Genomic DNA, 57,671 nt, shown 5'->3' on the forward strand with positions numbered 1-57,671 from the left:
GACTCAAGAGCCATTTATAATACAATTCGCCAAGCTGCTTCAATGGTTGAGTCAGACATAGTCAATGTAATGAAAAAGGCCATTTTAGAAAGCCAGAAAGATCATGAGTAAAGGAGACGGCAAATGTCAAAAATAGCGTTTATATTTCCGGGACAAGGCTCCCAAAAAGTAGGCATGGGGGCGGAACTAGTAGCAAACGATGAAGCTTGCAAAGCATTTTATGATCGTGCAGATGAGGCATTGAATTTTAAACTATCTAACTATATGTTGGAAGGGCCTCAAGAGGAATTAACGTTGACTTATCATGCCCAACCGGCGCTTCTTACAACCGGCGTGATGATTGCATCCAAATTAATGAAAGCCGGAATTACGCCGGATTATACAGCAGGACATTCATTAGGGGAATATGGTTCCTTTGTGATTGCAGAATCTCTTTCTTTCGAAGATGCGGTAAAAATCGTTCATAAACGAGGCCTTTATATGAATGAAGCGGTGCCAGCAGGACAAGGCGCCATGGCAGCCATTCTAGGAATGGAAGAAGAGCCATTAAAAGAAGTCTGCGCTGAAATTACCCAAGGCGGAGATTTAGTTCAACTCGCCAATTTAAATTGTCCTGGCCAAATCGTGATTTCCGGAACAAAGGCAGGTGTGGAAAAGGCATCTCAACTTGCGAAGGAAAGAGGGGCAAAAAGAGCTATTCCTCTTGATGTAAGCGGTCCTTTCCATTGCGAGTTGATGAAGCCCGCCGCTGTTCAATTAGAAAAGGAAATTGAACAAGTGGCCATCTCCCAGCCAAAAATACCGGTGATCAGCAATGTTCAGGCGGAAATTTTGGAAGATGTGGAATCCATCAAAAAGGAAATGGTGGAGCAAGTTTATAGCCCAGTGCAATGGGAAAGAGATGTCCGCAAAATGCTGGAATTGGGCGTGACGACATTTATCGAATGTGGCCCAGGAAAAGTGCTATCAGGACTTGTGCGCAAAATCGACCGTTCAGCTAAAACATATTGCGTATACGATGAAGCAACTTTCGAGGAAGTTGTGAAGGAATTAAAGGGGTGAAAAAATGGGAAAATTAGAAGGGAAAACGGCAGTGGTGACAGGAGCTTCCAGGGGAATCGGACGTGCCATTGCCCTTGAACTCGCGAAAGAAGGAGCCAATGTTGTTGTCAATTACAGCGGCAGCAAAGAAAAAGCAGAAGAAGTAGTGGAAGAAATTTTAAAAATGGGTAAAAAAGCCATTGCTGTTCAAGCAAATGTTGCGGATAATGATTCCGTACAAAACTTAATGAAAACAACATTGGATGAGTTTGGCTCCATCGACATTCTTGTAAATAATGCTGGCATTACCCGAGATAATTTGTTGATGCGCATGAAGGAAGATGAATGGGATGACGTCATTCAAACCAATTTAAAAGGCGTGTTTCTTTGCACAAAAGCGGTTACTCGCCAAATGATGAAACAACGTTCCGGCCGCATCATCAATATTGCTTCGGTTGTCGGCGTGACAGGCAATGCAGGACAAGCCAATTACACAGCTGCAAAAGCAGGGGTTATTGGGTTTACGAAAACGACTGCGAGAGAATTAGCATCAAGAAATATTTTAGTGAATGCGGTTGCGCCGGGATTTATTACAACGGAAATGACCGATGCGCTGCCAGAAGAAGTGAAAAACACGATGCTATCCCAAATTCCGCTATCTAAATTCGGCAAGCCAGAGCATGTGGCAAAAGCGGTTGTGTTTTTAGCCTCTGATGATGCTGAATATATTACTGGTCAAGTCCTTCATGTAGATGGCGGCATTGCGATGTAATTCCCAATGATTCCATTATACTGGTTTGACAATAGAATCACTCTTTGAAGTGAAATCACTTTTATGTATACTATTGAAGGGAGGTGACCTAAATGAGCACAGTATTAGAACGTGTAACAAAAGTAATCGTTGACCGCCTTGGCGTTGACGAAAGCGAAGTAACAGAACAAGCATCTTTCCGTGAAGATTTAGGTGCTGATTCATTAGACGTTGTTGAATTAGTAATGGAATTAGAAGATGAATTCGATATGGAAATCTCTGATGAAGATGCAGAAAAAATCGTTACTGTTGGAGATGCAGTTAAGTATATTGAAAGTAAATTAAACTAATTGTAAAGAGGCACATCCCGCACGTTTGTGGCAGATGGGTGCCTCTTTTCATTGCTTTTAGTTTCTTTTAAAAATTCTAAATCCCTAAGACATTTGGGTTATAATAAAAATAATGCATTTGGAAGGAATAAAACCTTTTTCAAGTGAATCTTTTATTCGATGTGAAGATATGTGGATAAATCTTTTGTCCTCATATCTTTACGGCTTCGAATATTATAACGACTAAACAGATAGGAAGGCAGATTATTCATGACAAACAGAAAAAAAGGTAACCACCAAAAAAATGGAGTATATCCTGACCAAGTAAAACAACAATTTGAAGAGCTTGAAGAGCAATTAAATATCTCTTTTAAAAATAAAAATTTATTGTACCAAGCTTTCACCCATTCATCCTATGTGAATGAGCATCGGAAAAAGCATTTTACGGATAATGAACGTCTTGAATTTTTAGGAGACGCCGTACTGGAACTCTCCATTTCAAAATATCTTTTTGACCGTTATCCGCATATGAGCGAAGGCGAATTGACGAAGCTTCGGGCAGCCATTGTTTGTGAACCTTCCCTCGTCATTTTCGCCAATGAATTAAATTTTGGAAAATATGTACTGCTTGGAAAAGGGGAAGAACTGACAGGAGGAAGAGAACGGCCAGCTCTTCTTGCCGATGTATTTGAATCATATATCGGCGCCCTTTACCTAGACCAAGGAATGGAAAAAGTCTTTCAATTTTTAGAAAGGGTTGTGTTCCCGAAAGTCGAAGTCGGTGCTTTTTCGCATGTGATGGATTTCAAAAGCCAACTTCAAGAATTGGTGCAGCAATCCAATACCGGTGTATTGCATTATGAAATTATCGATGAAAGAGGACCGGCGCACAATCGGACATTCGTTTCCCGGGTGTTATTAAACGACCAGGAACTTGGCATTGGCCGCGGCAAATCAAAAAAAGAAGCGGAACAACAAGCTGCGCAAAATGCGATGGTCGCTTTAAATCAGTCCCTACACAAGGAGGAATAGCATGTTCCTTAAACGATTAGAAGTAGTTGGCTTTAAATCATTTGCAGACCGCATCGGCATCGATTTTGTACCGGGAGTCACTGCCGTTGTCGGCCCAAATGGAAGCGGTAAAAGTAATGTGACGGACGCGATTCGGTGGGTTTTAGGCGAGCAGTCGGCAAAAAGTTTGCGCGGTTCTAAAATGGAAGATGTCATTTTTGCAGGAAGCGCCTCCCGAAAACCGTTGAACTTTGCGGAAGTAACGCTGATTTTAGACAATGAAGATGCAAAAGTAGACATTCCGTATTCTGAAATCAGTGTCACAAGAAGAGTGTACCGTTCAGGGGAAAGTGAATATTTACTAAATAATCAGCAATGTCGTTTAAAGGACATTACTGATTTATTTATGGATTCCGGATTGGGAAAAGAAGCGTTTTCCATCATTTCCCAAGGTCGCGTTGATGAAATATTAAATAGCAAACCGGACGATCGTCGGGTCATATTTGAAGAAGCGGCTGGAATATTAAAATATAAGCTGCGCAAGAAAAAGGCGGAGAAAAAATTACTGGAAACCGATGATAATTTGCATCGAGTATTGGACATACTGCATGAATTGGATAGCCGTCTGGAGCCGCTAAAAATCCAAAGCTCCGTGGCCAAAGACTATCTGCGCATGACGGAAGAATTGAGGGAATTAGACATTTCTCTCATCGTTCATGACTTAAAGCAATATTATGAAGAGTTGTCCACGGTCAACATAGAGCATGAACAGCTGGAGCAGCAAGAATTGCAGAAATCATCGGAAATTGCTGACCTGCAGGCGACAGTTGATGAGTTGAGAACGAAAATCCAACACATTGATTCGTCCATCGATGCCATGCAGGAACGGTTAGTTGAAGTAAGCGCCGAGGTGGAGCGTTGGGAAGGACGCAAAGCCCTCATGCAAGAAAAACGATCCAATGCGGAAAAGCAATTTCAACAATTGGAACTTTCATTAAAACAGGCGCAGGAAGAGGAACAAGAACTGGCAAATCAAGAAGAACAAAATAAACAATTATTTGCTCAGAAAAAATATGCGATTCAGCAATTAAAAGCAGAAATCAAGCAGCTTGACTTGTCCCTCAACACATCTATCTCTCAGCTTGAACAACAAATTGAAGAACAGAAAAATCTTTACATCGATTTATTAAATGAAGAAGCAACGGCGAAAAACGAGCTTAAACATATTGAACAACAATTAGCGCAATACGAAGAAACGGAAGAGCGCATCAATGACCGTTCTGAAGAAATGTTGAGAAAATTAAATGAAGTTTCTCGTCTAAAAAACGAAATGGCAGAGAAGCTGGATAGCATCAAAAAGAAATTAAGTGAAATATTAGAGCAATATGAAAAACTGCAACGCCAATTAAAAGCAGCTTCTTCTTCCTATGAAGAAAAACAGCAGATGCTCTATAAAGCATATCAACATCAACAACAATTGAAATCCCGAAAAGATGCCCTTGAAGAGTTAGAAGCGGACTTTTCCGGATTTTCTTATGGAGTCAAGGAAATCTTGCTTGCAAGGGAACGGGGAGAATTGATAGGAATTGAAGGGGCCGTTGCAGAACTTTTAAAGGTGGATGGAAAATATTCCAAAGCCATTGAAATTGCTTTAGGTGCAGCAACACAGCATATCGTGACAAAAACGGAGCAGGATGCCCAAAAGGCGATCGGCTGGCTGAAAGCAAAAAAAGCCGGCCGCGCTACCTTCCTGCCAAAAAACGTCATGAAATCTCGGAAACTATCTCCTTCTCAAATTGGACAAGCGTTGAATCATCCTGCCTTTGTACGTCTTGCCCATGAATTAGTAGAATTTGATGAACAAAACCGCAATATTGTGGAATACTTGCTCGGGAATGTTCTTGTTGCCGAGCATCTTGAGGGAGCAAGCCAAATCGCAAAATTATGCGATTATAAATACAGAGTCGTAACTTTGGATGGAGATGTCGTCAATGCAGGCGGATCGCTTACAGGCGGCTCTATGAAACAACAAAACTCTTTGTTTACTAGAAAGGCGGAATTGGAGCAATTAAAAGTTCAACTCGTTCAAATGGAACAATCTATTTCACAGGCTGAAAAAGTGCTAAGAAAGGAAAAAGAAGCATTCACTCATCTGCAGCAACAAGCGGAAACATTGAAGCAGCAAAGTGAACAATTCCGTCAAGAAGAAATAGAGTTGCATTCCAAATATGTTGAGTTAGAATTGGAAGAGAAAAACTTAAAGAACACTGTAAGCCTTGCTTCCTCTGAAAAAAATACAGCTTCTACTAGAAGGGAAGCCTTGTTAAAACAAAAAGAGCAAATGGAAGAACGGCTTCATCAATTAAATCTTGAGTTGCAGAAAGTAAACGAAACAGTGGAGAAACTGTCGAAAGCAAAAGTTCAGAGCGAAACGAAAAAAGATTTGCTTCGCGAAGAATCAGCGAAAAAACGTTCAGAACTTGCGGTTTTAGAAGAACAGTTAAATCAACTGCAAATTCAAACGGCGGAAATCGCATTAAAACGTTCAAAACTTCTTCAGCAAATCGACACTATTTCCCAAGAAATGAACTGGATTCAAAACGAGCGGGAAAACGAGATGACGGAAGAAGAAATTGAACAAGCGATTGCCGAATGTGCAGAAAAGCGCGCCCAATATTCGACCACGATTAAAGAAAACCGCAAGCTGCGTGAAGATTATCAACAGCAGCTCTCTCAATTAGATGAACAATTAAAAGAAATGCAGAGAATCCATAAAGGCTTTTTGGAACAATTGCGTTCGATGGATGTTAAGAAAAGCCGAATCGAATTTGAAATTAACAGGCTAAACAATTTATTGGATGAACAGTACGAAATTGATTTTGAAGAAGCGAAAGATGAAGCGATTGAATTGGAAGATGTGGAACGCATCCGCAAAAAAGTGAAGTTATTGAAACTTTCCATTGAAGAACTGGGACCTGTCAATTTAACGGCAATTGAAGAATATGAACGGGTATTAGAGCGGCATACCTTTTTAACAGAACAGCGCAATGATTTAATTGAAGCCCAAAAAACCTTAAATGAAACGATTAAAGAAATGGACGAAGAAATGGCTACTCGATTTAAGGAGACCTTTGAGAACATCCAGCAGCAATTCCGGGAAGTGTTCCGTGAACTGTTTGGCGGCGGCCATGCAGATTTAATCTTATTGGAGCCTGAAAATTTATTAGAAACAGGCATTGAAATTGTCGCTCAACCTCCAGGGAAAAAGCTGCAAAATCTAAACTTGCTTTCTGGCGGCGAACGGGCATTAACGGCGATTGCTCTATTATTTGCCATTTTAAATGCCCGCCCTGTGCCATTTGCCATTTTGGACGAAGTGGAAGCGGCGCTGGATGAAGCAAATGTCGAACGATATAGCCGATATTTAAAGAAATTAAGCCGACATACGCAATTTATTGTCATCACCCATCGAAAAGGGACGATGGAAGGAGCCGATGTATTGTATGGCATTACAATGCAGGAATCGGGCGTGTCGAAACTTGTTTCAGTGAAATTGGAAGATGAAGTAGTACTTGTAGGACAAAGGAGCGAAGAAACATGAGCTTTTTTAAACGATTAAAGGAAAAATTAACGGGTAAAACATCAGAAGAACAAATTCAACAGGAAACGATTGAAGAAACAACGGAAGAAAAGGAAGAGGTTGAACAACCGATTGCTGATGTAGCAGCTGAACCTGAACAAGAACATCCATTAGCACAAGCAGAACAGGTTGAAGAAACTGTAGAGGAAGAAACGAAAGCTGTTGAAGAAGAACAAGCAGAAAAAGAAAAGAAACCATCCGCTTGGTCCATTACGCAAAAATTTAAAATGGGTCTTGCCAAAACTCGCGATACATTCACTTCCAAAGTGAACGATTTAATTGCCCGCTATCGAAAAGTGGATGAGGAGTTCTTTGAAGAGTTGGAAGAGATATTGCTGCAAGCCGATGTGGGATTTGAAACTGTCATGGAGTTGATGGATGAACTCCGCTTTGAAGTGCAGCGAAAAAATATGAATGATACAGAAGGCATTTATGAAATCATTTGCGAAAAATTAGTGGAAATCTACGAAAAAGGCGAAGAAGGTATTTCCGAATTGAATTTGCAACCGGAAGGCGAATTGACAGTCATTTTATTTGTCGGAGTAAACGGCGTAGGAAAAACGACAACTATCGGAAAACTTGCCCACCGTTTGAAAAACCAAGGGAAAAAGGTGATGCTTGCTGCCGGTGATACGTTCCGTGCCGGCGCCATTGAACAGCTTCAAATCTGGGGCGAACGGGTAGGCTGCGAGGTTATTAAACAATCAGAAGGCTCCGACCCGGCTGCGGTGATTTATGATGCCATTAACGCTGCGAAAAAGCGTGGTGTAGACGTGCTGATTTGCGATACAGCAGGACGCTTGCAAAATAAAGTGAACTTAATGAAAGAGCTGGAAAAAATTCATCGTGTGATATCCCGCGAAATTCCGAATGCGCCGCATGAAGTATTGCTTGCACTTGATGCAACGACAGGCCAAAATGCCCTCATCCAGGCGCAAACTTTTAAAGAAGCTACCAACGTGACAGGGATTGTATTAACAAAACTAGACGGTACAGCAAAAGGAGGCATTGTGTTAGCCATTCGAAACAAACTCAATATTCCGGTGAAATTCGTAGGGCTTGGCGAAAAAATCGACGACTTGCAGCCATTTGATCCAGAACGCTACGTTTACGGCCTATTTGCTGATTCATTAGATAAAGAATTGAGTAAAGAGGAATAATAAGTAAAACATACTTAGATTAGTAGTACAAACCAAGGCCAAGGTTTGTGCTGCTATTTTTTTTATAGTAGAAGTGAAGAAAAGTCGACCAGCCTCAGGGATTTTTAGAAGGTGAAATCAATCATACACGAAGAGATTTTGAACAACATAAGCGAATAGTAGATATTACATCACTTGATGACCAAGCACCAGACATTGTATTTGAAGCAACAGGTGTTTATTCAAAACCGATGGAAGCATTTTTAAAAGATTACGGTTATGCATATTATCCCCTTGAAGCGAACTGACAAATGGCGAAGATGCGTCGACATAAAACCGATATAACCGATGCTCATGAATTCGCCAAAACACAGCACTCGCCCCGTCACTCCAATCAATTTTTTACAAAAACCCTTTCAGCTGCTTTTGGTTATGTTCCAGCATCTTTCGTTTTAAGAAATAACAATGTATCAAATTCCGCTGATAAATTTTCGGATGAACATTTTTATTAAAGGAATTTTACTTGACACACCTATTCAAAATCGATATGATACAGTAGAAAAACTATGATTGGAGAGACATTCGATGTTACTGGAAAAAACGACGCGGATGAATTTTCTCTTCGACTTTTATCAAGCCTTGTTGACGGATAAACAGCGCGCCTATATGGAGCTTTATTATCTAGACGACCTTTCATTGGGCGAAATTGCTGAAAGCTATAAAGTTTCCCGACAAGCTGTATATGATAATATCCGCCGTACAGAGGCAATGCTTGAAGAATATGAAGAAAAACTGAAATTATTCGAAAAGTTCCAAAAGCGTCAAGAAACCATTGAAAAACTAGTCTCCGCTATTAAAGAACAAGCGCCTATTGAAGAACAATTACAATTAATCGATCAATTAAAAGAAACGGATTAGGAGGCGAAAAGTTTGGCATTTGAAGGATTATCAGAACGACTCCAGAGCACAATCCAGAAAATCAAAGGCAAAGGAAAAGTAACGGAAGCAGACGTTAAACAAATGATGAGAGAAGTGCGTCTTGCTTTAATTGAAGCCGATGTCAACTTGAAAGTTGTTAAAGACTTTGTCAAACGAGTAAGTGAGCGGGCGATCGGCTCCGAGGTTATGAAAAGTTTAACACCTGGTCAACAAATTATTAAAATCGTAAAAGATGAATTGACAGAGTTGATGGGTGGTGAGCATAGTCAAATTAAATTTAATCCAAAGCCTCCAACGGTGATTATGATGGTCGGCCTGCAAGGGGCAGGTAAAACAACGACGACGGGAAAATTGGCAAATCTGCTAAGAAAAAAATACAATCGAAAACCGCTCCTTGTTGCTGCTGACGTTTATCGTCCAGCGGCCATCCAACAATTGGAAACATTAGGGAAACAGCTCTCCATTCCAGTGTTTTCCCTTGGTGCGGATGTTTCTCCTGTGAAAATTGCCGAAGAAGCTATTGAACATGCAAAGAAAGAACATTTTGACGTGGTCATTATCGATACAGCTGGTCGATTACATATCGATGAACAATTGATGGACGAATTAAAAAATATTCGTGCCCTGAAAGAGCCCGATGAAATATTCTTAGTTGTGGATGCAATGACTGGTCAAGATGCAGTGAATGTGGCCCAAAGCTTCAATGATGCACTCGGCATTACCGGCGTTATCTTAACAAAGTTGGACGGCGATACTCGCGGTGGTGCAGCACTTTCCATTCGTGCCGTTACTGAAAAGCCGATCAAATTCGTCGGTATGGGCGAGAAAATGGATGCCCTAGAACCATTCCACCCAGAGCGCATGGCTTCCCGAATTTTAGGAATGGGGGATGTCCTTTCTTTAATTGAAAAAGCCCAGGCCAATGTCGATTTAGAAAAAGCGAAAGAGCTTGAAGAAAAATTTAAAACGCAAACCTTTACTTTTGATGATTTTATTGAACAGCTGAAAGCCGTTCGAAAAATGGGACCGTTAGAAGATTTGCTTAAAATGATTCCGGGGTTTAGCAAAATCAAAGGTTTAAATAATATTCAAATTGATGAAAAGCAAATCGACCGTCTTGAGGCGATTATTTATTCCATGACGAAAGAAGAAAGGGAGCATCCGGAAATCATCAATGCGAGCCGAAAAAAACGGATTGCCAAAGGTTCTGGAACATCCATTCAAGACGTCAATCGACTGCTCAAGCAATTTGAAGATATGAAAAAAATGATGAAGCAAATGGCAGGCATGACACAAGGCAAAGGCAAGAAGAAAATGAAAATTCCAGGCATCGATTCATTTTTTAAATTTTAATTTATACTGTTAAGAAAAAACACTTTACAAACAATTAAAACACTGTTATTATTCTATCTTGTGTAAAACTAATTCGGAGGTGCTAAATTAACATGGCAGTAAAAATTCGTTTAAAACGTATGGGAGCAAAAAAATCTCCTTTCTATCGTATTGTAGTTGCTGATTCTCGTTCTCCACGCGATGGACGTTCAATTGAAACAGTAGGCTACTACAATCCATTAACTGTACCAGCAACTGTAAACATTGATGAAGAGAAAGCTCTTAAATGGTTGGCAAATGGTGCAAAACCATCTGATACAGTTCGCAACTTGTTCTCACAACAAGGCATTATGGAAAAATTCCACAATTTAAAATTCAATAAAAACGCTTAATTCACATTTTTGGAGGTGTCCGCATGCAACAGCTGATTGAAACAATCGTAAAACCACTTGTTGACTATCCAGAAGACGTGCGCGTTGAAAAAGATGAAAACGCGAACCGTATTGTTTATAAGCTTTTTGTGAATCCTTTAGATCGAGGAAAAGTGATAGGGAAACACGGTCGTGTTGCGAAAGCAATTCGGACTATTGTTTATTCAGCAAGCGGTCACCACAAGAAAAAAACATACGTCGATATTTTAGATTAATGTAAAAAGGGGCTATTTCGGCCCCTTTTTATTCGTATTGCAGGTTGATATTCTGCTTCAAAGAAAAGGATGCGTCCCTGTTTCCAACTCCAATATCCAACAAATTGATAAGAATCAATAAATGAATATCACTAGGAACATCAAAATAAATAATGTACGATTATGAAAGAAGAAACAGTAGAAAAACTTCATTTATAAAGAAGAGGTGTTTGTTGAATGGAATGGTTAAATGTGGGCCGCATTGTTAACACCCATGGCATTCGGGGAGAGGTTAGAGTTCTCTCTTCCACTGATTTTGAAGAGATTCGATTTAAAAAAGGATCCAAACTGGCCATTTTTAAAAATGACCGTTCAGAACCGATATGGGTGATTGTTGAAAATGCCAGAAGACATAAAAACTTTATTTTATTGACTTTTGAAGGTTATGATAACATCAATCAAGTGGAGCCATTTAAAAACAGCCTATTAAAAATATCAAAAGACCAATTAAACGAAGATGAATTGGAAGAAAATGAATACTATTATTTTGAAATCATTGGCTGCCAAGTTTATTCAGAGGAAGGCGAACATCTAGGTGAAATCAGCAATATTTTGGAAACAGGTGCCAATGATGTTTGGGAAATGAAAGATCAAAAAGGAAAAAAATACTATATTCCATACATTGAAGATGTCGTAAAAGAGATTGATGTGGACAATAAACGGATTACCATTCATGTGATGGAAGGATTATTATCATGAAAATACATGTGCTTACATTATTCCCGGAAATGTTTCCAGGGGTGTTTGGTTCATCTATTTTAAAAAAAGCCCAAGAAAAAGGACTTGTGGAAATTCATGTTTCCAATATCCGAGATTTTAGCGACAATAAACATAAACAAGTAGACGATTATCCTTATGGCGGGGGAGCGGGCATGGTATTGAAGCCGGAGCCGGTGTTTCGTGCGGTTGAGGAGATTACCCAAGGTAAGAATCCCCGAATCATCCTGATGTGTCCACAAGGTGAAAGGTTTACTCAGAAGAAAGCGGAAGAGCTGGCGCAAGAAGAGGAACTGGTATTGATTTGTGGGCATTATGAAGGATACGATGAGCGCATACGGGAGTATTTAGTGACCGATGAAATCTCGATTGGGGATTTTGTGCTCACAGGCGGTGAAATACCGGCAATGGCGGTCATTGATGCGGTCGTACGTTTAATTCCAGGCGTATTGGGACAAGAAGCTTCCCATATTCATGATTCCTTTTCCACAGGGCTATTGGAGCATCCTCATTACACAAGACCCCAAGACTTTAGAGGAATGAAAGTGCCGGACGTGCTTCTCTCTGGAAACCATCAAAAAATTGAAGAATGGCGAATGGAACAGTCGCTGAAGCGCACTTTTGAGCGGAGACCTGATTTATTGGAGCAAATGGAATTGACGCCAAAACAAAAGGCGTATATCGAAACATTAAAAAGAAAAAGTACAGAAAGATGAATATTTTAAAAGCTGGATTAATATGAATAAACATCCCTTTTAGTAGATTGTTTGTCTCTTCGGATTTCGCTTGCATATTGACTTGAATTATGTTATTATTCACTTTGTGCTTCTATGGGAAGCGTTAATTACGATGTTCCGCTGTAGTGGCAATACTATATGAACATTCGATATAAGGGGAGAAAAAAGATGTCAAATATTATTGCTGAAATTACAAAAGAACAACTTCGCACAGACCTTCCTGAATTCCGTCCTGGTGATACAGTTCGCGTACACGTGAAAATTCTAGAAGGTAACCGCGAACGTATCCAAGCATTCGAAGGCGTTGTCATCAAACGTCGTGGCGGCGGAATCAGCGAAACATTTACTGTACGTAAAGTTTCTTACGGTGTAGGTGTTGAACGTACATTCCCTCTACACTCACCAAAAATTGCGAAATTAGAAGTTGTTCGTCGTGGTAAAGTACGTCGTGCAAAACTTTACTATCTACGCAATTTACGCGGAAAAGCAGCACGTATCAAAGAAATTCTATAATTTTTCTACTAAGGGGGCTTTGTTTCAAAAAGCCTCCTTTCTTTTGCTTGTCATGAAGTATAAAAATGGAATAGAATGTAGATAGCAGGTTTGGAGGGGACGCTCTCGTGGAAAAAGGCAAAAAAGAAAAAAGTGAGATTTGGGAATGGACGAAGGCGTTAATTATCGCTCTTCTCATTGCTGTCGTTATACGATATTTTTTATTTACTCCCATCGTAGTTGATGGAGATTCTATGATGCCGACTTTAAAAGATGGGGATAAGATGATTGTCAATAAAATCGGTTATCGTTTAGGAGAACCAAAGAGATTTGATATCGTTGTGTTCCATGCTCCGGAAGGAAAAGACTATATTAAACGAGTTATCGGTCTTCCAGGGGAGCATATTGAATATAAAGATGATCAGCTCTATGTCAATGGTGAACCGATTGATGAACCTTATTTGGATGAATATAAGTCCCAACTTTCAGAAGGCCAATTAACGCAAGATTTTACTCTTGAAGATATCGACCCGAATATGGATGTTATTCCAGAAGGGTATGTGTTTGTCATGGGAGATAACCGACGCTACAGCAAAGATAGCCGACATATAGGTGTTGTCAGCATCGATAAAATCGTTGGTAAAACCAATGTTGTCTTTTGGCCTTTAAGTGAAGTAAAAATTGTGAAATAAAAGAGCGGAGTAGCTGTTCAACTCCTTTTCTTTTTTTGGCGAAAGGAGGAACTCAAGTGACAATTCAATGGTTTCCGGGACACATGGCGAAAGCAAAGCGGGAAGTTCAGGAAAAGTTAAAACTGGTGGATATTGTTTTTGAACTTGTGGATGCCCGCCTGCCGCTATCTTCAAGAAATCCGATGATTGATGAAGTGATTCAGCAAAAACCAAGGTTGATTTTATTAAATAAAGCGGATATGGCAGACGAATCCGAAACGAAAAAATGGATTGAATATTTTTCAAATAAAGGGTTTAAAGCGGTTGCCGTCAATTCCTTCCAAGGAAAAGGGCTGCAACAAGTAACGAAAGCTGCCCAAGAGATTTTAGCGGACAAGTGGGCGCGCATGAGAGCAAAAGGCATGAAAAACCGCGCCATCCGTGCAATGATTGTGGGAATACCGAACGTAGGAAAGTCCACATTAATCAATCGATTGGCTAAAAGAAACGTAGCCAAAACAGGAAATACTCCTGGTGTGACGAAAGCTCAGCAATGGGTGAAGGTCGGAAAAGAGCTGGAACTTTTGGACACGCCAGGGATTTTATGGCCGAAATTCGAAGATCCAGAAGTGGGATTGAAGCTTGCGCTGACGGGAGCAATTAAAGATGCCATTATCAATATGGAAGATTTGGCCGTCTACGCATTGAACTTTTTGTCCACCCATTACCCAGAACAAATGCGGGAGCGTTATGGAATCGACTCGGTAGATGAGGAAATCGTGAAAACTTTTGACCATATTGGAAGATTGCGCAATGTGTTAGGCGCAGGCGGTGAAATTGATTATGACCGTGTATCGGAGTTGATTGTCCGAGACATTCGCAATTTAGAATTAGGAAAGCTGACCTTTGATTTTGTGGAAGAAGAATTAGAAAAAGAAACGGTTGAAAATTAATGGAAAAACCATCCGTCAAGTTTGAAATAAGAAACTTGATGGATGGTTTTTTATTATGCAGGCATTTCGGTTGGAGTTGGAGTGGAGTAGCCTTCTTGATATTTTTCGTCGATATATGTCCTAATTTCTTGAATGGATTTCCCATCTTTGGCTAGTTTTGCTGATTCAACGGCAATCTCCAAGCAAACTTGGCAGCGGGTTCCGTGGTCATCCCAAAGCACTTCATCTTCCCGAATTTCTGCGATGAAGCAATTTAAACTGCTTCTGTGGCCTGCTGATTCCCCACATCCGCAATAGCAAGGAATCCACTCTAATACATCAGCATATTCTAAAGCGATTTTATATACAGCTGACACTGTTTCATGTTTTTCCTTTAAAAAAGCAGGCAATTCCTCCTTAGCAGTAAGTTCCTGCAAATCTCCGGACAACGGATTGTGCTGCGTATGGCTTTCTTCATGATGTTCCATTGGACTTTTCTTTTCATGTTGTGCTGATTCCTCATTGCAGGCAATTAGCAGGATTAAAAGTATCAATACAATGTACAGTTTATTCATTTTTTTTTCCTCCATGACCTATTCTATTCCCCATCATTATAAAATAAATTGATGGGCCAGTACAACAGGGGTAGAATAACTCTATAGTCTTATAAGCTATGGAATGAAACCGATATAAAATAAAAATAGGAGAAAGAATGAGTTTTATATGAAAACAATAAAAGAAATTGTAGAAGCGTTAAAAAACGCGAAAACCTATGAACCATGGATGCAGGAACTAGAAAAGGACGAACGGGCAAGCGTACAAAAAGCTTTTTTGCAATTTCAAAAACGGATGGAAAAACAAAAAAAATTACATGAACAATTCCGGCAAAAACAATCTTTTGACGAAAGTTTCCTTCCCTTTGAAGGCGCTTATTTAGCGGGAGTGGATGAAGCGGGAAGAGGGCCTTTAGCCGGACCGGTCGTGACTTGCGCTGTCATTTTGCCTAAAGATTGCCCGGAGTTGGTTGGAGTTAACGATTCAAAACAACTTTCCAAAAAGAAACGGGCGGAATTTGCAGAGATTATAAAAAAACACGCCATCGATTATTACATTCATTTTCAAAGTGCGGAAGTCATTGATGAAATCAATATTTTAGAAGCGACAAAACAATCGATGAAAACATGCGTAGAAAATTTAAAAATTCGTCCGGATTTTGTCATTGCGGATGCCGTCTCAATTCCAATAGATATACAACAAGAAGCGATAGTAAAGGGCGATGCGAAAAGCCTTGCCATTGGCGCGGCATCCATATTAGCGAAACATGAACGGGATTTATATATGGAAGAACTACATAAACAATATCCTCAATACGGATTCGACAAAAACGCCGGATACGGCACAAAGGAACATTTGGAAGCCATTGAACGGTTTGGACCGACTGTTCATCATCGGAAAACCTTTGAACCAATTAAATCCATGCTAGAGGAGAAGGTGAAGCTATGACCATTCCTTCCTTTCAACCGATTCAAAATCAGCAGATGAACGTTCAAAAAAGCCCTTTAGTATTAAAACAAGGGCAAGTTTTTTATGGCAGTGTAAAACAATTATATCCAAATCAAACAGCCGAAATTCAAATAGGCGGGCATCGGCTTGTGGCAAAGCTAGAAACGCCTTTAAAGGTGGGAGATGCGCATTTTTTTCAAGTGACAAGCACAAATCCTGAAGCGCAATTGAAAGTGGTTTCTGGGCCTATTGTGAAGGATTCTTTGAATGTGCAGCAATTGATGGAATCTTTAAATTTGCCAAAGAGCCAAGAGATGCAGCAATTGTTGTCCCATTTTCTTAAAAATCAACTGCCGATTGCAAAGGAGCAATTGCTGCAAGCAGAGAGCTGGTTAAAAAATTTGCCGGAGGGCGTATTAAAGCAGGAAGCGCTGCAAGCATTGCAAAAATTGGTGGATTTAAAAATCCCATTTACAGAAGAAGGGTTTAAAGCGCTCCTTTTTGGTTCTAAAACAAATGGCATCACAAAAAATCTCGAGCAATTTGTTAAGTTGCTTGAACAAAATAGCCAAATATCCCCGCAAGTAAAAGCCAATCTATTCAATGCCATAGAGTCCATTGCCAAACCTTTTCAAACTGAAAAAGCTGGGATGATGATTGCTCGTTCTATAAACATTCTTTTGCAAAGTGAACAAGGAGCAAATTCAAAAGACGCGTTGAATCTTTTAATTCAAGGTTCAGCGTTGAAAAACGAAGGATTGAATGAAGCAAAGCTTGCATCCAGCGAACTACCTGCAAACCAAGCTTCTAAAGAGGCTAAAATTTTAACAAATGGGCCGACGCCTAGAAACGAGACATTGAACGCCTTCAAAGAAGCGAAACTATTGGCCAAAGATTCTGCAGTAAAAACGGCAGCGTTAAATATTTTAAAAGAAGCAGCCATATTGCCGAAGGAAGCTAACTTAGAAAATTGGTTGAATTTGCTCAAAGTTTCTTCCCGCAACGAAACGGCAGGAAGCTTTATTTCCCAACTGCAATTTAACTCCAACCCGTCAATGGCTCAAAAGATTCAACAAATTACACAGTTTATTGAAAATGAACCAAACTTATCGGCACAGCAAAAAAATGCCATCCACCAACTGGTCAAATCTTTTGAAGGATCTAATCATAGCGAGCAATTAGTGAAACAGCTTCATACAGAACTTTTAAAAGCTTATTCAGAACAAACACTTAATGGAATATTCACAAAAGAACAAGGTATTTCCCCAAAGGTTCAACTTTTGTCGCTTTTAAAACACGAATTGGCTGAAAATCCCGAAATCGCATTAAAAAATATAGCCAAAATTTTTGAAAATTCGAACGAACAGGCAACAAAGGCGATGCTCGCAGAATCGGAAGCAACGCTGCTTTCCAAATTAAACGGCCAAGGGATGGAAAAAGCCATTCATACGATTTTAAAAAACCTTGGATTGAGCTTTGAAGCGGCATTGAACAAAAATGCAGATATCGAAACAATGATGCAGTCTTTAAAGCCTCAATTGTTGTTGCTCGTGCAGGATGAACATTCACCGGCGGAATTAAAAAATGCGGCAGAAATCCTTCTTGCACGCTTAAATGGCATGCAGCTTTTATCCGGAGAAGCAGGACATCAGCATCAAATCATCATGCAAATTCCATTGCACTTTTTAGGAAAACAGGTGGATGCGACGGTTCAATGGAATGGCAGAATGAATAAAGATGGTAAAATTGATTCCGATTTTGCTCGAATTCTATTCTATTTAAATCTGGAGGCTTTAAAAGAAACGGTCATTGATATGCAAGTGCAAAATCGAATTGTGACGATTTATGTATACAATGAACAAAAAGGGTTGGAAGTATTTGCAGAGCCATTGAAAAAAACATTAAAAGCCGGCTTGGAAGAAAGAAATTATCATCTATCTGGCGTAATGTTTAAACCTTTCGCGAAAAAGGAAAGTCTATCAAAAACAATGGAAAAAGGCAATGATTGTAAGACGCCTCATAAGGGGGTAGATATTCGCATATGAAAGAAAAACGAAAGGAAGCGATTGCCCTTTTATATAATCCTGAAGACACAAGTCCAAGAGTAGTGGCAAAAGGGAAAGGGAAAATTGCGGAAAATATTCTTCAAAAAGCGGAGGAGCATCATGTTCCAATCTATGAAGATCCAAATCTTGTAGAACTATTGGGACAACTAGATTTAAACGAATCCATCCCCCCCGATTTGTATGAAGCGGTGGCGGAAGTTTTCGCTTTTATTTATCGTTTAGACAGAAAAATTAGTTCAAATAGTTGACAAGATTATAGCGATATTGTAAAAGTAAAAGGGTATTATGTGCATAATGCAGAAAAAAATGTCTAAAACTAGTTTATTTTTACGAAAAACGAGAATATAGACATTTGATAAACATTTGATTAAAATAATAATAGTCAGAATTTTTTTCCGATTATTGGTGAATTGGAGGATGGCAAATGAATATCCATGAGTATCAGGGGAAGGAAATACTTAGAAACTATGGAGTGGCAGTTCCGAACGGCAGAGTCGCTTTTTCTCCAGAAGAGGCTGTAAAAGTGGCGAAGGAACTTAATTCAAATATTATTGTAGTAAAAGCGCAAATCCATGCAGGCGGACGAGGAAAAGCTGGCGGGGTAAAAGTGGCGAAAAATTTAGATGAGGTACGAGCATACGCAAAAGAATTGCTAGGAAAAAAATTAGTCACAAAACAAACAGGTCCTCAAGGAAAAGAAGTTAAACGCCTTTATATTGAAGAAGGCTGCGAAATAAAAAAAGAGTATTATTTAAGTTTCATATTAGACCGTTCCACTTCCCGAATTACTGTGATGGGTTCTTCTGAAGGCGGAATGGAAATTGAAGAAGTGGCGGAACAATCACCTGAGAAAATTTTCAAAGAAGTGATTGATCCGGTGACAGGTTTATTACCATTCCAAGCGAGAAGATTGGCGCTTAACATGGAAATTCCTACAAAATTACTAAATCAAGCTGTTAAACTTATGATTGGATTATATACAGCTTTTGTAGAAAAAGATGCTTCTATTCTTGAAATTAATCCACTTGTTTTGACAGAAGACGACAAAATTATGGCGCTAGATGCGAAATTTAATTTTGATGGCAACGCCCTTTATCGTCATCCTGATATTGTTGAACTACGTGATTTTGATGAAGAAGACCCGAAAGAAATTCAAGCATCCAAATATGATTTGAACTATATTTCCTTGGATGGAAATATTGGTTGCCTTGTAAACGGTGCAGGGCTTGCGATGGCTACCATGGACACAATCAGCTACTATGGGGGCTCTCCAGCCAACTTCTTGGATGTTGGAGGCGGTGCAAATACAGAAAAGGTGACGGAAGCATTTAAAATTATTCTTTCCGATCCAAATGTAAAAGGTATTTTCATCAATATCTTTGGGGGAATTATGAAATGTGATGTCATCGCAGAAGGTGTTGTTGCTGCAGCGAAAGAAGTAGGTCTAAACGTTCCGTTAGTTGTTCGCTTGGAAGGGACAAATTCCAAACTCGGAAAAGAAATATTAAATCAATCCGGTTTAAATATTATCGGTACAACTTCAATGGCTGAAGGCGCACAAAAAATCATTGAACTTGTAAAGTAAGAAAGGCTGGGGAGTAGAATGGCGATTTACGTAAATAAAGATACGAAAGTCATTGTTCAAGGAATTACCGGAGATACAGCTTTATTTCACACAAAACAAATGTTGGAATATGGTACGAAAATCGTAGCAGGTGTGACACCTGGTAAAGGTGGACAAATTATTGAAGGAGTACCTGTCTTTAATACGGTGGCTGAAGCAAAAGCAGCAACAGGCGCCAATGCTTCTGTTATTTTCGTTCCTGCACCATTTGCCGCCGATGCGATTATAGAAGCGGTGGAAGCAGAATTGGAATTTACATGTTGCATTACTGAACATATTCCAGTTTTAGACATGGTGAAAGTTAAGCGTTATATGGAAGGGAAGAAAACCCGCTTACTAGGGCCAAACTGTCCTGGACTCGTGACAGCTGAAGAATGCAAAATTGGAATTATGCCGGGATATATTTTGAAAAAAGGGCATGTAGGAATTGTATCCCGCTCCGGTACATTAACTTATGAAGCGGTACACCAATTAACGGAAGCAGGTATTGGGCAAACAACAGCGGTTGGTATCGGTGGTGACCCGGTAAATGGCACAAGTTTCGTAGATGTATTAAAAGAATTTAATGAAGATCCGGAAACGTATGCGGTTGTAATGATTGGAGAAATTGGCGGTACTGCGGAAGAAGAAGCGGCGGCTTGGATTAAAGAAAACATGAGAAAACCGGTTGTCGGATTCATCGCTGGTCAAACAGCCCCTCCTGGTAAACGAATGGGACATGCGGGAGCAATTATTTCCGGTGGGAAAGGTACAGCAAAAGAAAAAATTAAAGCGATGAATGATGCGGGAATTGAGGTTGCACCAACACCATCCGTCATCGGGGAAACATTAATTAAAGTTTTGAAAGAAAAAGGACTATACGAAAAATGTAAAACCCATTAAACTAAAAAGTGTAGCGCCATTGTGCGTTACACTTTTTCATTCCCTTTCTATATTTATGGCGGTCACAAATCATTTCTTGAAGGAGTGGTTCAGTGGACTCATTTTCGTTGAATGAGTTATTAGCCCTCCACTATGTTTACCCTCTACCATTAAACAAGCTGAAAAAACTATTAAATGAAATTTCTTCCCTCCAAGCTCTCATTGAATTATCTCCTGCAAAATTGCAAACCATTCTCCATCTTTCATCAGAAAATGCCAATCAGATTTTAATAAATTATAAGAGAATATTAAAAAATAATTTATATGATGCATATAATGATAAAGGAATCCATGTTATTCCATATACTGATTCCAATTACCCCCGTTCTTTATTCACCTTGATTGATCCGCCAGCGGTTCTTTATGCAAAAGGGGATCTTTCATTACTGAAAAAAAGAAAAATTGCTATTATCGGTTCCAGAATGGCAACAGACTATACAATAAAAGCCTTGGAGGCCATTATTCCTCCGTTGATTGAAAGAGATTTCATCATTGTCAGCGGGCTTGCCAAAGGTGCGGATACGATGGCCCATTTAGCAGCCATTCGATTTGGTGGAAAAACGATTGGCATATTAGGAAACGGATTGTTTTATGTTTATCCGAAACAAAATGAAAACTTAGCGAAGGAAATGGGGAAAAATCATTTATTGGTTACTGAGTTTCCGCCATATGCGGGCCCCAAAAAGTGGCATTTTCCCCTAAGAAATCGTATTATAAGTGGTATTAGCGAGGCGATCGTCGTAACAGAAGCTGCTAGAAAAAGCGGAACATTAATTACAACAGATCATGCTTTAGAACACGGAAAAGACGTTTTTGTTGTCCCAGGTCCCATTGATTCGAAACTGTCGGAAGGAACTAATTATTTATTGAGAGAAGGGGCTACTCCTGTATGGAATGGACAGCAAATTTTAGAGGAACTAAATTTGTTTTTTTAGGGAATCTATTGAAAAAAAGTTGCAATATTATTCAAACTGTTATACATTTTGCTTCAGGAATTTCTTTAATCATTTATCAAGGTGCCTCTAGTGAGGAGGAAGTTAGATGGCAGATTATTTAGTGATAGTGGAATCACCAGCAAAAGCGAAAACCATTGAACGCTATTTAGGAAAAAAATATAAAGTAAAAGCATCCATTGGACATGTAATCGATCTTCCTAAAAGCCAAATGGGGATTGATACGGAAAATAATTATCAACCTAAATATATAACAATCCGCGGAAAAGGCCCGATCTTGCAGGAGTTAAAAACTGCTGCCAAAAAGGCGAAAAAAGTATTTCTTGCAGCCGACCCTGACCGAGAAGGTGAAGCGATTGCATATCATTTAGCGAAAGCGTTAAATATCGATACAGAAAGTGAATGTCGGGTGGTATTTAACGAAATTACAAAGGATGCGATATTAGAATCGTTCAAGCATCCTAGGCCCATTAATAAACATCTTGTGGATGCCCAACAAGCACGCAGAGTATTAGACCGGCTTGTTGGTTACAATATAAGCCCAATATTATGGAAAAAAGTCAAAAAAGGACTATCGGCTGGCCGAGTGCAGTCTGTTGCGTTGCGTCTTATTATCGACAGGGAAAATGAGATTAAAAATTTCGTTCATGAAGAATATTGGACAATTGAAGGAAAATTTGAAAAGGATAAAAAGCAATTTGAAGCTTTATATTTCGGAAATGGAAAAGAAAAAGTAAAACTGACAAATCAAAAACAAGTTGAAGAAATTCTTCAAAAAATAGAAGGTTCCGAATTTGAAGTTTTAAATGTAACGAAAAAGGAGAGAAAAAGAAATCCAGCTCCAGCTTTTACAACTTCCTCCCTTCAGCAAGAAGCAGCAAGGAAATTAAATTTCCGGGCGAAAAAGACGATGATGATTGCCCAGCAGCTTTATGAAGGAATTGATATTGGAAAACAAGAAGGAACAGTCGGGTTAATTACTTACATGCGTACAGATTCAACGCGGGTTTCAGAGGCTGCAAAAGCAGAAGCAATGCAATATATTTACGATCAATATGGTAAGGAATATGTGGCTGGGGAAATTCAAAAGGTGAAAAAACAACCAGCTGCCCAAGATGCCCACGAAGCCATTCGTCCAACCAGCGTTATGAGAACGCCTGAACAATTGAAAGATGTGCTAACACGCGACCAACTGAGACTTTACCGCCTAATTTGGGATCGTTTTGTAGCCAGCCAAATGGCGCCGGCTGTATTGGATACAGTGACAGTGGAACTAAAAAATTCGGACTGCATCTTCCGGGCAAATGGTTCACAAGTGAAATTTTCAGGGTTTATGAAAGTCTATGTGGAAGGAACAGACGACCAAACGGAAGAAACTACAAAAATGCTTCCCGATTTACAAGTGGGGGACAAAATTAAATCTGTAGAAATTAATCCAAAGCAACATTTCACTCAACCGCCTCCACGCTATACGGAAGCAAGACTTGTAAAAGAATTAGAAGAACTTGGCATTGGAAGGCCTTCCACCTATGCACCAACCCTTGATGTTATTCAAAGACGCGGATATGTACAACTCGATAATAAACGCTTTGTACCAACGGAGCTGGGGGAAATCGTCCATTCATTAATGGTTGAATTTTTCCCAGAAATTATTGACATCGAATTTACAGCAAAAATGGAAGCGGATTTAGACAAAATCGAGGAAGGAAAAATTGACTGGATCCAAATTATTGATAATTTTTATAAAGATTTTGAAAAACATCTCCAATATGCTGATGAAGCCATTGAAAAAATTGAAATTAAAGATGAACCAACAGGTGAAGACTGTGAAATATGCGGTGCACCAATGGTCTATAAATTAGGGAGATATGGGAAATTTATGGCTTGTTCCAATTTCCCGGAATGCCGAAATACAAAAACTATTACAAAACCAATCGGCGTAAAATGTCCAAAATGTAAAACCGGTGAAATTGTGGAACGGAAAAGTAAAACAAAACGAGTGTTTTACGGTTGTGAAAAATATCCAGACTGCGATTTTATGTCTTGGGATAAGCCGATTAGTAGACCTTGTCCAAAATGCAATTCATTATTAGTTGAAAAGAAAGTGAAAAAAGGTGTACAAGTTCAATGTACAAATTGCGACTATGAAGAATCTACACAATAAAGTTAGGAAGATGATCAAATGACAGAACAAGTTGTAAATGTAATCGGAGCAGGACTTGCAGGAAGTGAAGCGGCTTGGCAAATTGCAAGCCGCGGCGTCAAAGTAAAATTATATGAAATGAGACCGGTTAAACAAACGCCAGCCCATCACACCGATAAATTTGCTGAGTTGGTTTGTTCCAACTCCTTGCGCGCCAATGCCCTTACAAATGCAGTTGGTGTTTTGAAAGAAGAAATGAGAATTATGAACTCATTAATCATCAAGGCTGCGGATTCAGCAAGCCTTCCTGCTGGTGGGGCGCTGGCTGTTGACCGGCATGAGTTTTCTGGATTTGTAACAGAACAATTGAAAAACCATCCACTTGTTGAAATTGTCAATGAAGAGGTAACGGAAATTCCAGAAGGCATTACAGTCATTGCGACAGGTCCGTTAACGTCTGAAGCATTGGCTAAAAAAATACAAGAGTTGACAGGAGAAGAGTATCTTTATTTCTATGATGCAGCTGCTCCAATTGTGGAGAAAGACAGCATCAATATGGATAAAGTATACTTGAAGTCCCGTTATGATAAAGGGGAAGCAGCCTATTTAAATTGCCCGATGACAAAGGAAGAATTTGAACGGTTTTATGAAGCATTAGTGAATGCGGAAGTCGTCGAATTGAAAGATTTTGAAAAGGAAATATACTTTGAAGGTTGTATGCCAATTGAAGTTATGGCAAAACGTGGACCAAAAACATTATTATTTGGCCCGTTAAAACCAGTAGGATTGGAAGATCCGAGAACTGGGGAACGGCCATATGCGGTGGTGCAGCTTCGACAAGATAATGCGGCGGGAACTTTATATAATATAGTAGGTTTCCAAACTCATTTAAAATGGGGTGCTCAAAAAGAAGTATTCCGTTTAATCCCTGGTTTGGAAAATGTTGAAATCGTCCGTTATGGTGTGATGCATCGCAATACGTTCATCAACTCGCCAAAAGTTTTGATGAAAACATATCAATTAAAATCCCGTCCGAACTTATTTTTCGCTGGACAAATGACGGGAGTGGAAGGATATGTTGAATCTGCAGGAAGCGGACTAATCGCAGGAATCAATGCAGCCCGCTTAGCACTAGGAAAAGAACCTGTCGAATTTCCTATCGAAACGGCTTTAGGAAGCATGGCCCGGTATATTACAGAAGCAGATTCAAAGAACTTCCAACCGATGAATGTCAACTTCGGTATTTTTCCAGAACTTGGCGAACGCATCAAGTCAAAACAAGAACGAGCATTAAAGCATGCTGAGCGTGCAATTGCCATAATTCAAAATTTTATGAATTCTCAAACGATATAATTGATTTTAGCCTCTAAATGTTGCTATAATTTTAGAGGCTATTCTTATGCCCAATTTAATAAATGATGATTTATTAACAAATTGTGAAGATATACTGAATTTTAATATTATTGATTAACTTTTTACTTGATGTAATTGCAAGTTAGGTATACAGTCTTGAATGGATGTTTTCACTAAATGTGCATTGCAGTTGGAATGACTAGAATGTGCCAATCATGTTGGTGCTCCGAATAGAGGTGGTTTGGTTGAACATTCAGCCAATGAAAGCGCTTGATGAATTTCTCCGAGTAATTCAAGTGGAAAAAAACTTTTCTGTTCACACGGTGAAAGAATATGAACGAGATATAATGCAGTTCATCGAATTTTTGAATTTGGAAGGAATTGAAGACTTCAAAGAAGTGGAGTATTTGCATGCGCGGCTTTTTGTAACAAAGCTTTATGAAGAAAAAATGTCCAGGGCGACAATTTCTAGAAAAATTTCTTCAATCCGTACATTCTTCCGTTTTCTGAATCGGGATTATGGCATGGATGCATCACCCTTCCTATCTTTATACCATCCAAAAAAAGAAAAATTATTGCCTCATTTTTTTTATGAAGATGAACTGGCACAGCTTTTTGAAGCAAATAAAGGAGAAGATTTAAAATCTATCCGAAATATGGCGATATTAGAATTGTTGTACGCTACAGGCATCCGCGTCAGTGAATGTGTTGCCATTGAATTGGATGATATAGATTTCCATTACTCTATTCTCCGGGTGATGGGAAAAGGCCGGAAGGAAAGAATAGTTCCCTTTGGACAATATGCACATGATGCTTTATTGAAATATGTTAATGAAGCCCGGCCGATTTTAATGAAAAACAAAAAACATAATCGATTGTTTGTAAATTTGCGTGGTGGAGAACTAACGGACGATGGTGTTCGTTATATTTTAAATGAAATGATTCAGAAAGCGAGCATGCATACAAAGATTTATCCTCATATGCTGCGTCATACGTTTGCTACGCATTTATTGAATAATGGAGCAGATTTACGGTCAGTGCAGGAAATGCTCGGACATGCAAATTTATCCTCCACTCAAATTTACACCCATGTGACAAAGGAACACCTGCGAAGTACTTATATGAAGGCGCATCCGAGAGCATAATGGTAAGGAGGGATAATAAATGGAAATGCATGCTACTACAATATTTGCCATTCATCATAAAGGCAGATGTGCAATGGCTGGCGACGGGCAAGTCACATTAGGAAATTCTGTGGTGATGAAACACACCGCAAGAAAAGTAAGAAAACTATTTAACGGGCAAGTATTGGCCGGTTTTGCTGGTTCGGTCGCCGATGCATTTACGTTATTTGAAATGTTTGAATCAAAATTGAACGAATATAGCGGCAATCTGAAAAGGGCAGCGGTCGAAGTGGCGAAACAATGGCGGGGAGATAAAATTCTTCGTCAATTAGAGGCACTTTTATTAGTTATGGATAAAAATACGCTGCTATTGATTTCAGGTACCGGTGAAGTAATAGAGCCAGACGATGGCATTCTTGCAATTGGTTCCGGCGGGAATTATGCCCTTGCAGCTGGAAGAGCTTTAAAACAGCATGCAGGAGAGCAGATGACAGCCGAACAAATTGCAAAGGCGGCTCTGACTATAGCAGCCGATATTTGCGTGTATACAAACCATCATATTATTGTGGAGGCGCTAGACGAATGACAACACTTACGCCAAGACAAATTGTTGAACAGTTAAACAGATATATCGTAGGCCAAGATGCTGCAAAAAGGGCTGTAGCCATTGCGTTAAGAAATCGATACCGAAGATCTCTCCTTAATGATGAATTAAAAAATGAAGTCATTCCAAAAAATATTTTAATGATAGGACCTACCGGTGTTGGGAAGACAGAAATTGCTCGGAGAATTGCAAAACTCACAAACGCTCCCTTTGTAAAGGTAGAAGCGACGAAGTTTACAGAAGTAGGTTATGTCGGCAGAGATGTGGAATCGATGGTTCGTGATCTTGTCGAAGCCTCTAGAAGACTTGTGAAAGAAGAAATGATGGAAAAAGTAAAAGACCAAGCGGTGCAACAAGCGAACGAAGCATTGGTAAAATTACTTGTTCCATCTAAAACAAAAACCAAAATGACACAAAATCCATTTGAAATCTTCTTTGGTGGTCAAAAAACGGAAAGCGCATCGGATTCCCAAGATGAAGCGGAAATCCGCATGAAACGTTCCAAAGTAAAGGAAGATTTATTAGCCGGTAAATTGGAAGAAGAATGGGTTACAGTGGAAGTGACTGAACAAAACACCGCATTCCTTGACATGATGATTCCAGGAATGCCGGAGCTGGGTTCAAGCGGCATGCAAGATATGCTATCAAGCCTTGTGCCAAAGAAAACGAAAAAACGACGCATGAAAGTAAAAGATGCCCGCCGTGTTTTAACGATCGAAGAGGCGAACAAGCTGATCGATTCCGAGGAATTGGCCCAAGAAGCCATTAAACGGGCAGAACAATCGGGCATTATTTTCATTGATGAAATTGACAAAATTGCCAGTCGTGGCCAACATTCTTCTGCTGATGTATCCCGAGAAGGGGTACAACGAGATATTTTACCGATTGTGGAAGGTTCAACGGTACCTACAAAATATGGACCAGTTAAAACGGATTATATGTTGTTTATTGCTGCCGGAGCTTTCCATATGTCAAAACCAAGCGATTTAATTCCGGAATTGCAGGGCCGATTCCCAATCCGTGTGGAATTGGAGAAGTTGACAAAAGAAGATTTTGTCCGGATTTTGAAAGAACCGGATCAATCTCTCATATTGCAATATAAGGCTTTGCTTGAAACAGAAGGCATTTCCGTTGATTTTTCCGATGATGCCATTGAGCGGATTGCTGAAATAGCAACGGAAGTGAACCAACAAACAGACAATATTGGTGCAAGAAGATTGCATACCATAATGGAACGTTTGCTGGAAGAACTATCTTTTGAAGCTCCAGAAATTGCACCGACGCATGTGCAAATTACCCGTTCCTATGTCGATAAAAAACTCGGCGAGATTTCAAAAAACAAGGATTTGTCGCAGTTTATTTTATAAAAGATGGACTATAGAAGAAAAAATATTTTCTAGAATACCAATGATTATTATTAAACCCTAGGAGGATATTATTATGGATTTGTTAACGAAAACAAGAAAAATTAACGCATTATTGCAGAAAACAGCAGGAAAACCGGTAAATTTCAAAGAGATGGCGGATACATTAGGAGAAACTATTGATAGCAATGTATTTATTGTGAGCCGTAAAGGAAAATTATTAGGCATCTCCATTCATCAAAAAATTGAAAACGAACGAATGAAAAAAATGTTGGAAGAACGTCAATTCCCAGAAGACTATACAAAAAGTCTTCAAGAGATTACGGAAACTTCGCCAAATATTGATATCAATAGCCAATACACAATTTTCCCAGTTGAAAACCGTGACATTTTCAAAAATGGTTTGACAACAATTGTGCCAATCATCGGTGGCGGTGAACGCTTAGGAACTTTAATTTTAGGCCGTTTAGAGGAACGATTTGGCGATGACGATTTAATTTTAGCGGAATATGGTGCGACAGTAGTTGGAATGGAAATCTTGCGCGAAAAAGCGGAAGAAATTGAAGAAGAAGCGCGCAGTAAAGCAGTTGTGCAAATGGCCATCAATTCACTTTCATATAGTGAATTAGAAGCTATTGAACATATTTTTGAAGAACTTGATGGTAATGAAGGGTTGCTCGTTGCATCCAAAATTGCAGACCGCGTCGGCATTACCCGCTCTGTGATTGTAAATGCATTGCGTAAACTTGAATCAGCAGGTGTCATCGAATCAAGATCCCTCGGTATGAAAGGGACTTATATTAAAGTATTAAATGATAAATTCTTAACTGCTTTAGCCGAAATTAAAATGAAGTAATTTAAAACATACTAAGATTAGTAGTACAAACCAAGGCCAAGGTTTGTGCTACTATTTTTTATAGTAGAAGTGAAGAAAAGTCGACCAGCCTCAGGGATTTTTAGAAGGTGAAATCAATCATACACGAAGAGATTTTGAACAATTACATAAGCGAATAGTAGATATTACATCACTTGATGACCAAGCACCAGACATTGTATTTGAAGCAACAGGTGTTTATTCAAAACCGATGGAAGCATTTTTAAAAGATTACGGTTATGCATATTATCCCCTTGAAGCCAACTGACAAATGGCGAAGATGCGTCGGCATAAAACCGATATAAGCGATGCTCATGAATTCGCCAAAACACATTTTAAAATGGAGAGAGAACCAACCTATATCCAAGATGATTATTATGAGCAGATGCGGGCATTGACACGTTATGATGATGAAATTGATGAAGAAATGATTTTATTAAAAAATCGTATGCATTCCATTTTACAATTGAGTTTTCCAGAATTAGAAAAAATACTGACACCAAATTCTGCACTATTTTTAAATATAGTACAACGATCCCCACACCCAACACTTGTTTTAGCTCACTCTAAAACTGTCATGAAGAATCGCCTAAAAGCGAATACAAGAAAGAACCTTTCTTTAGAACGGGCAGAGAAAAAAGCAATTGCTTTATTAGAAGCTGCTCAAAATAGTGATCCAGCGATTGAATCTACCGATGTGCGATGTGAACAAGTCCGTGATTACGCAAATCGAATAGCAGAATTAAAGGATAAAAAAGAAGCACTTGTCCAACAAATGATTACTTTATCAAAAGATCGAAAAGAGTATATTGTTTTACGTTCCATCCCTGGTATCGGTGATTCTACTGCTTGTAGATTAATTGGGGAAATGGGTGATATTCGTCGCTTTCAAAATGCTAAACAATTGAATGCTTATGCGGGAATTGATATTATGCGCTATCAAACGGGGAATACACAGTATCATGATCGTATTAATAAAAGAGGTAACAAACACTTGCGAAAGCTTTTATATTTTATGGTGTGTGCCATGATTATGAAGAAGAAAGATAAACCGAATCATTTTGTAGATTACTATTATAAATTAAAAACACAACCTCAGAGAAAGCCTCATAAGGTTGCGATTATCGCCTGTATCAATAAATTTTTAAAAGTGACGTTCCAGTTACTGACACATGGCATTTTTTACGATTATGAAACTGCCTTAAGTTAAATAATCGATTAACTACACTATACCATAAATGACCTTTCGAAAAAATTAAGGCTCTTTTCTAAAAAATTGTTGCTAATAACCTCAATAAATGTTTACCAAATTTTTTCAAAAATAATGGTATAATAAATCTGGGAGTGATGATTATGTTAAGGTTAATATCGGTAATCATAACGATACCCTTAGTAGCCATTCATTTCGCCATTCTATACTTTTGGGTTTTCGATTGGCGAAAATTGGTTACACAAGTGGGCTTAATAAGTTGGATTTTCTCAATTATATTGGGTATTTTCGTCTATTTTGCTTATCGAAAGTTCATTAAAAACCAAAAATTTACTGTTGTCAGTAGAAAAGTATTATTCAGTTCAACTTTAATGACCATCGTTTTAGGTGTTCTTACGTTAGTCATTGAAGTAATTACAAGGTCAATGCCTTAGGAGGGGATTGATTTATGCACTCCTTCTAATTGTTTCAACAGTTGTAAAATTTACTTGTTGGCAAGAGGCAAGGAACATTTCTTTCGCTTATTCTTTTTTCGGTATCTTCTTATTCAATTCAAGAAAACGATGCCAGAATAAGTAGTTATCAAGGTATTTCGTTGCTACACCTTGAAACCTATCCATCCACTTTTTCAAACGAGTATGATACCCGTTGACGTGTTGAATATGGTAAATTCCTTTCTTTGTATAGACACCTTTACGAACATTAATGGCTTCGTGTTGTAATCCCTTCATCGTAGCGAATTTTTTATAGTTGGTTGCTGTATCTGTGCATAGCAAAGCAGAGGTGTCAATATGTTTTCCTAACACCTCATCAATTTCCATAGCCGTAACACGACCTCTTCCTACCATTTGGGAAAGGATTTGTCCGTTTCTATCGTGTGCAACTACCACACAAATTTGTTCTTTAGAAATGCCACGTTTTTTGGCTACACCGCCACGTTTACGAGCCTTTCTGTGAGCGATGAACTTTTTGCCTTTTTCACTTTCTAAAAAGTAAGTTTCATCGCTTTCCACGATTCCCTTTAGTGTTGGATGACCAAGAGAACGAATCGCATATAGAATTTTGTGTCGCCAATAAAAGGCAGTTGAAATGTGAATATGAAGTTCTTCCGCTATCTTTGGCAATGTGTAGCCTTTCACCATCATCTCAAAGTATTTCAGCCATTTATGAGGGTATCTTGTTCCTGACAATGGGCTACCTGTCATATCGTTGAATGACTTCCCACAATCTTTACATAGATACCGTTGGCGAGAACGATATCTCCCATTACGTTTAACGGACATACTTCCACAGTGAACACACGCTAATCCTTTAGAAAAGCGAGTTTCACGAACCTCTCTGACCATTTTTGAATGTCGGATTTTGGCTCTGGAAACAAGTCCTTTTTAATGGCTCTAAATAATTCCAACTGTTCTTTCTTTGGAAGTGTATAGAAGTCTTGGTAAACATCGTGCCAAGCCATTGCCATACGGAACACCCTTTCTACCTTTTATGACTCTATTGTACATAATGTCCTATATAGCAACAATCTATACGAAAATAGCCAAAATTAAAAATCGTTAGGTCTTTTTGGCATACCAAAATTTAGTTGTAGTTGTGAGGGGGTACCCCCTCACAACTACAACTAAATTAAAAACATATACAAATTAATAAAATATACTTGACTGATCGAAAGAAGAGGCTGGGACATAAACAAAAAATTAAAGGGGCAGTTGAAAGAGTTTTGATAAAAAATTGAACTAACGAAAAATTGATTGGAGTGACGGGGCGACTCCTGCGACGAGCCCTCTCGAGACCACGAGGAGCGAAGGAATGAATCAGAGGAGAGTCTAGCCGGGCCCGCGGAAAGAGTCCCCCGAACGGAAATCAATTTTTAATAACATATCAAAAAAGAGGCTGGGACAAAACTAGCTTCTAGATAGGAAAAAGGAGAATTTGAGCCAACTCAAATTCTCCTTTTTCCATTTATCCCCATTATTTTTGGTTAGTTGATCTTTGTTGGCCGTGTATTTTCGTAAATTCACGGCCATTAAGGCAATGCCCATTTCATTTTCCACTTTCGATTTTCCTCGAACGGAAAATCGAGTGAAACGCAAATTAGCCTTCAAGAATCCAAAAACTGGTTCTACGTCTATTTTACGTTGACGGAAAATAGAACCAGCTTTTTCTTCTGAAAGCTTCGCTCTTACATATTCTTTTTGTTGTTCCCATTTTTCATTCACCATGACCTTTCGGTGATTGCCTTCCTTTGCTTTTGTACATGATGAACGAAATGGACATCCTGAACAGTTTTCACATTCATAGATTTTCAATTCTCGTTTGAAACCGGTCTTATCTGTACGTACAGAACGATAACGGAAGGTTACTCGCTGCTGATTTGGACAAATGTAGGTATCACTTTCTTCGTCGTACATCCAATTGTCTGGATGAAATGGATTTTGTTTATATTTCTTCTTTTGTTCTTTCTCATACATGGTATATGGAATGAGTGCCTCACATTTTCGATTCGAAAGGATGTCTTCATAGTTTTGTTCACTACCATAACCAGCATCTGCGACAATATACTTTGGCAACGGAAAATAATCCTTTTCTATCTTATTCAAGAACGGAATTAATGTACGTGTATCAGTAGGATTTGGAAAGATGCTATAAGCTAGTGCGTATTGACCTTCTGTTGCGATTTGTACATTGTATCCAGCTTTCAATTGACCGTTTTTCATATAGTCGTCTTTCATTCGCATGAACGTTGCATCTTGATCTGTTTTGGAATAACTGTTCCGTTCCCCCAAGATGTCCAAGTCTTTTTGGTATTTTTGTTTTCGTAGAATGAAGTCTATTAATTGTTTGTACGCTTGTTTTGGATATTTTCGTTCGCTTCTTAATGCTTTTCGTTCTGTGGCATCGGGCGATGTTTCTATCTTTTGGTCATATTCCTTAATGACTTCATCGACTTGTTGCACCATTTGAGCGAGTTCTTCAACGGACAGTTCTCCCTCATTTTCCCGCTCCATTTCAGGGATGATTTCTTTTTCTAATAGTTCGTTGTATAACTGATTGGACTTTTCAATTAAGTTTTGGTTGTATTTTTCAATGGATTTCTTCCATACGAAAGTAAATTTATTGGCATTCGCTTCAATCTTCGTACCATCGATAAAAATGGCTTCTTGATCGATTAACTTTTCTTCCACCAGTTGGCAACGGAATTGGACAAAACATTGACGAATTAATTCTTTTACTTCCGGATGCACACGAAAACGATTGATCGTCCGATAACTTGGTTCATATCCTTGTGCCAACCACATCATTCGTATACTGTCCTTTAATAGCGCTTCAATTTTTCGACCTGAAAAGACAGACTGCGAATAGGCACACAAAATAATTTTTAGCATCATGCGTGGATGATAAGCAGGACAACCTGTATTTCGAAGAAACGGCTGGAAGGCTTCATCTGGAATACTTTCAACTAAATGGTGAATGTGGAAGGCAATATCATTTTCTTGTAATTTTATTTCTAAATCTAGAGGCAAAAGCTTTGACATGTGTTGAATCAATAAAGGCAACAGATGCATCCACTAATCCTTTATTCATCGCTTCTTTTAAAATACGATAAAAAATCTGTTCAAATAAATCAGTACCTTGAAAACGACGAACATAATTCTTGCCGAACGTTGAAAAATGAGGAATTTTCTCTGTGAAACCATATCCTAAGAACCATCGATACGCCACGTTGGTTTCAATTTCTTTGATCGTTTGACGCATGGATCGAATACCAAATAAATACTGCACAAAGACCATTTTAATGAGCACAACAGGATCAATACTAGGCCTTCCGTTATCTAGGCAATAGGTATCTTTGACAAGATCGTAAATAAAATCAAAGTCTATGGCTTGTTCAATCTTCCTTACCAAATGATCTTCTGGAACCAATTGATCAAGAGCCACCATTTCCAATTGATTTCGATTATTGTCTGTACGCTTCGATAACATCCTAAATTTCCCCCGTTAACCAAGAATTCTATCCCTATTATACAAAAAAAGCCTGTAGATTTGGCCACTAGTTAGGGACTTTGTCTACAAGCTGAAAAAAACATCATTTCTCCTTGGAGAAAATGATGTTTTTTTAGATTTGTCCCAACCTCTACTATTTATGGCGTAAATTCTATGAATGATCAATTTTTTTAACTCATTTTTTATCAAAATAGTTATATCAATATATTATTAGGATTGTACAAGTTTAAAATCTAAATCGATTATCCAACAAATTCTTTCTACTTATTTTTCACTATATGAATAGTTAAAATATACTTTTTAGAACTATATGATTATTTTTTTTTATCTATAATAGTATTTGCAATATAAAATGTTGGGAGGATTATTGTCGAACTATCACTTTTGGTATTGGAAAATGTATTTTTTACAAAATTATTGTTGAAAAATTGATTCGGAATGACTATTAAAAAGTACCAAAAGACGATAGACACTGAGAATTATCTTCTTTACAATTGATACTAGTATTGAGTAAGTATTTAAGGAATCTTACAACAATGGAAAATAAAGGGGGGGACGGTATGAATTTGTTTGACGGAGCTATAAGCAATTTAGAATATGGATTAAAATACGCAACCTTGAAAAATAAAACTATTGCCCATAATATTGCTAATGTCGATACTCCCAACTACAAGGCAAAAGATGTAAGTTTTAAACAACTATTGGCAGAAGAAAATGAAAAACAAATCAGTGCTTACAGAACAGATGAAAGGCATTTTGATTTCGTTATAAAACAAACGGCTCCTTCTGTTTATAGTTATGAAAACTTCCAATATCGCCATAACGGAAACGGTGTAGATATAGATAAGGAAATGTCGGAGTTGGCTAAAAATACGATTTATTACAATTCGCTCATCGATCGTATAAATGGTAAATTTCAAACGCTTAATACGGTCATTAAAGGAGGGAAATAAAGATGTCAATATTTTCTAGCATGAATACAACTACTTCCGCTTTAACGGCGCAACGCTTGCGTATGGATGTTATTTCTTCCAATATTGCTAATGTTGATACAACTCGCGCAAAACAAGTAAATGGCGAATGGGAACCATACCGTCGTAAAAGCGTAACCCTCACTGCCAATGAAGGAAAGTTTTCATCCTTTTTGAATAAAGCGATGGGAAAAAGAGAAGGTGTTGGAAATGGTGTAAAGGTAACAAAAATCCAGGAAGATACTGAAACACCATTTAAACTCGTTTATGATCCAACCCACCCAGATGCCAACGAGGACGGATACGTAGAAATGCCGAATGTGGATTTATTAAAAGAAATGGTGGATTTAATTTCCGCATCTCGTTCCTATGAGGCGAATGTGACAGTGTTAAACGCCAATAAAGCGATGTTGATGAAAGCCCTAGAAATAGGTAAATAAAACGAAAGGGATGAAATAACATGGCGATCAATGCTGCAAACTTTTCCACCGCGGTTCAATCTTTGAACAGTGGAAAAGATATTTCCAATAAACAAACACCTATTGAAGCGCAGAAAAGTTTCGCAAATACATTAAAAGAAGCAATCAACAAAGTAAACGATTATCAGATGCAATCAGACAAACTTACAAATAGGCTAATACAAGGTGATCATGTTGAATTGCATGAAGTGATGATTGCGGCGCAAAAAGCTAGCATTACGCTGAATGCTACAGTCGAAATTCGAAATAAAGTAATTGAAGCTTATCAAGAAATTATGCGAATGACTGTATAATCTGCGGTTACCAATGGAATATAAATTGTTAGTGTATTCAATAGTACCGGAGGATTTATAATGAATGATCGACTTAAAAAAATAAAAACCGACACTATCAACTTTTGGAAAAGTCGGACTAAACGACAAAAGGGTGCAATGATTGGAACTTTAATAGGAGTTATTGCGATAGCTGCTATTATTACATACTTCGCCACTCGAACAAAGATGGTTCCATTGTTTACCGAACTATCTGCAAAAGAAGCTGGAGAAATTGCAGAAATTTTAAGTTCTCAAGGAGTTACATATGAAATTGCTTCAGGCGGGACGAATATATTAGTTCCGGAAGAACAGGTGGATGATATTAAAATTTCATTAGCTGCACAAGGTTACCCAGGATCTGGCGATATTAGTACGACATTTTTTACAGAAAACGCTGGATTTGGCATGACGGATAATGAATTTAACGTCATCAAACAAGCAGCCCTTGAAACGGAGCTAGAAAATCTCATTAAGAAAATTGATGGGGTAAAAGATGCAAATGTGATGCTCTCTTTGCCGGAAAAAGGGGTATTCATTAACCAAAATACAGAGGATCAAGCTTCAGCAGCTGTCGTTATACATACTGAACCAGGATATAAATTTACAGAAGAACAAATCAAGACTCTCTATAACCTAGTTGCGAAAAGTGTTCCAAATTTGAGCACAGATAATATTACAATTTCCAATCAATATTCTGAATACTATGACTTAGAATCTGCATCTGGCGGTTCTATCAACACGGTGGAAGGTCAGATGAACGTGAAGAAATCTATAGAGCGTGACTTAGAACGTCAAGTACATAAAATGCTCGGAACAATGATGGGTCAAGATAAAGTTGTAGTATCCGTTACAACAGATATTGACTTTAAGCAAGAAAACCGAGAAGAGAATTTAGTTGAGCCAGTAGACGAAGAAAATATGGCTGGCATTGAAATCAGCGCCCAACGGATTACAGAAACATATTCTGGAATGGATGGAGCTACTGGACCAACGGAATTAGGTGATGCAACAGATAATGCAACAGGATATCAAGAAGTAACTAGCGGTAATGGCGATTATGAACGAATCGAAGAAACAATCAATAACGAAGTCAATCGCATTAACCGGGTTATTCAAGAAAGTCCTTATAAAATTCGAGATATAGGAATTCAAGTCATGGTTGAACCACCTGTTCCGGATGATCCAACATCACTTTCTGATACGGTTGTTGATGATATTGAACAAATTTTATCTACAATTGTTCGCACTTCCATCGATAAAGAAGCTGCTGGTGAATTAACGGATGAGGATATTGAAAATAAAATTGTTGTTTCTGTACAACAGTTTTATGGAAATGATGCATCAAAAATTGAAGAAACACCAGTGATTCCATGGTGGATTTGGGTTGTTGGAGGTATTTTAGCAGCAGCCATTATTCTTCTAGTTGTATACATTATTCGTTCAAGAAGACAACGTGAAGAAGAAGAAATAGAAATTATTGAAGAGCAAAAAGAAATACTTGTGGATGATATTACGGAAGAAAAAGAAACAGAAACAACAGTCCGACGTAAGCAACTTGAAAAAATGGCAAAAGAAAAACCGGAAGACTTTGCAAAATTGTTGCGTACATGGATTTCTGAAGATTAACGGATTGGGGGTTCGACTGTGTCTAAGAAAGAAAGAAGGTTAACTGGAAAACAAAAAGCTGCATTGCTTTTAATTTCAATGGGTCCGGAAGTTTCTGCCAATGTCTATAAACATTTAACAGAGGAAGAAATCGAACGGCTTACCCTTGAAATTTCAGCAGTGAAAAAAGTTGAACCTGAGGTAAAAGAACAGATCATAGAAGAATTTCATAATATTGCTCTAGCACAAGACTATATTTCACAAGGTGGGATCGGCTATGCTAAAACCATCTTGGAAAAGGCGTTAGGTCCAGAACAAGCTCAAAACATCATCAATCGCTTGACCTCTTCATTGCAAGTGCGACCTTTCGACTTTGCTCGAAAAGCCGATCCATCTCAAATTCTAAACTTTATTCAAAATGAGCATCCTCAAACGATTGCGCTCATTTTATCCTATTTAGAGCCTCACCAAGCAGGCGTCATCTTATCTTCTTTGCCGCAGGAATTGCAGGCAGATATTGCAAGAAGAATTGCTACCATGGAATCAACATCGCCAGAGGTAATAAGTGAAATTGAAGCTGTTTTAGAAAGAAAATTATCATCTACTTTTACCCAAGATTACACCGAAACGGGCGGCATCGATGCAGTGGTAGAAGTATTGAATGGTGTGGATCGACAAACAGAAAAAACGATTCTCGACGCTTTGGAAATTCAAGATCCAGAGTTGGCTGAGGAAATCAAAAAACGCATGTTTGTATTTGAAGATATCGTAACGCTTGATAATCGTTCTATCCAGCGTGTTATACGTGAATGTGACAATGAAGATTTGCTGCTTTCAATGAAAGTAAGCAGCGATGAAGTGAAAGAAATTTTATTCCGCAACATGTCGCAGCGTATGGCCGAAACATTTAGAGAAGAATTGCAAATTATGGGTCCTGTCCGCTTGCGTGATGTAGAAGAAGCGCAATCAAGAATTGTTTCAATCATTCGTCGTTTAGAGGAAGCAGGAGAAATCATAATTGCTCGAGGTGGAGGAGATGACGTCATTGTCTAAGATTATCCGTTCGAGCGAAGCAATAGAAAAAAAGGATGGGGCGGTTAGAATTGAAATTCGTAATTTATTTACTACACAATTTGCTACCGATAATCTAGATGTTGTAGACGGAGAAGAGCAAAACCTTTCATTAGATGATATGCTTCAAGAACGAGAGCGCATTCTGAGAGAAACAGATCAAGAAATCAATGCAAAGCGGGAAGAATTCGAACAGTACCGCCAAGCCGAGTTGGAGAAAATCGAAAGGTTAAAGCAACAATGGGAAGAAGAAAAGATTCTTCTTCAAAAGGAAGCGTATGATGAGGGATTCCAACAAGGCTACGAAGAAGGTATGAAAAAAGCCTTGGCTGATATGGAAAATACTTTGAAACTTGCAAATCGAACAGTAGAGAATGCAAGTATCAATGCTCAAAAATATATTGAAGAACAGGAACACGTCATTTTAGATTTAGCGTTGAAATCAGCAGAAAAAATCATCGGTGCATCTATTGAAAAAGACGAAAATTTATTCCTTTCGATTGTTCGCCGCGGGTTGAAAGAAGCGCGGGAAAGCAAGGAAATTAAGCTTTATGTGCCCCCAAAATATTATCAGTTAGTTAGTGATAACCGTGATGAACTTGCGGTAATGTTCCCACCAGATATTCCGTTTTGTATCTTTGTTAATGAAGATATGGATGATTTGGATGCTTATATTGAAACAAATCACGGTAGGATTGTTTTATCTATTGATGAACAATTGAAAGAATTACGTTTAAAGCTTAGCGAAATTTTAGAAAGTAGGGACTAATTTTATGAAAGCTGCTGACTTAATTGATCGTATACCTGCCATTGATACTTTTAAAAAATATGGAAGAGTTACGAGAGTTGTTGGCTTGTTAATCGAATCCCAAGGGCCGGAATGTTCCATTAACGACGTATGCAAAATACATGTCCGTACGAAAAATGGCCATGAAGTCATTATGGCGGAAGTTGTTGGATTTAAAGATGAATATGTAATGTTGATGCCTTTTACTTCCGTAAGGGAAATTTCCATTGGCTGTTTAGTGGAAGGAACAGGAAGCCCGTTGGAAGTGAAAGTTGGTCCCGAATTAATTGGAAAAGTGCTAGATTCGCTAGGCAATCCCTTTGATGGTTCGCAGCTTCCAAGAGGGCTTGTTTCTGTGCCTACAGAAAACGAACCGCCCAATCCCTTGCATCGCCCACCTATAAGTGAACAACTTGAAGTGGGAGTAAAGGCCATCGACGCGATGTTAACAGTGGGGAATGGCCAAAGGGTAGGGATATTTGCTGGTTCAGGTGTAGGAAAAAGTACTCTTCTTGGAATGATTGCACGAAATACTCGAGCCGATTTAAATGTTATTGCACTCATCGGTGAACGAGGAAGGGAAGTAAGAGAATTTATCGAACGGGATCTTGGAGAAGAAGGATTAAAACGTTCGATTGTTGTGGCGGCAACCGGTGATCAGCCTGCGTTAATGCGTATTAAAGGAGCATTCACTGCTACGGCTATTGCAGAATATTTCCGTGATCGTGGGATGAATGTCATGTTGATGATGGATTCTGTTACCCGGGTGGCCATGGCGCAGAGGGAAATTGGATTAGCAACGGGGGAACCTCCTGCACAAAAAGGTTATACCCCTTCAGTCTTTTCCATTTTGCCTAAACTTCTTGAAAGAACAGGGACAAGTATGAAAGGAAGCATCACAGCCTTTTATACTGTACTTGTAGATGGAGATGATATGAACGAACCTATTGCCGATGCAGTGCGGGGGATTTTGGATGGCCATATCGTGTTGGACCGCTCTCTAGCAAACAAAGGGCAATATCCTGCGATTAATATCCTAAAAAGCGTCAGCCGATTAATGAATTATATTTCATCTGAAGAGCATGTAAAAGCTGCTGAAAGAATTCGAGAATTGTATTATACATACGCCAAATCAGAAGACTTAATCAATATTGGAGCTTATAAGAGAGGTACATCGAAAGAAATAGATGAAGCAATTTACTACGAACCACTTATTACCAAATTTTTAAAACAAGGATTTAAGGAAAAAGTGACGTTGGATGAAAGTGTGAATGAACTAATTGCATTGGCAAACGGGGGTGGTAAATAATAATGGTTCAATTTACCTATCGTTTTGAAAAAGTATTGACTGTTCGAGAACAAGAAAAAAAACAGACGGAAGCTGCCTATAATGAAGCAGTTCGTTCCTTTGAAAAAGTTGCGACCAAATTATATGAATTATTAAAGAAAAAAGAAGATTTAATCAATTACCAAAACGAACGTTTAAAAACGGGGTTAACGGTGGATGAAATTCATCATTTTGCAAAGTTTATAGATAGTTTGGAACATGCCATCGAAGACGTGCAACAAAAAGTCAATCAAGCTCGAGCAAAAATGCAATGGTATGAACAAAAATTAATAGAAAAAAACTTGGAAGTACGTAAGTATGAAAAAATGCGGGAGAAAGATTTCAGCGCGTTTCAAGAGGAACAAAATCGCATAGAGGCACAATTCTTAGATGAGATTTCCTCCCTTATGTACAACAAGAGAACAATTTAGGTGATTTTATGGCGAACGTTAATAAAAAAACGAAAAATGAAAAGACAAAAGATGTGGTGGACGAAAAATCACCAGGTTTTTTTCAAAAATTATTTGCTTGGGTGATTATTCCGCTGTTATTTGTCATTGCCATTTTGCTGGTCATTGCTCAATTTACGAACACAAATGTATTTGAAAAAGCAACGGAAGTATTGCCGAACAACAGTGAGGAAGAAGCTAAAGGTTCAGAGGAAATGGAGAAGAAAATCGTTGAATTGAAAGCGGAAATTCAAGAGAAGGATGCCCAAATTGAAAAACTCCAAAAAGAGTTGGACGATGCTTTAGCCGAAAATGAAAATCAAAAAGCGATACAAGAACAATTGCAACAAAAAATACAAGAACTGGAATCTGGGCAAGAAGAAGCGAAAAAAGATTTAAAAGAGATTGTAAGTACATATGAAAAAATGCCTGCCAAAGCTGTAGCTCCGATTATTGTGCAAATGAGCGACGAACAGGCGGTGGAAATTTTATCGAATATGAAGCCGGAAACTCTTTCAGCTGTTTTAGCAAAAATGGATCCGAAAGATGCTGCACGATATACAGAATTATTATCAACAAAGGAGAATAGAAGTTCAAATTCTTAAGGTGAAAGGAGGTGAAACAATGAACATTGGAGCATTTTCCTTTGCTATTCATCAACTTCCATCCATTAGCTCAGGAAAGTTAAATCAACCGTCCAATAAAGGGGATAGTAAATTTGGAAACATATTTAGCAGCATGGTTGCGAATAACACGAAAGAAGTAGATGTTCAACGGACTGCTGAAGTTCAAGAGTTGCTTGAGGAAAATTCCTTTAAAGGGGTTTTGGAACTACTAGGGATCTCCTATGATGAAGGGTTGTTTATAGTATCTCAAGGTGAAGAAGAAAAAGCTGTTACTATAGATGAAGTGTTAGAAAATTCGGACAATCTTTTATCTTTATTAAATATCAATCGAGAGCAATTAAACGAAATCCTTCAGCTAATTTTTGGACAAGAAGTGTCAATCAACAATCTTTCGGATTTCATTCAATTCATTAATGAACAACCTCAATTATCAGCTGATATTGCTTTAACCATTCTTGGAAAAGATAATGACAACCAAAAAGTTGCTGTTCAATTGCTGCAGTTGATGAAATTGGTGGAAATCATCTATAAAGAATATTCTATTTCACAACAATCATCACTTTTGTTATCTGAAAATAACAATGAATTTAAGTTGCAAAGAAAACAACCAGCAAATATATTTCAAACGGTGGATAAAGTCTCAGAAAACGAACAATCAACAAAGCCAATTTTCGGTGTAAAAGCGGTATTGCAAAATGTCGAAAACTTGATTTCAATAGAGGGTACAAGCTCATCTGGAAAATTTTCTTTGGAAGGTTTTGAACAATTAGTGCAGCAAGCAAAAACAACAATGGAAAATTCTGCTTCCACTTTGCCAAACACAATGTTGCAGCCGAATTCGGAAACAAAAACTGTAACGATTACATTACCGAATACTAATCAGACTTCTCAAGCAGAGTCGCTCGTAAAACAAATTGAAGCATTGTTGCAGCGCAGCCAGATGGCCAATACCCAAGGAACATCAAAAATATTAATCAAACTCCATCCTGAAAATTTAGGCTCTATTCGCATTGAATTAGTGCATCGGGAAGGCGCAATTACTGCAAGACTTCTAGCTTCTACTTCTCAAGCTAAAGAATTGCTTGACAGCCAAGTTCATCAGTTAAAGCAAGCCTTTGTCCAACAAAACATTCAGCTCGAACGCATCGATATTCAACAAAGTTTACAAGAAACAGATTTGCGTAACCAAAGCTTCTTTAACAATATGTTTAATGGAAGAGAGCGGCAAGAAAAAGAGGAGCAACATTCAGAAGAGAAGCAAGAGGAAGAATCAAAATCCTTCAAAGATTATTTGATTGATGAGGAGGTGTAGGATATGGCGGAAATGTCAGCCATCACAAGCGATTTATATTTATCTAATATCAAAAAAGTTCAGAAACAAACTGGTAACTCAGTACTAGGAAAAGATGACTTTTTAAAACTATTAATCACACAGTTGCAACATCAAGATCCAACGAACCCTGTGGATGATAAAGAATTTATTGCCCAAATGGCCCAGTTCTCAACATTGGAACAAATGCAAAACATGACAAAAGCAATGGAAGATTTGTTTGAATCGCAACAGGAGACACAATTGATTTCATACATAAATTTAATAGGCAAAAAAATAACTTGGCATGAAATTACAGAAGAACTAGATGATAAAGGTTTACCAATTGTTAATGAAGGCCAAGGGGTCATTTCAGAAGTGAAATTTAAAGACGGCTCTCCAGTCTTTGTATTAGAAGACGGAAAAGAGCTGACACCAAGCAATATCTCATCGGTAGTAGATGGCAAATCGAATACTTCAAAGGATACTGTTTCTGATAATCCTCTTGTGGAAGCAAGTATGCTGATTGGAAAAACAGTGAAATATCAAGATGAAAATGGCAATTTCCTTGAAGGAAAGATTGAATCTGTAACAACAAACAATCAAGTGATTGAATATATCTTAGACAACCAGCTTCGCTTAAAGAAAGATCAATTTGAAATAGTGGATAAATAAGGTTGGTGATCATATGCACCGAATCCAATTTCAGCATGTTCCACTGCAATCGGTTCTTGGAAAGCAAAGCACGAAACCAATAGAAAAAAAGTCGACAAGTTTCAGTGAGCAATTTGAGCACGCGAAAAATGAGCTGAAAATCAGCAAGCATGCCAATGAACGAATTCGCGAGCGAAATATCCAGATTTCAGAACAAGAATGGAAAAAAGTCAGCGATAAAGTAATGGAAGCCCGTTCAAAAGGAATCATGCAGCCGCTTGTATTAATGGATCAAGCAGCGATAATCATCAGTGCGAAAAATGGAACAGTTATAACCGTTTTGGAGCGGGATGAAGCAAAAGAACAATTATTTACAAATATTGATGGCACTATTGTGTTATAAGGCAGGACCATTTTGGATGCCTTTGTTTGCGGACTGACAGAAGCAAACGAAAGATGATGATGATAATTTGAAAGGAGAAGGATCATTTATGCTACGTTCAATGTACTCTGCGATTTCAGGTGTGCGTAACCACCAAACAAAATTAGATGTAATTGGGAACAATATTTCCAATGTGAATACACATGGATTTAAGAAAAGCAGAACGATATTTAAGGAAATGGTTTCACAAAATATAGGCAGTGCTTCAGCCGCTACTGCAACTCGAGGCGGTGTCAACCCAAAACAAGTGGGATTAGGATCTACAATGGCTGCTATTGATACAATTCACTCAACAGGTTCCTTGCAATCCACTGCTCGCACCCTTGACTTAGCGATTTCAGGGGATGGCTATTTTATGGTGGCGGATAAAGCAACTGGGACTGGTGTTGGAGGTTCTAGTTTTGCAAGTGTTTTATATACGAGAGCAGGAAACTTCTATATGGATAAAGATGGATATCTTGTAAACGCTGAGGGGAAATATTTGGTTGGTGTTGCACCAGAAAAAGTTAATTCGACTACTGCTAGTACTGATACTGCTTATCCTTTAGCTAAAGATGTAAAAATGAAAAATGATTCGAGTGATTTATCACCACAAAACCCAACAACTTGGGCATCACCAATAGATTCAGGTGCGACAACAGTTTATGCACCAATTCGAATCCCGACGGATGCTACTGAAATGAGTATCGGCCAAGATGGTACGGTAACATTTGTAGATGCCAATGGAGAATTAAGATGGGCCGGGCAAATTGTATTAGCTAAATTCCCTAACCCAGGTGGTTTGCAAAAATCAGGTAGCAACTATTATACTGAAACATCGAACTCAGGAAGCCCTTACACGCAAGTTGGTACGGTAGCAGGTATCGGTTCTGTTGAATCCGGCTTCCTTGAAATGTCAAATGTGGACCTATCAGAAGAGTTTACGGAAATGATTGTGGCACAACGCGGCTTCCAAGCAAATACCCGCATAATTACAACATCTGACCAAATTTTAGAAGAACTTGTGAACTTAAAACGCTAATGATTCTAATTACCTATTTATATAATAGGATGATTATTGGAATGTAAAGGAGGGTCGGGCCGGCTCTTTCCTACCCGGCCCTATTTCAATGATTCAATTAACCAAGTTAAATGGCAAAACTTTTTCAGTGAATGCACTATACATAGAAACGGTCGAATCTTTTCCGGATACGACCATTACACTGACGAATGGGCGTAAATTTATAGTAAAAGAATCGGAAGAAGAGGTAAGGAGAAAAGTGACGGATTATTACCGCACAATTCAAGTCCTTTCTAACCCCCATCTACGAGGTGACGAAGAAAATGAAGAATAATAAATTATTGACGGTAATGCTGATTATATTGGTATCCATTACGCTAATCGGGGTTGTCCTTTTTGTTGTCATCACTCAAATGAATAAACAATCGTCAACCCTTGAACCAAGTATTGATGATATTCTAGAGTCAAGTGTAGATATCCCTGAACTCACGACAAATTTAGCGGATGGACAATTTATTCGAATCGAATTGAAAATCCAAACAGATAGCAAAAAGGCAGCGGAAGAACTAACAAAACGCGACTTCCAAACTAAAAATATTATTATAGAAGAACTTGCTGAAATGACTGAAGAAAACTTAAAAGGAAAAGAAGGAATTATTCTTTTAGAAAACACCATTAAAGCCCGATTAAATGAATTGATGCAAGAGGGTGAAGTGCAACAAGTATATATTACCTCCTACATCATTCAGTAAAGAACCTTGTTGAAATGGAGGTGGACCAATGTCTGGCGATATACTATCCCAATCGGAAATCGATGCTCTGCTTTCCGCCCTTTCTACAGGAGAAATGACTGCGGATGAAATGAAAGCAGAGGAAGAAAAGAAAAAAGTCAAAGTTTATGATTTCAAGCGCGCCTTGCGTTTTTCAAAGGATCAAATCCGCAGTTTGACGCGGATTCATGAAAACTTTGCTCGATTATTAACAACGTTCTTCTCTGCTCAACTTAGAAACTATGTACAAATTTCTGTCGCATCGGTGGATCAAATCCCATTTGAAGAGTTTGTTCGATCTATTCCAAATATGACATTAATAAATGTATTTGAAGTGCCGCCATTAGATGGTAATATTTTAATGGAGATTAATCCGAATATTGCTTATTCTATGTTGGATCGACTAATGGGGGGCAGCGGAACAAGTTATTCAAATGTGGCTAATTTGACAGAGATTGAACAAAAAATCATGACAAATTTATTTGAAAGAGCCTTTGAAAATTTAAGGGAAGCTTGGGAAAATATTGTTGAAATCGATCCAATGCTTGTTGAATTGGAAGTTAATCCACAATTTTTGCAGATGATTTCGCCAAATGAAACAGTTATTGTCATTACAATGAATACAGTGATTGGTGAAACATCAGGAATGATTAACATATGTATCCCGCATGTTGTATTAGAGCCTATTGTACATAATTTATCGGTGCAATATTGGATGCAATCAAATACAAAAGAGCCTACAGAAGCGCAAAAGAAAGCATTGGAAACAAAAGTGAAAAAATCTGATTTGGAGCTGATTGTCGAACTGGGAACATCTACAATTACCATCGAAGAATTTTTAATGATGAATATTGGCGATGTAATCCAGCTTGACAAGAAAATCAACGAGCCATTGATTCTTAAAATTGGAGATATTCCAAAGTTTACAGTTCAACCTGGAAAATTAAAGAAAAAAATGGCAGTTCAAATTATTGAGTCTTTGAATGGAGGAGAAGAAGATGAATGATGATATGCTCTCCCAAGAAGAAATCGATGCCCTTTTAAGGGGGGAACCAATAGATGATTCATCAAATTCAGCTTCTGACACGAATTTGAATGTTGAAGATTATCTAACGGATATAGAACGTGATGCGTTAGGCGAATTAGGAAATATATCATTCGGGAGTTCTGCAACTGCATTATCTGCGCTGCTAGGACAAAAGGTGGAAATTACAACTCCTGTTGTAACAATTATTAATCGCAACAATTTAGAACAAGAGTTTCCACATCCCTATATAGCTGTACAAGTTGAATATACGGCTGGTTTAAGTGGAGCAAATTTATTAGTCATTAAACAATCGGATGCGGCGATTATTGCCGATTTAATGCTTGGAGGCGATGGTCGCAATCCAAGTCCGGACTTAGGAGAAATTCAATTAAGCGCTGTACAAGAAGCAATGAATCAAATGATGGGTTCTGCTGCCACATCCATGTCTACAGTATTTAACAAAAAAGTCGATATTTCTCCACCTTCCCTTGCTTTATTGAATATTAAGGAAAAAGAAGGGGAAGAAAGCATTCCGAGTGACGAAATATTAGTAAAAGTTTCATTCCGTTTGCTCATCGGAGATTTAGTCGATTCATCAATCATGGAATTATTGCCGCTTGAATTTAGTAAAAAGCTTGTGCAAACTTTGCTTGGACAAAGTGAGGCTTCACAATCATCCGAAACAGCGAGCCAACCTGAACCGATGCAACAAACTGCTGCGCCAAGTCCTTCTGTTCAAAAAGAACAACCTGCACCTACTCAAATGCCGCAAAGCAATGTGGCTCAATGGCAGCAGCCAACTCAACAGCCGCATCAACCTGCATACGAGCAGGCTGCAACTGTTCAGGAAGTTCCAAGCTTTACTGGATATGCACAACCAAAACAGCCGGTGAATGTGCAACAAGCAGAATTTGCTAGCTTCGAACAACCGAAGATGTCGGAAACAGAAGCACGCAATTTAAATATGTTGCTTGATATACCTTTGCAAGTAACCGTTGAGTTAGGACGTACAAAACATTCAGTAAAAGAAATCTTACAATTAACTTCAGGTTCCATCATTGAGTTGAATCGTCTTGCTGGTGAGCCAGTCGATATTCTCGTAAACAACCGCCTTATTGCTAAAGGAGAAGTTGTGGTAATTGATGAAAACTTTGGAGTGAGAATAACTGACATCATCAGTCAATCAGAACGCATCAATAATTTAAGATAAAGTAATAAGATAGAGAAAATGGAGGAATCTAGCTATGTCAAAAAGAATTTTGATTGTTGACGATGCAGCATTTATGCGCATGATGATCAAGGATATTTTAACTAAGAATGGTTACGAAGTAGTGGCTGAAGCTTCAGATGGTATGCAAGCAGTAGAAAAATATCTTGAATTGCATCCAGACTTAGTCACAATGGATATCACAATGCCTGAAATGGACGGTATTACAGCGTTGAAAAAAATTAAAGAAGTCGATCCAAATGCTGTTGTCATCATGTGTTCGGCTATGGGTCAACAAGCGATGGTTATCGACGCAATCCAAGCGGGTGCAAAGGACTTTATTGTAAAACCTTTCCAAGCTGATCGTGTAATTGAAGCAATAAAAAAAGCAATAGGTTGATTGGAAAGATGAAAAGATTTTATAAAAAAATAGAACTGGCACTTATATTATTATCCATGTTTCTATTAATTTTTCCGACACAGTTGGTTTCTGCAAATTCCAATAATAAGACAGTGAGCGATATGTATTCAGATAATCCCGAATTGCATACGGAGGATCCTACAGCTGTCGGGGAGACAGCTGTAGGTCTTACAGCGTGGGATTATATAAAAATGCTTCTTACCCTTCTTTTTGTGCTTGTTTTATTGATTTGGGTTTTAAAATTCATCAGTAAAAAAAGCGCACATTTCCAACAAAACAATATTGTACGCAATTTAGGGGGGATTTCCCTCGGTTCTCAAAAATCTGTTCAAATTTTGCAGATAGGAGATGCATTATACATCGTTGGAGTAGGAGAAAATGTAGAGCTCCTAAAAGAAATTAATGAACCAGAGGAAATTCAAAAGCTATTGAGTTATTACAATGAAAAACAAACTTTAACATCAAGTACTCCATACATTACGGAATTGTTGAAAAAATTGAAAGGGCAGTCCAAAAAAAGCGACAATGAATCCAACTCGGATTTTGGAAATATGTTCAACGAGCGTTTATCTGAAATTCATAAGGTGCGCCGCGATGAGCTCGAAAAATGGAAGGAAAAGGAGCACGATAAATAATGGACCAATTTATCTCATTCTTTTCTGATTCTAATCCAATGAATGTTTCTACTTCTGTGAAATTATTGTTGTTATTAACTGTGCTGTCGCTTGCACCTAGTATCTTAATCTTGATGACTTCGTTTACACGAATCGTCATTGTGCTATCTTTTACGCGTACAGCTTTAGCAACAAACCAAACACCTCCCAATCAAGTGATTATTGGGTTAGCCTTATTTTTAACTTTTTTTATCATGGCTCCGACCTTCCAGCAAGTTAATAAGGAAGCGCTGCAACCGCTTTTTAATGAAGAGATAGGCCTTGAAGAAGCCTATGAAAAGGCGAGTGTTCCATTCAAACAATTTATGGCTAAGCATACAAGACAGCAAGATTTGCAACTGTTTTTAGAATATAATCAAGCAGAAAAACCGGAATCGGTGGAAGATATTCCTTTGACCATTTTAGTGCCAGCCTATGCTTTGAGTGAACTGAAAACGGCTTTCCAAATGGGATTTATGATTTTTATACCATTCATTGTAATTGATATGGTCGTAGCAAGTGTCCTCATGTCTATGGGTATGATGATGTTACCGCCAGTTATGATTTCCTTGCCATTTAAAATTTTATTATTTGTACTTGTAGATGGATGGTATTTAGTAGTGAAATCTTTACTCCAAAGTTTTTAGGAGATGATATAAATGTCACAATTAACAGTCATTCAAATAGCTGAGCAAGCGGTATGGGTTGTCCTTTTAGTTGCAGGTCCGTTGATGTTGGTAGCTTTAGTGACAGGTTTAATCATCAGTATTTTCCAAGCAACGACATCCATTCAAGAACAAACATTGGCTTTTGCTCCTAAAATTATAGCGGTATTAGTAGCCATTGTATTTTTTGGGCCGTGGATGGTGTCTAGAATGTCGAACTATTTCTCAGGTATATTGGGCAACTTAACGCGATACATAGGGTGACATAAATGCTGGATATCATACCACAGTTTTCTGTGTTGCTATTAATGTTTGTTAGGGTTTCAGCCTTTTTTGTATCGGTCCCTTTCTTTTCATATCGCACGATTCCGGTACAATTGAAAGTGATTTTAGCTTTAATGTTGGCTTGGATGATGTATTATACAGTTCCTACTAATGCAATACCAATTGATGGGAATTATATCATGTTGATTATTAAAGAAGCAATGATTGGCCTTATTATTGGTTTAGCTGCTGCAATTATTATTTCGATTGTTCAAATTGCTGGTGGTTTAATCGATTTTGAAATGGGTTTTGCTATGGCTAACATTGTCGATCCGCTTACTGGCGCGCAAAGTCCGCTGATGGGACAATTTTTTTACTTTTTAATTCTTTATTTATTGATTGCTACAAATGGTCACCACCTGATTTTAGATGGGATTTATTATAGTTATCAGTTTATCCCGATTGAAGGGTATCCAAATTTTGGTGATGCCGATTTTGCTGAGTTTGTTGCTAAGATGATTGCCGTTGTTTTTTCTGTTGCATTTCAAATGTCTGCTCCTTTAGTAGCGTCATTGTTTTTAGTCACTCTCGCCATCGGGATTACAGGAAAAACCGTTCCGCAGCTAAATATTTTTGTAGTAGGTTTTCCATTAAAAATTATTGTTGGATTCCTCATTCTCTTTATCTCAATGGGGATTATGATAGAGGTAATGCAAAAAGTAATGGGGTTAATGATTACCGTGATGCGTGAATTAATGCAGTTATTAGGTGGTGCTTAAGTTTGAAGCTACTTCTTCCTTTAGACATACAGTATTTTGCAGGTGAAAAAACGGAGAAAGCAACACCGAAGAAGCGCAGAGATGCTCGAAAAAAAGGACAAGTTGTAAAAAGCCAAGATCTATCAGCAGCGATTTTATTGCTCGTTCTTTTTCTTTTTCTTATTTTTATGGCACCCATTATGTTTAAAGGTTTCTTTTCTTTTTTTATACAATACTATGAAAAATACATACTTTTTGAAAATGTGACTGCCGATACAATCATGAATCTGTATGTAGATTCTTTAATGAAAATGGCTGTTATCATATTGCCAGTAATAGCGGTTGCAATGGTTGTAGGAGTCTTTTCAAATGTTTTGCAATTCGGTTTCTTATTTACGACAGAAACGTTGAAGTTGGATTTGAAAAAAATTGATCCCATTAAAGGTATAAAGAAAATTATTTCAGTAAGAGCCGTTGTGAACTTAATTAAGTCTTTGTTAAAAGTTGCATTTATTGGTACCGTTACGGGAATCATTATCTGGATGAATCTTGATAATGTTTTATCCCTAGCTTTTCATAATCCTTGGAATACGTTAACAATTGTTGCAAAACTAACGGCGATGATGGGCATTGCTAGTGCCATTACCTTATTGATTGTGGCAATTCTAGATTATATATATGAAAAATTTGAGTATGAGAGAAATTTGAGAATGTCGAAACAAGACATTAAAGATGAATATAAAAATACGGAAGGGGACCCGCTCATCAAATCGAAAATTAAACAACGGCAACGGGAAATGGCGATGCGGCGCATGATGCAAGAAGTGCCAAAAGCGGATGTAGTCATTACGAACCCAACCCATTACGCAGTTGCTTTAAGATACGATGATGAGTCAATGGATGCTCCTAAAGTCGTAGCAAAAGGTGTAGACTTTGTTGCTCAAAAGATTAAATTGATTGCAAAAGAAAACGATGTAGTTTTGGTTGAAAATCGACCATTAGCGAGGGCGCTTTATGATCAAGTGGAAATAGGAGAAGAAGTGCCAGAAGAATTTTTCAAAGCAGTGGCTGAAATATTAGCTTATGTTTATCGAATTAAACGCAAAATTTAATTTGCAGGAGGGAAAGGGATGAATTTTCGCGACTTGGGAGTATTAGCGTTTATCATAGTGATAGTAGCTATGCTCGTAATCCCTCTACCAACATGGTTGCTAAGTTTTTTAATCATCATTAATATAACGCTCTCTTTAATTGTATTACTCACTGCAATGAATATGAAAGAGGCCTTGGAATTCGGAATTTTCCCGTCCATTATATTAATTTTAACTCTTTTTAGGCTGGGAATTAGTATTTCAACAACTCGTGCAATTCTTTCTCAAGGCGATGCAGGAGACGTCATTGAAACTTTCGGGGAATTCGTAACTGGCGGTAATATTTTAGTAGGTTTAGTCATTTTCTTATTGCTAGTAATTGTGAACTTTATTGTTATTACAAAAGGTTCAGAGCGGGTAGCGGAAGTTGCAGCACGTTTTACGCTAGATGCAATGCCAGGAAAGCAAATGAGTATTGATGCAGATTTAAATGCCGGATTAATTTCTGAAAAGGAAGCGAGAGAACGGCGGGAAAAAGTTGCAAGGGAAGCGGATTTTTATGGAGCGATGGATGGTGCAACGAAATTTGTAAAAGGTGATGCTATTGCATCCATAATTATGGTGTTTATAAACTTAATATTTGGTTTGATTATTGGGATGCTTCAATTAGGCTACTCATTTGCTGATGCAGCGAATCATTTCTCCAAATTGACAGTTGGTGATGGTCTAGTTGCCCAAATTCCTGCGTTGCTCGTTTCAACTGCTACTGGTATTGTAGTTACCCGAGCAGCAAGCGATGGAAACTTGGGACAAGATATTATAGGGCAGTTATTTTCTCAGGCGAAATTGTTATATGTAGCAGCAGGAACGATTTTCTTGCTTGGGCTCTTTACGACAATTCCTGACTGGATTACAATTCCAATTGCTTTATTACTTGCCCTTGGAGCTTATTTGATGAGCCGCAAGAAAGAAGAAAACCCAGAAGAATTGTTGGAGATGGAAGAAGAACAAGTGACCGATACATTGAAAAGTCCAGAAAATGTTGTCAATTTGTTGAATGTGGACCCGATTGAATTCGAATTTGGATATGGTTTAATTCCACTTGTTGATGCACAGCAAGGAGGAGATTTGCTAGATCGAGTTGTCATGATTCGGCGTCAACTTGCATTGGAATTAGGTCTTGTAATTCCAGTTGTGCGCATCCGAGACAACATTCAGTTGCAGCCAAATGAATATCGCATAAAAATTAAAGGAAACGAGATGGCAAGAGGAGAACTATTATTAGATCATTATTTAGCCATGAGTCCTGGCGACGACGATGCAATCGATGGAATTGATACGATTGAACCATCCTTTGGACTTCCAGCTAAATGGATTACAGAAGAAGTAAAAGAAGAGGCTGAAATGCTTGGATATACAGTAGTCGACCCTCCAAGTGTCGTATCTACACATTTGACGGAAATCATTCGTGCAAATGCGCATGAACTTTTAGGACGTCAGGAAACAAAACAGCTAATCGATCATTTGAGAGAAACTCATGCCATTTTAGTGGACGAATTAACACCAACCCCATTATCAATTGGTGAAATTCAAAAAGTTTTAGCCAAGTTACTCAAAGAAAATGTATCCATTCGCAACTTGCCGGTTATCTTTGAAACTTTGGCGGATTATGCGAAATTAACGAGCGATACAGATGTGTTGACAGAATATGTTAGACAAGCACTTGCTAGACAAATTACAAGACAATATGTACAGGACGGTTCAAAATTAAAAGTTATTACCGTCCCAGCAAAAGTAGAGAAAATGATTGCGGATAGCATTCAACAAACAGAACATGGGAATTTCTTGGCGATGGATCCTCAAGATTCACAAATGGTCCTTGAATCCATTGCTAAAGAAGTGGAAAGAGTTTCTTATATGGAGCAAACCCCAATTATCCTATGCTCTCCAGGTATTCGAATGTATTTAAGACAATTGACGGAGCGTTATTTCCCGCAAATACCGATCCTGTCCTACAATGAATTGGATGCCAATGTTGAAATCCAAAGTGTCGGGGTGGTGACTGTCGAATGAAAATGAAGAAATATATTGCCCCTTCCATCAATGAAGCCATGAAACAAGTGCGTGCTGATTTAGGAGAAGAGGCTGTCATCATCAGTTCAAAAGTGGTTGTAAAGAAGAAATTTTTCGGGTTAATCCGAGAGAAAAACTTTGAAGTGCTTGCGGGAATTGATGAAATGGAACCACCAAAATTCATCATTCCCGAACAAAAAAATTTTCCGCCCATTGTCCCGGCTAAAGATGAGCATCATAATGAAGGAAACGTTTCAGAATTAATGGAAGAGATTTCGAGTTTAAAAGAAATTTTAAATTCTCTGAAACAAGAATCCATTCAATCTTCCTTACCTGATGAGCTGAAACCCTTTGTTGATTTTTTGAAACATCAAGAGCTTAATAATGAGCTCATCACGGACATTTGTGATGAGCTTTTTGCTCATTTGAAAACAGAAAAAGAAATTTCCAATCAAGAAATGGTACAGATTGCAAAAAACATATTGCATAAAAAATTTTTTATGCTTCCCATGGGAGGATTATCCTATGAGAAAAAGTATGTGTGTGTGCTAGGACCAACAGGGGTTGGCAAGACAACAACCATTGCCAAAATGGCAGCGCGCAGTGTTTTAGAAAAAAAGAAAAAGATCGGCTTTATTACAACGGATACCTATCGAATAGCTGCCATTGAACAATTAAAGACCTATGCAAATCTCCTTCAAGCGCCGGTCGAAGTCGTTTATAACTTGAATGATTATCAAGTAGCGATTGAAAAATTTGCCCATTTGGATTTAGTGTTTATCGATACTGCGGGGCGCAATTACAAAGAAGTGAAATATGTGAATGATTTGAAGAAATTGATTTCTTTAGATGATGAAGTCGAATCCTATCTTGTCTTATCATTAACAGCTAAAGAAAGAGATAATGAAACGATTATTGAACAATTTAGTGAATTTCCTATTGAGAAATTTATTTTTACCAAAGTGGATGAGACAAATTCTATTGGCGCAATGTATAATTTAATGTTTAAATATAATAAAGGACTTGCTTACTATACTACCGGGCAAGAAGTACCAGAAGATATTGAAGAAGCGACTTTAGAAAAAATACTTGATATATTTTTCCAAGGTGAATTCAAATGAGAGATCAAGCGGAAAAATTGCGAATGAAAATGTTGGAATGTCAAGGGGCTTTAGGAAGATCGATTGCGGTAGTCAGCGGAAAAGGCGGAGTAGGAAAAAGCAATTTTACAACGAATTTCGCAATCAAATTAGCCAAACAAGGTAAAAAAGTCATGATTTTAGATATGGATATTGGAATGGCGAATGTCCATATTTTGATTGGAAACCAAGGGAAATACAATTTAAGGGATTATTTAGAAGGGAACGTTTCCTTTGATGAAATCATCTACCGTGCCCCTTATGATATTCATTTTATTTCCGGCGGTTCCGGCTTTTCTTCAGTAGTAGAATGGTCAAAAGATATGTTTGATGCATTTGTTTACGGCTATGAAAAATTGCAGAAAGAGTATGATTATATTTTATTTGATATGGGAGCGGGAGCAACCAATTGGGCTCTCGATGTGTTGACATCGATTGATGAAATAATCGTTATCACGACTGCTGAACCGACATCCATTACTGATGCTTATTCCATGATCAAATTTATTTATTTTAGAGAGCCGAGCAAAACCTTCTACATCTTAGCCAATCGTGTCTATTCCAATATAGAAGGGAAAGAAACATTGGAGAGGCTGAGAAACACGGTGCTGAAATTTTTGTCAAAAGAAGTATTCATTCTTGGTTGGATGCCGGAAGATGAAACAGTTAGAAAAGCAGTCATTAAACAAGTTCCTTTCACCATCTCGTATCCGGATACGCCGATTTCAAAATCATTAGATGAAATTATCAAACGATTTTTGCTTGAACAACGGAAAGCAGAAATTTCGATGCCTTCGACTGCCGGTTCATTCTTAACTAGATTAAAACGGATTTTCTTGAAAGGTCGTGGTTAGTGGGTGCCTTCGAATAAACATCATTTGTTAATCGTGGATGATTCGGCTTTTATGAGAAAAGTAATTAGTGATTTTTTTAAAGATCATCCATCGATTGAAGTGATTGGTACAGCTAGAAATGGTAAAGAGGCTATTAAAAAAATAGGAGAATTAAAACCGGATGTTGTAACAATGGATGTGGAAATGCCTGAATTAAGCGGCATTGAAACATTAAAATGGATCATGGAAAACACACCTGTTCCTGTCGTGATGCTATCAAGTTTTACAGAAAATGGCGCCCAACAAACGATGCTTGCGATGGAATATGGGGCTGTTGATTTTGTGACAAAGCCTGGCGGTACTATTTCCCTCGATTTGCACAAAGTTAAAGATGAACTGATTCATAAAGTGGAACTTGCTTTAAAAATTCCGATAGAAAAATTAAGAAAACATGGAAGCAACATTAATCAATCAGTAAAAACGTTGCAGCACGATTCTACTATTCATTTGAAAGAAAAAGATATGATTACCGAGACTAAAACTACCCCAAAATTTCAAATTAAAAAATGGAATAAAGCTTCTGACAAAATTGTATTAATAGGAACATCAACTGGTGGTCCTAGAGCATTGCAGCATGTTATCACCAAATTACCTGAGTCTATATCGGCGCCGATTTTAATTGTTCAACATATGCCGCCTGGTTTTACGAAATCGTTGGCAGAAAGATTGAATCATATTAGTAAAATTCGGGTGAAAGAAGCTGAACACGGTGAAGTAATTGAAAGTGGAACAGCTTATATTGCGCCAGGTGGTTTTCATATAAAAATGAAAAAAAATGGCCATCATTATGAAATTGTACTGGATGATAAGGAACCGCCAAGGAGCGGACATCGACCGAGCGTGGATGTGATGTTTGAAAGTGTTGGCCAATATGCAGAATTAGATAAAATTGCAGTCATCATGACGGGAATGGGAAATGATGGCTCCAAAGGATTAATGGCTTTGAAAGAATCCGGTAATGTCATTGCTATTGCGGAGTCTGCTGAAACTTGTATTGTTTTTGGCATGCCAAAAGCGGCCATTGAAACAAAATTAGTTGATGAAGTTGTTAATGTAGATAAAATAGCAGAGACCATAATGAAATATTTGGTGTAGAGGGAGTGTGTTCGAATGGAAATGAATCAACAATATTTAGATATGTTTATTGAAGAAAGTAAAGAACATTTGCAAGCATGTAGCGATCTTTTACTAGAATTAGAAAAAAATCCAAATGACATTTCCATTGTCAATGAAATTTTCCGGTCTGCTCATACATTAAAAGGTATGGCTGCTACCATGGGATTTGAAGATTTAGCCGATTTGACGCATAAAATGGAAAATGTTTTAGATGCCATTAGAAATGAAAAAATCAAAGTTGATTCAAATCTATTAGATATTGTTTTTGAATCGGTAGACCATCTAGAAGCGATGATTACAGATATCGCTTCTGGTGGTAATGGGAAACGGGATGTTTCCGAAATTGTGGAGAAATTAAAAGCGATTGAAGCAGGTAAACAGATTCCTTCGAGCACTC

Annotated in this window: 60 protein-coding genes and 2 pseudogenes (2 of these 62 running past the window's edge); 58 read left to right on the plus strand and 4 right to left on the minus strand. The window is 38.2% G+C overall.

Going from position 1 to position 57,671, the window contains the following annotated elements:
• From plsX to ylqF, 16 genes are all read left to right on the plus strand, one after another.
• Positions 1–111, plus strand: the final stretch of a protein-coding gene (gene plsX, locus DKZ56_RS06845) for a phosphate acyltransferase PlsX (RefSeq protein ID WP_208651984.1). Its footprint begins 888 nt before the window's first position; 111 of the gene's 999 nt are visible here — the last part of the coding sequence; the start codon falls outside the window, past its left edge; the stop codon is at positions 109–111.
• A gap of 12 nt (positions 112–123) precedes the next feature.
• Complete coding sequence (gene fabD / locus DKZ56_RS06850; RefSeq protein ID WP_208651985.1) at positions 124–1,062, plus strand: ACP S-malonyltransferase; 939 nt, start codon at positions 124–126, stop codon at positions 1,060–1,062.
• A 4-nt stretch (positions 1,063–1,066) separates the two neighbouring features.
• Entirely contained in the window at positions 1,067–1,813 is a 747-nt protein-coding gene (gene fabG, locus DKZ56_RS06855) for a 3-oxoacyl-[acyl-carrier-protein] reductase (RefSeq protein ID WP_208651986.1), read from the plus strand.
• A 92-nt stretch (positions 1,814–1,905) separates the two neighbouring features.
• The gene (locus DKZ56_RS06860; protein WP_208651987.1) at positions 1,906–2,142 is read left to right on the plus strand and encodes an acyl carrier protein; all 237 of its coding nucleotides are present in this window, start codon (positions 1,906–1,908) and stop codon (positions 2,140–2,142) included.
• Positions 2,143–2,391: 249 nt separating this feature from the next.
• The gene (gene rnc / locus DKZ56_RS06865; RefSeq protein ID WP_208651988.1) at positions 2,392–3,153 is read left to right on the plus strand and encodes a ribonuclease III; all 762 of its coding nucleotides are present in this window, start codon (positions 2,392–2,394) and stop codon (positions 3,151–3,153) included.
• A 1-nt stretch (position 3,154) separates the two neighbouring features.
• On the plus strand, positions 3,155–6,733 hold the full coding sequence (gene smc / locus DKZ56_RS06870) for a chromosome segregation protein SMC (protein WP_208651989.1): 3,579 nt from the start codon (positions 3,155–3,157) through the stop codon (positions 6,731–6,733).
• A complete protein-coding gene (ftsY, locus tag DKZ56_RS06875; protein ID WP_208651990.1) occupies positions 6,730–7,932 on the plus strand; it encodes a signal recognition particle-docking protein FtsY in 1,203 nt (400 codons plus the stop codon). Before smc ends, ftsY begins: the two co-directional genes overlap by 4 nt.
• A 564-nt stretch (positions 7,933–8,496) precedes the next feature.
• Complete coding sequence (locus DKZ56_RS06880) at positions 8,497–8,829, plus strand: putative DNA-binding protein (RefSeq protein ID WP_208651991.1); 333 nt, start codon at positions 8,497–8,499, stop codon at positions 8,827–8,829.
• Positions 8,830–8,841: 12 nt separating this feature from the next.
• Positions 8,842–10,203, plus strand: coding sequence for a signal recognition particle protein (gene ffh, locus DKZ56_RS06885; protein WP_208651992.1), 1,362 nt, complete (start codon positions 8,842–8,844; stop codon positions 10,201–10,203).
• A gap of 92 nt (positions 10,204–10,295) precedes the next feature.
• On the plus strand, positions 10,296–10,574 hold the full coding sequence (gene rpsP, locus DKZ56_RS06890; RefSeq protein ID WP_208651993.1) for a 30S ribosomal protein S16: 279 nt from the start codon (positions 10,296–10,298) through the stop codon (positions 10,572–10,574).
• Between the two features lie 23 nt (positions 10,575–10,597).
• Positions 10,598–10,828, plus strand: coding sequence for a KH domain-containing protein (locus tag DKZ56_RS06895; protein ID WP_208651994.1), 231 nt, complete (start codon positions 10,598–10,600; stop codon positions 10,826–10,828).
• Positions 10,829–11,044: 216 nt separating this feature from the next.
• The gene (rimM, locus tag DKZ56_RS06900) at positions 11,045–11,566 is read left to right on the plus strand and encodes a ribosome maturation factor RimM (protein WP_208651995.1); all 522 of its coding nucleotides are present in this window, start codon (positions 11,045–11,047) and stop codon (positions 11,564–11,566) included.
• Positions 11,563–12,300, plus strand: a complete 738-nt coding sequence (gene trmD / locus DKZ56_RS06905) for a tRNA (guanosine(37)-N1)-methyltransferase TrmD (protein ID WP_208651996.1) — start codon at positions 11,563–11,565, stop codon at positions 12,298–12,300. Before rimM ends, trmD begins: the two co-directional genes overlap by 4 nt.
• Positions 12,301–12,489: 189 nt before the next feature.
• On the plus strand, positions 12,490–12,834 hold the full coding sequence (gene rplS / locus DKZ56_RS06910) for a 50S ribosomal protein L19 (RefSeq protein WP_208651997.1): 345 nt from the start codon (positions 12,490–12,492) through the stop codon (positions 12,832–12,834).
• Between the two features lie 107 nt (positions 12,835–12,941).
• Positions 12,942–13,505, plus strand: coding sequence for a signal peptidase I (gene lepB / locus DKZ56_RS06915; RefSeq protein ID WP_208651998.1), 564 nt, complete (start codon positions 12,942–12,944; stop codon positions 13,503–13,505).
• Between the two features lie 56 nt (positions 13,506–13,561).
• A complete protein-coding gene (gene ylqF, locus DKZ56_RS06920; protein WP_208651999.1) occupies positions 13,562–14,437 on the plus strand; it encodes a ribosome biogenesis GTPase YlqF in 876 nt (291 codons plus the stop codon).
• Positions 14,438–14,490: 53 nt separating this feature from the next.
• Here ylqF and DKZ56_RS06925 read toward each other — a convergent pair whose 3' ends face one another.
• Positions 14,491–14,991, minus strand: coding sequence for a PCYCGC motif-containing (lipo)protein (locus DKZ56_RS06925; RefSeq protein ID WP_208652000.1), 501 nt, complete (start codon positions 14,989–14,991; stop codon positions 14,491–14,493).
• Positions 14,992–15,139: 148 nt separating this feature from the next.
• On the opposite strand from DKZ56_RS06925, the gene DKZ56_RS06930 reads away from it, so the two are divergent.
• The 14 genes from DKZ56_RS06930 (at position 15,140) to DKZ56_RS06995 (ending at position 30,589) form a co-directional block, all read left to right on the plus strand.
• Positions 15,140–15,919, plus strand: coding sequence for a ribonuclease HII (locus tag DKZ56_RS06930; RefSeq protein ID WP_208652001.1), 780 nt, complete (start codon positions 15,140–15,142; stop codon positions 15,917–15,919).
• Positions 15,916–17,964, plus strand: coding sequence for a hypothetical protein (locus tag DKZ56_RS06935; protein WP_208652002.1), 2,049 nt, complete (start codon positions 15,916–15,918; stop codon positions 17,962–17,964). Before DKZ56_RS06930 ends, DKZ56_RS06935 begins: the two co-directional genes overlap by 4 nt.
• Positions 17,961–18,233, plus strand: a complete 273-nt coding sequence (locus tag DKZ56_RS06940) for an EscU/YscU/HrcU family type III secretion system export apparatus switch protein (protein WP_208652003.1) — start codon at positions 17,961–17,963, stop codon at positions 18,231–18,233. Before DKZ56_RS06935 ends, DKZ56_RS06940 begins: the two co-directional genes overlap by 4 nt.
• A 176-nt stretch (positions 18,234–18,409) precedes the next feature.
• Positions 18,410–19,570 (plus strand): ADP-forming succinate--CoA ligase subunit beta, encoded by a 1,161-nt coding sequence (sucC, locus tag DKZ56_RS06945; protein WP_208652004.1) that lies wholly within the window; start codon positions 18,410–18,412, stop codon positions 19,568–19,570.
• A gap of 18 nt (positions 19,571–19,588) precedes the next feature.
• Positions 19,589–20,491: a succinate--CoA ligase subunit alpha gene (gene sucD, locus DKZ56_RS06950; protein WP_208652005.1), complete on the plus strand. Its 903-nt coding sequence runs from the start codon at positions 19,589–19,591 to the stop codon at positions 20,489–20,491.
• A gap of 92 nt (positions 20,492–20,583) precedes the next feature.
• A complete protein-coding gene (gene dprA, locus DKZ56_RS06955; RefSeq protein WP_208652006.1) occupies positions 20,584–21,465 on the plus strand; it encodes a DNA-processing protein DprA in 882 nt (293 codons plus the stop codon).
• A gap of 106 nt (positions 21,466–21,571) precedes the next feature.
• Positions 21,572–23,647, plus strand: coding sequence for a type I DNA topoisomerase (gene topA, locus DKZ56_RS06960; protein ID WP_208652007.1), 2,076 nt, complete (start codon positions 21,572–21,574; stop codon positions 23,645–23,647).
• Positions 23,648–23,665: 18 nt separating this feature from the next.
• Positions 23,666–24,979 (plus strand): FADH(2)-oxidizing methylenetetrahydrofolate--tRNA-(uracil(54)-C(5))-methyltransferase TrmFO, encoded by a 1,314-nt coding sequence (trmFO, locus tag DKZ56_RS06965; protein WP_208652008.1) that lies wholly within the window; start codon positions 23,666–23,668, stop codon positions 24,977–24,979.
• Between the two features lie 260 nt (positions 24,980–25,239).
• Entirely contained in the window at positions 25,240–26,124 is an 885-nt protein-coding gene (gene xerC / locus DKZ56_RS06970) for a tyrosine recombinase XerC (RefSeq protein ID WP_208652191.1), read from the plus strand.
• Between the two features lie 19 nt (positions 26,125–26,143).
• Positions 26,144–26,689 (plus strand): ATP-dependent protease subunit HslV, encoded by a 546-nt coding sequence (gene hslV, locus DKZ56_RS06975; RefSeq protein WP_208652009.1) that lies wholly within the window; start codon positions 26,144–26,146, stop codon positions 26,687–26,689.
• Entirely contained in the window at positions 26,686–28,074 is a 1,389-nt protein-coding gene (hslU, locus tag DKZ56_RS06980; RefSeq protein WP_208652010.1) for an ATP-dependent protease ATPase subunit HslU, read from the plus strand. The genes hslV and hslU overlap by 4 nt, the downstream gene beginning before the upstream one ends.
• A 73-nt stretch (positions 28,075–28,147) precedes the next feature.
• Positions 28,148–28,927 carry a GTP-sensing pleiotropic transcriptional regulator CodY gene (codY, locus tag DKZ56_RS06985; RefSeq protein ID WP_208652011.1) on the plus strand — a complete coding sequence of 260 codons (780 nt, stop codon included), beginning with the start codon at positions 28,148–28,150 and terminating at the stop codon, positions 28,925–28,927.
• A gap of 289 nt (positions 28,928–29,216) precedes the next feature.
• Positions 29,217–30,155 (plus strand): IS110 family RNA-guided transposase, encoded by a 939-nt coding sequence (locus DKZ56_RS06990; RefSeq protein ID WP_245989611.1) that lies wholly within the window; start codon positions 29,217–29,219, stop codon positions 30,153–30,155.
• 143 nt (positions 30,156–30,298) lie between these two features.
• A complete protein-coding gene (locus DKZ56_RS06995) occupies positions 30,299–30,589 on the plus strand; it encodes a hypothetical protein (RefSeq protein ID WP_003354235.1) in 291 nt (96 codons plus the stop codon).
• 12 nt (positions 30,590–30,601) lie between these two features.
• Here DKZ56_RS06995 and DKZ56_RS07000 read toward each other — a convergent pair.
• From DKZ56_RS07000 to DKZ56_RS07010, 3 genes and pseudogenes are all read right to left on the minus strand, one after another.
• A pseudogene (locus DKZ56_RS07000) lies at positions 30,602–31,623 on the minus strand (IS1595-like element ISBsm2 family transposase).
• A 439-nt stretch (positions 31,624–32,062) separates the two neighbouring features.
• Positions 32,063–33,694 carry an IS1182 family transposase gene (locus DKZ56_RS07005; protein ID WP_208652192.1) on the minus strand — a complete coding sequence of 544 codons (1,632 nt, stop codon included), beginning with the start codon at positions 33,692–33,694 and terminating at the stop codon, positions 32,063–32,065.
• Positions 33,651–34,142: pseudogene (locus tag DKZ56_RS07010) on the minus strand (transposase); the annotation flags it as partial. The pseudogene DKZ56_RS07010 and the gene DKZ56_RS07005, both read right to left, overlap by 44 nt.
• A 581-nt stretch (positions 34,143–34,723) precedes the next feature.
• On the opposite strand from DKZ56_RS07010, the gene flgB reads away from it, so the two are divergent.
• The 28 genes from flgB to DKZ56_RS07150 form a co-directional block, all read left to right on the plus strand.
• Positions 34,724–35,116, plus strand: coding sequence for a flagellar basal body rod protein FlgB (flgB, locus tag DKZ56_RS07015; protein ID WP_208652012.1), 393 nt, complete (start codon positions 34,724–34,726; stop codon positions 35,114–35,116).
• Between the two features lie 2 nt (positions 35,117–35,118).
• Entirely contained in the window at positions 35,119–35,574 is a 456-nt protein-coding gene (flgC, locus tag DKZ56_RS07020) for a flagellar basal body rod protein FlgC (RefSeq protein WP_208652013.1), read from the plus strand.
• 20 nt (positions 35,575–35,594) lie between these two features.
• Positions 35,595–35,906 carry a flagellar hook-basal body complex protein FliE gene (gene fliE, locus DKZ56_RS07025; RefSeq protein WP_208652014.1) on the plus strand — a complete coding sequence of 104 codons (312 nt, stop codon included), beginning with the start codon at positions 35,595–35,597 and terminating at the stop codon, positions 35,904–35,906.
• A gap of 60 nt (positions 35,907–35,966) precedes the next feature.
• Positions 35,967–37,553, plus strand: coding sequence for a flagellar basal-body MS-ring/collar protein FliF (gene fliF, locus DKZ56_RS07030; protein WP_208652015.1), 1,587 nt, complete (start codon positions 35,967–35,969; stop codon positions 37,551–37,553).
• An 18-nt stretch (positions 37,554–37,571) separates the two neighbouring features.
• On the plus strand, positions 37,572–38,585 hold the full coding sequence (fliG, locus tag DKZ56_RS07035) for a flagellar motor switch protein FliG (protein WP_208652016.1): 1,014 nt from the start codon (positions 37,572–37,574) through the stop codon (positions 38,583–38,585).
• On the plus strand, positions 38,569–39,372 hold the full coding sequence (fliH, locus tag DKZ56_RS07040) for a flagellar assembly protein FliH (protein WP_208652017.1): 804 nt from the start codon (positions 38,569–38,571) through the stop codon (positions 39,370–39,372). The genes fliG and fliH overlap by 17 nt, the downstream gene beginning before the upstream one ends.
• A 4-nt stretch (positions 39,373–39,376) precedes the next feature.
• On the plus strand, positions 39,377–40,699 hold the full coding sequence (gene fliI, locus DKZ56_RS07045) for a flagellar protein export ATPase FliI (protein WP_208652018.1): 1,323 nt from the start codon (positions 39,377–39,379) through the stop codon (positions 40,697–40,699).
• 2 nt (positions 40,700–40,701) lie between these two features.
• Positions 40,702–41,148, plus strand: a complete 447-nt coding sequence (gene fliJ / locus DKZ56_RS07050; protein ID WP_208652019.1) for a flagellar export protein FliJ — start codon at positions 40,702–40,704, stop codon at positions 41,146–41,148.
• An 8-nt stretch (positions 41,149–41,156) separates the two neighbouring features.
• The gene (locus DKZ56_RS07055) at positions 41,157–41,771 is read left to right on the plus strand and encodes a MotE family protein (RefSeq protein ID WP_208652020.1); all 615 of its coding nucleotides are present in this window, start codon (positions 41,157–41,159) and stop codon (positions 41,769–41,771) included.
• A gap of 19 nt (positions 41,772–41,790) precedes the next feature.
• A complete protein-coding gene (locus tag DKZ56_RS07060) occupies positions 41,791–43,104 on the plus strand; it encodes a flagellar hook-length control protein FliK (RefSeq protein WP_208652021.1) in 1,314 nt (437 codons plus the stop codon).
• Positions 43,105–43,107: 3 nt separating this feature from the next.
• Positions 43,108–43,776 (plus strand): flagellar hook assembly protein FlgD, encoded by a 669-nt coding sequence (gene flgD, locus DKZ56_RS07065; RefSeq protein ID WP_208652022.1) that lies wholly within the window; start codon positions 43,108–43,110, stop codon positions 43,774–43,776.
• Positions 43,777–43,789: 13 nt separating this feature from the next.
• Complete coding sequence (locus DKZ56_RS07070) at positions 43,790–44,158, plus strand: TIGR02530 family flagellar biosynthesis protein (protein ID WP_208652023.1); 369 nt, start codon at positions 43,790–43,792, stop codon at positions 44,156–44,158.
• Positions 44,159–44,246: 88 nt separating this feature from the next.
• On the plus strand, positions 44,247–45,218 hold the full coding sequence (locus DKZ56_RS07075) for a flagellar hook-basal body complex protein (RefSeq protein WP_208652024.1): 972 nt from the start codon (positions 44,247–44,249) through the stop codon (positions 45,216–45,218).
• A gap of 88 nt (positions 45,219–45,306) precedes the next feature.
• A complete protein-coding gene (locus DKZ56_RS07080; protein WP_208652025.1) occupies positions 45,307–45,531 on the plus strand; it encodes a flagellar FlbD family protein in 225 nt (74 codons plus the stop codon).
• On the plus strand, positions 45,521–45,949 hold the full coding sequence (fliL, locus tag DKZ56_RS07085) for a flagellar basal body-associated protein FliL (RefSeq protein ID WP_208652026.1): 429 nt from the start codon (positions 45,521–45,523) through the stop codon (positions 45,947–45,949). The genes DKZ56_RS07080 and fliL overlap by 11 nt, the downstream gene beginning before the upstream one ends.
• A 28-nt stretch (positions 45,950–45,977) precedes the next feature.
• Positions 45,978–46,973, plus strand: a complete 996-nt coding sequence (fliM, locus tag DKZ56_RS07090) for a flagellar motor switch protein FliM (RefSeq protein WP_208652027.1) — start codon at positions 45,978–45,980, stop codon at positions 46,971–46,973.
• On the plus strand, positions 46,966–48,204 hold the full coding sequence (fliY, locus tag DKZ56_RS07095; RefSeq protein ID WP_208652028.1) for a flagellar motor switch phosphatase FliY: 1,239 nt from the start codon (positions 46,966–46,968) through the stop codon (positions 48,202–48,204). The genes fliM and fliY overlap by 8 nt, the downstream gene beginning before the upstream one ends.
• A gap of 34 nt (positions 48,205–48,238) precedes the next feature.
• A complete protein-coding gene (locus DKZ56_RS07100) occupies positions 48,239–48,601 on the plus strand; it encodes a response regulator (RefSeq protein ID WP_208652029.1) in 363 nt (120 codons plus the stop codon).
• An 8-nt stretch (positions 48,602–48,609) separates the two neighbouring features.
• On the plus strand, positions 48,610–49,257 hold the full coding sequence (locus tag DKZ56_RS07105) for a flagellar biosynthetic protein FliO (RefSeq protein ID WP_245989613.1): 648 nt from the start codon (positions 48,610–48,612) through the stop codon (positions 49,255–49,257).
• Positions 49,257–49,922, plus strand: a complete 666-nt coding sequence (gene fliP, locus DKZ56_RS07110; protein ID WP_208652030.1) for a flagellar type III secretion system pore protein FliP — start codon at positions 49,257–49,259, stop codon at positions 49,920–49,922. Before DKZ56_RS07105 ends, fliP begins: the two co-directional genes overlap by 1 nt.
• A gap of 12 nt (positions 49,923–49,934) precedes the next feature.
• A complete protein-coding gene (gene fliQ, locus DKZ56_RS07115) occupies positions 49,935–50,204 on the plus strand; it encodes a flagellar biosynthesis protein FliQ (RefSeq protein ID WP_208652031.1) in 270 nt (89 codons plus the stop codon).
• Positions 50,205–50,209: 5 nt separating this feature from the next.
• Positions 50,210–50,983, plus strand: a complete 774-nt coding sequence (fliR, locus tag DKZ56_RS07120) for a flagellar biosynthetic protein FliR (RefSeq protein WP_208652032.1) — start codon at positions 50,210–50,212, stop codon at positions 50,981–50,983.
• Positions 50,984–50,985: 2 nt separating this feature from the next.
• Positions 50,986–52,074, plus strand: a complete 1,089-nt coding sequence (gene flhB, locus DKZ56_RS07125; protein WP_208652033.1) for a flagellar biosynthesis protein FlhB — start codon at positions 50,986–50,988, stop codon at positions 52,072–52,074.
• Between the two features lie 18 nt (positions 52,075–52,092).
• The gene (gene flhA / locus DKZ56_RS07130) at positions 52,093–54,126 is read left to right on the plus strand and encodes a flagellar biosynthesis protein FlhA (RefSeq protein ID WP_208652034.1); all 2,034 of its coding nucleotides are present in this window, start codon (positions 52,093–52,095) and stop codon (positions 54,124–54,126) included.
• Entirely contained in the window at positions 54,123–55,247 is a 1,125-nt protein-coding gene (gene flhF / locus DKZ56_RS07135; protein WP_208652035.1) for a flagellar biosynthesis GTPase FlhF, read from the plus strand. Before flhA ends, flhF begins: the two co-directional genes overlap by 4 nt.
• Positions 55,244–56,119: a MinD/ParA family protein gene (locus DKZ56_RS07140; RefSeq protein WP_208652036.1), complete on the plus strand. Its 876-nt coding sequence runs from the start codon at positions 55,244–55,246 to the stop codon at positions 56,117–56,119. Before flhF ends, DKZ56_RS07140 begins: the two co-directional genes overlap by 4 nt.
• 51 nt (positions 56,120–56,170) lie before the next feature.
• A complete protein-coding gene (locus tag DKZ56_RS07145) occupies positions 56,171–57,253 on the plus strand; it encodes a protein-glutamate methylesterase/protein-glutamine glutaminase (protein WP_208652194.1) in 1,083 nt (360 codons plus the stop codon).
• A gap of 15 nt (positions 57,254–57,268) precedes the next feature.
• Positions 57,269–57,671 carry the 5' portion of a chemotaxis protein CheA gene (locus tag DKZ56_RS07150; protein WP_208652037.1) on the plus strand. The gene runs 1,667 nt beyond the window's last position, so only the first 403 of its 2,070 coding nucleotides appear in the window; the start codon lies at positions 57,269–57,271; its stop codon lies beyond the right edge, outside the window.

This window comes from Ureibacillus thermophilus, from assembly GCF_004331915.1.
Lineage (GTDB): Bacteria > Bacillota > Bacilli > Bacillales_A > Planococcaceae > Ureibacillus > Ureibacillus thermophilus.

Excerpts from the sequence above, each read along its gene's own strand:
- fabD (WP_208651985.1), top strand. The coding sequence starts at position 124 with ATGTCAAAAATAGCGTTTATATTTCCGGGACAAGGCTCCCAAAAAGTA.
- fabG (WP_208651986.1), top strand. The coding sequence starts at position 1,067 with ATGGGAAAATTAGAAGGGAAAACGGCAGTGGTGACAGGAGCTTCCAGG.
- DKZ56_RS06860 (WP_208651987.1), top strand. The coding sequence starts at position 1,906 with ATGAGCACAGTATTAGAACGTGTAACAAAAGTAATCGTTGACCGCCTT.
- rnc (WP_208651988.1), top strand. The coding sequence starts at position 2,392 with ATGACAAACAGAAAAAAAGGTAACCACCAAAAAAATGGAGTATATCCT.
- smc (WP_208651989.1), top strand. The coding sequence starts at position 3,155 with ATGTTCCTTAAACGATTAGAAGTAGTTGGCTTTAAATCATTTGCAGAC.
- ftsY (WP_208651990.1), top strand. The coding sequence starts at position 6,730 with ATGAGCTTTTTTAAACGATTAAAGGAAAAATTAACGGGTAAAACATCA.
- DKZ56_RS06880 (WP_208651991.1), top strand. The coding sequence starts at position 8,497 with ATGTTACTGGAAAAAACGACGCGGATGAATTTTCTCTTCGACTTTTAT.
- rpsP (WP_208651993.1), top strand. The coding sequence starts at position 10,296 with ATGGCAGTAAAAATTCGTTTAAAACGTATGGGAGCAAAAAAATCTCCT.
- DKZ56_RS06895 (WP_208651994.1), top strand. The coding sequence starts at position 10,598 with ATGCAACAGCTGATTGAAACAATCGTAAAACCACTTGTTGACTATCCA.
- rimM (WP_208651995.1), top strand. The coding sequence starts at position 11,045 with ATGGAATGGTTAAATGTGGGCCGCATTGTTAACACCCATGGCATTCGG.
- trmD (WP_208651996.1), top strand. The coding sequence starts at position 11,563 with ATGAAAATACATGTGCTTACATTATTCCCGGAAATGTTTCCAGGGGTG.
- rplS (WP_208651997.1), top strand. The coding sequence starts at position 12,490 with ATGTCAAATATTATTGCTGAAATTACAAAAGAACAACTTCGCACAGAC.
- DKZ56_RS06925 (WP_208652000.1), bottom strand. The coding sequence starts at position 14,991 with ATGAATAAACTGTACATTGTATTGATACTTTTAATCCTGCTAATTGCC.
- DKZ56_RS06930 (WP_208652001.1), top strand. The coding sequence starts at position 15,140 with ATGAAAACAATAAAAGAAATTGTAGAAGCGTTAAAAAACGCGAAAACC.
- DKZ56_RS06935 (WP_208652002.1), top strand. The coding sequence starts at position 15,916 with ATGACCATTCCTTCCTTTCAACCGATTCAAAATCAGCAGATGAACGTT.
- DKZ56_RS06940 (WP_208652003.1), top strand. The coding sequence starts at position 17,961 with ATGAAAGAAAAACGAAAGGAAGCGATTGCCCTTTTATATAATCCTGAA.
- sucC (WP_208652004.1), top strand. The coding sequence starts at position 18,410 with ATGAATATCCATGAGTATCAGGGGAAGGAAATACTTAGAAACTATGGA.
- sucD (WP_208652005.1), top strand. The coding sequence starts at position 19,589 with ATGGCGATTTACGTAAATAAAGATACGAAAGTCATTGTTCAAGGAATT.
- topA (WP_208652007.1), top strand. The coding sequence starts at position 21,572 with ATGGCAGATTATTTAGTGATAGTGGAATCACCAGCAAAAGCGAAAACC.
- trmFO (WP_208652008.1), top strand. The coding sequence starts at position 23,666 with ATGACAGAACAAGTTGTAAATGTAATCGGAGCAGGACTTGCAGGAAGT.
- xerC (WP_208652191.1), top strand. The coding sequence starts at position 25,240 with ATGAAAGCGCTTGATGAATTTCTCCGAGTAATTCAAGTGGAAAAAAAC.
- hslV (WP_208652009.1), top strand. The coding sequence starts at position 26,144 with ATGGAAATGCATGCTACTACAATATTTGCCATTCATCATAAAGGCAGA.
- hslU (WP_208652010.1), top strand. The coding sequence starts at position 26,686 with ATGACAACACTTACGCCAAGACAAATTGTTGAACAGTTAAACAGATAT.
- codY (WP_208652011.1), top strand. The coding sequence starts at position 28,148 with ATGGATTTGTTAACGAAAACAAGAAAAATTAACGCATTATTGCAGAAA.
- DKZ56_RS06990 (WP_245989611.1), top strand. The coding sequence starts at position 29,217 with ATGGCGAAGATGCGTCGGCATAAAACCGATATAAGCGATGCTCATGAA.
- DKZ56_RS06995 (WP_003354235.1), top strand. The coding sequence starts at position 30,299 with ATGTTAAGGTTAATATCGGTAATCATAACGATACCCTTAGTAGCCATT.
- DKZ56_RS07005 (WP_208652192.1), bottom strand. The coding sequence starts at position 33,694 with ATGTCAAAGCTTTTGCCTCTAGATTTAGAAATAAAATTACAAGAAAAT.
- flgB (WP_208652012.1), top strand. The coding sequence starts at position 34,724 with ATGAATTTGTTTGACGGAGCTATAAGCAATTTAGAATATGGATTAAAA.
- flgC (WP_208652013.1), top strand. The coding sequence starts at position 35,119 with ATGTCAATATTTTCTAGCATGAATACAACTACTTCCGCTTTAACGGCG.
- fliE (WP_208652014.1), top strand. The coding sequence starts at position 35,595 with ATGGCGATCAATGCTGCAAACTTTTCCACCGCGGTTCAATCTTTGAAC.
- fliF (WP_208652015.1), top strand. The coding sequence starts at position 35,967 with ATGAATGATCGACTTAAAAAAATAAAAACCGACACTATCAACTTTTGG.
- fliH (WP_208652017.1), top strand. The coding sequence starts at position 38,569 with ATGACGTCATTGTCTAAGATTATCCGTTCGAGCGAAGCAATAGAAAAA.
- fliI (WP_208652018.1), top strand. The coding sequence starts at position 39,377 with ATGAAAGCTGCTGACTTAATTGATCGTATACCTGCCATTGATACTTTT.
- fliJ (WP_208652019.1), top strand. The coding sequence starts at position 40,702 with ATGGTTCAATTTACCTATCGTTTTGAAAAAGTATTGACTGTTCGAGAA.
- DKZ56_RS07055 (WP_208652020.1), top strand. The coding sequence starts at position 41,157 with ATGGCGAACGTTAATAAAAAAACGAAAAATGAAAAGACAAAAGATGTG.
- DKZ56_RS07060 (WP_208652021.1), top strand. The coding sequence starts at position 41,791 with ATGAACATTGGAGCATTTTCCTTTGCTATTCATCAACTTCCATCCATT.
- flgD (WP_208652022.1), top strand. The coding sequence starts at position 43,108 with ATGGCGGAAATGTCAGCCATCACAAGCGATTTATATTTATCTAATATC.
- DKZ56_RS07070 (WP_208652023.1), top strand. The coding sequence starts at position 43,790 with ATGCACCGAATCCAATTTCAGCATGTTCCACTGCAATCGGTTCTTGGA.
- DKZ56_RS07075 (WP_208652024.1), top strand. The coding sequence starts at position 44,247 with ATGCTACGTTCAATGTACTCTGCGATTTCAGGTGTGCGTAACCACCAA.
- DKZ56_RS07080 (WP_208652025.1), top strand. The coding sequence starts at position 45,307 with ATGATTCAATTAACCAAGTTAAATGGCAAAACTTTTTCAGTGAATGCA.
- fliL (WP_208652026.1), top strand. The coding sequence starts at position 45,521 with ATGAAGAATAATAAATTATTGACGGTAATGCTGATTATATTGGTATCC.
- fliM (WP_208652027.1), top strand. The coding sequence starts at position 45,978 with ATGTCTGGCGATATACTATCCCAATCGGAAATCGATGCTCTGCTTTCC.
- fliY (WP_208652028.1), top strand. The coding sequence starts at position 46,966 with ATGAATGATGATATGCTCTCCCAAGAAGAAATCGATGCCCTTTTAAGG.
- DKZ56_RS07100 (WP_208652029.1), top strand. The coding sequence starts at position 48,239 with ATGTCAAAAAGAATTTTGATTGTTGACGATGCAGCATTTATGCGCATG.
- DKZ56_RS07105 (WP_245989613.1), top strand. The coding sequence starts at position 48,610 with ATGAAAAGATTTTATAAAAAAATAGAACTGGCACTTATATTATTATCC.
- fliP (WP_208652030.1), top strand. The coding sequence starts at position 49,257 with ATGGACCAATTTATCTCATTCTTTTCTGATTCTAATCCAATGAATGTT.
- fliQ (WP_208652031.1), top strand. The coding sequence starts at position 49,935 with ATGTCACAATTAACAGTCATTCAAATAGCTGAGCAAGCGGTATGGGTT.
- fliR (WP_208652032.1), top strand. The coding sequence starts at position 50,210 with ATGCTGGATATCATACCACAGTTTTCTGTGTTGCTATTAATGTTTGTT.
- flhA (WP_208652034.1), top strand. The coding sequence starts at position 52,093 with ATGAATTTTCGCGACTTGGGAGTATTAGCGTTTATCATAGTGATAGTA.
- flhF (WP_208652035.1), top strand. The coding sequence starts at position 54,123 with ATGAAAATGAAGAAATATATTGCCCCTTCCATCAATGAAGCCATGAAA.
- DKZ56_RS07140 (WP_208652036.1), top strand. The coding sequence starts at position 55,244 with ATGAGAGATCAAGCGGAAAAATTGCGAATGAAAATGTTGGAATGTCAA.
- DKZ56_RS07145 (WP_208652194.1), top strand. The coding sequence starts at position 56,171 with ATGAGAAAAGTAATTAGTGATTTTTTTAAAGATCATCCATCGATTGAA.